This window comes from Paenibacillus sp. ATY16 (assembly GCF_003399985.2).
Lineage (GTDB): Bacteria > Bacillota > Bacilli > Paenibacillales > Paenibacillaceae > Pristimantibacillus > Pristimantibacillus glycanilyticus.
The window spans coordinates 1-57671 of the sequence record NZ_NMOK02000004.1 but is presented as its reverse complement, the minus strand read 5'-3'; the positions used below and the strand labels follow the sequence as shown (position 1 = coordinate 57671).

The following is a 57671-nucleotide window of genomic DNA, read 5'->3' as shown; positions in this document are numbered from 1 at the left end:
ACTCGTTTGATCTCTCCAAGCTCATGATGGTCATCACGATTCTTTCCAATGATATCAACCTCATCAAAAAGAACGACCCACATACCATTTTTTATAAACTCGAAGACTTTACGTAAATTCGTGGCGGTCTCTCCTAAGTATGAGGAAATTATTGCGTCAAAGTTAATGTAAACCAGTGGGGTTTGTAGAACTGAACTTAATATCTTTGCGCAGAACGTTTTCCCAGTTCCAGGCATCCCACAGAATAAAGTTTTTCGAGCTGGGGCAAGATTATATGTTGCTAAAATATCAGTTGATTGAATCTCATTACAGATCTGTTCTAAAATCAGTTTCTTATTGTTTGATATTACTAGGTCATCCCACGAGAGATTGTATTCCCTAACCTCTAATAGTGGAAAACCACTATCATTATCCCGCGGAATTGGAATGTTAGCTCGATAACGATTGCTGTGGATTACAGCCTTGTTACTTTTAGCTGATGCATACAACGCATCTTTAAGTTGCTTGGCTGCGATATTGTGCTTCTTTCTTTTCTCTGAGTCAATAAACTCCTCAGCAATTCTTATAAAGTCTTCGTTATCCTGCTTAGAAAAAGCAAGAAACAGTTGTTTAATAATTTCATTAGTAGTCACACTGTATTCCTCCTCACCCAACAGGGTGATAAGCATTAAATCTTAATTTCGACATTTACCAGTATTCCCCTGCTACTTAAGAATTAATATTTCTATAGAGAACTGACTCCAGTATGATTTCAAAAAATGCAAGCATACTTATTAAAATTTTTCGCCGTCACTTATGGTACGGTTCCCTGCGGTTAATCTTCACCGCGCGGTAGATCTGCTCGATCAGCACCAGCCGCATCAGCTGGTGCGGAAGCGTCATGCGCCCGAAGCTGAGCTTCTGCTGGGCGCGCTGCAGCACCGCGGGAGCAAGCCCCGTGCTCCCGCCAATGACAAACGCCACGTGGCTTCGCCCATACGTGGCCAGCTTATCGAGCTGGTCCGCGAGATCCTCGCTGGACCAGAGCTCGCCCCCAATCGCGAGCGCGACAACATGGGCGTCCGGCTTCAGCTGCGCCAGAAGCCGTTCCCCTTCCCGCTCGCGTACTTGCGCTTCCTCCGCCGGACTCATCGTCTCCGGCGCCTTCTCGTCGGGCACTTCCGTGAGCGTTAGCTTCACGTACGGCCCGAGCCGCTTGGCATACTCCGCGATGCCTTGAACCAAATATTTTTCCTTAAGCTTGCCAACCGAAGCAATCTGTATATGCATGAATGTTCATCCTTTATGTATAATAACGACCCCAATGGTCTCCATTTAAGCTGCTCTTACGTTCCACGTGGAACTCTTTGCGCTACTTCGCTCCGGCATTAACCAGCAGCCGTTCGATTTCTTTAAACCCTCTCTTGCGGGCATGCTGCATCGGCGTAACGCCATCGTTGTCGGCCAGATTGACATCCGCCCCATGCTCGATCAGCAGCTTTACCGTCTCTACCTGCCGCTCATTACCGTTATTGAGAATAATGGCTTCGAGCAATGCCGTCCAACCGAGATGATTGACATGATTCACATTCGTATCCGTTCGCTCAAGCAGCTCCCGAACAACCTCAACATAACCATGCTCCGAGGCCGGGATAATGGCAATGCCTCCGTAACGGTTCGTTACCTTCGTATCCGCTCCGGCATCAATCGTAAGCCTCAGAATGTCCAAATACCCTTCTGCCCCGGCATACAAGAATGGCGAGTTCAGCATCTCATCCCGTAAATTCACATCCGCCCCCGCTTCAGTCAGCACCTCTGCCACCGCGAAATCCTTATTGTAGGTCGCAATCATAAGCGGAGTGCGTCCCTTCGCATCCTGAACATCCAGGTTTGCGCCATCTTGAATCAGTTGGCGGACTTTATCGGCTTGTCCATCCTCCGAGGCTTGAAGCAGCTGTTCATCAATCGTTCCCATTACGCGTACACTCTCCTCTTCTTGAATATGACGGTCGCCTCCGGCACCGTTATCGCATCCTTGAAGCAACAGGAGGCATGCAAGCATCCATTTCTTCATAGGGTATCCCCCCTTGCAAGGCCATCCCTGCCTTATGAAAAAAGCGCCCCCGCACCTATGCGGCAAGCGCCTTAAACGAATTTCTCTTCCTACACCACCAAAAACTCGGCGGCTGCCTCACTGCAAAGATCGCAGCTGCGAGGCGGATCCCAATCCGCAAATTCCGTTTCCTTCAAATCGACAATATCCGGCGCATCCTCGTATTCGTCAACAAATTTATCAATCGCCAGCTCTACATGCTGCTTGCATACACAATACATTCGAATTTCGCTTCCTCTTCAAAGTTGTTTATTATACAGCTAGCATAGCAAACAAGCCTGCCGATGTGAAGTAATCCGGCCAATTCTCCCTTTCATTTCCTTCCCCCGGCCATCACGCTATAATGATTACAAGTCTATGCGAAGAAGGAGAATATCCCGTGTTTATTGCTATTGCCCTGTTCGTAATTGCCGGCCTGGCCGAGATTGGCGGCGGTTATCTGGTCTGGTTATGGCTGCGCGAAGCAAAGCCGCTCTGGTACGGCATCGTAGGCGGCATGATCCTGATTGCGTACGGCGTTATTCCCACCCTACAGAATTTCCCCTCTTTTGGCCGCGTCTATGCTGCTTATGGAGGAGTCTTTATCATTCTGGCCGTTCTTTGGGGATGGCTCATCGATAAAAAAGCTCCCGATCTCTACGACTGGATCGGTGCCGCCGTCTGCATCATCGGCGTTGCCATCATGCTCTACTCTCCGCGCGGCAGCTAGCCATAAAAAACAAAGCCGCATGGGCATCCACTTTGCCCGTGCGGCTTCTTATGTTACGGTTGGCTAATTCGAATACTGCCGCTGTCCGTGCGAACCTTGATAACTTCTCCCGATGTTCCTTGTAGATCCGGTTTATGAATGGAACCCGAATCGGAATCCAGATCATACATTCCGCCGTACGAAGAAGGGATCTCGATTCTTACGCTGCCGGAGTCGCTTTTCACGTCTACGCCGGTTGTATCGTCCTTCACCATACGGATGCTGCCGGAATCGGAACGGACAACAGCCTTTCCGTTCAGATGATCGATCGTAATGCTGCCGGAGTCGGACGAAGCCTTCAGCTCTGCTCCAACAGTCCCCGCATGAATGCTTCCCGAATCGGACTTGATCGACAAGCTGCTGCCTTTAAAGCTCTCTAGCTTAATGCTTCCCGAATCGGCCTTAAGCGACAACGTGCCGCCCTCGAAGCTGCCAAGCCGGATGCTTCCCGAATCGGTCTCCACCTGGCTGTCAGCCGCTTTTGCGCCATCTACTCTCACGGAACCCGAATCGCTTTTTACCTTCAACGATTCAAGAGACGACATGGCTTCTTCGGTCAGCGACACGGTTACGACCTGCTTATCGTTCCAGCCGGAGAAATCGAACAATCCGAAATGCCACTTCTCCTTCAACCGAAGATCAAGCTTTCCGTTCTCGACTCTAGCGTTCTTGATCTGATCGATAACCTCCGGCTTTGCTTTGCCTTCGATATGAATCGAGTTGCTTCCGTCCGTGCTTGGAACAAAATCCACTTCCAGTCCAAGGCTGTCGGATGTAAGGCTAAGCTCCTGCATTTTATCCTCGAGCTGCAAAGTATGGGCATATTCCTTGCTCTTCACTCCGCCGAATTGATATTGCAACAACGCCATTATTCCGATCGCCACAAGGACCACTCCTATCGTATTTCTAACCCATCGTCTATTCATGGTTGATTTCTCTCCCTCTGTGCTCTTGCTTCTTGATTATAGTTTACGCCAGCGGAGATTTGCCAGAAACCTTCCAGAGGATGGCTCGAGGGTTAGACTTTAGTCGGGGAATGGCGCAACGCACAAAAAAAGCCGTGCCAACCGTTTCCCGTCAGCACAGCTTCCTTACGCTTTATTCATCCTTCGTTTTCTCCGCCAGCTTGAACGATGCCGTCTTCAGCTTGCCGTCACGGTAGAAGGTCACTTTGATCTCATCGCCGATATGCTTCGTCTGGTACAAGTATTGGCGCAGCTCCAAGGTGCTGCTAATGCTTTTCTCGTCCAGCTTCACGATCACATCGTTCAGCTTCATGCCCGCGTCCTTCGCCGGTCCTACGGCTTCAAGCACGATAACCCCATTGAACACTTCATCTGGGAGATTCAGCTCGGGCAGATCGGATTCCTCGCTTCCCGAAGCTGCGCCGGCCCCCTGGTCAGTCTTTCCGTCGCTGCCAGCCGCCTGCTCTTCCTGCTGCTTTTGCGCGAAATACTGCTCCAGGTCTACCGTATAGACGCCAAGATAAGGGCGAGATACATAACCCTTCTCCATTAAGCTGTCGATAATAGGCATCGCGTTATCGATCGGAATCGCAAAGCCTAATCCCTCAACGCCTACCTCGGCAATCTTCATGCTGTTAATGCCAACAACCTTGCCGTCCATATCAATCAGGGGACCGCCGCTGTTGCCTTCGTTAATTGAGACGTTTACCTGAATGACTTCCTGCTGCCAGTCGTACACCCCATCCTCGTTCAAGGATACCGGCACGACCCGGTGCGTCTTGCTCACAATCCCCATCGACAGCGAATCGCCAAGTCCAAGCGGATTGCCAATCGCAAGAACGAATTCGGCTGGCTGCAGCTTCGACGATTTGCCGATCTCCGCTGCCGTCTTTATGTCCTTGCCGTCCATCTCGAGCACCGCCAGATCCGTAATCTGGTCGCTGCCAACGATCTTCGCTTCGCGCTTCTCGCCGCTCACGAGCATAACCTTCACCGACTCGGCGCCTGCAATAACATGATGATTCGTAATAATGTAGGCCTTGCCGTCCTTCAGCTTGAAGATAACGCCGGAGCCAACGCCTACCTCCTGCTTCGAACCCTGAATCTGTCCTTCCTCTCCGCTGCCTGCTTGTTCCTGGGTGCCGTCACCGGGAGCAAGCCCATAAGGAACCGTCTGTTCATTAATAACGCTGACTACCGCCGGCCGGACCTTAGCCGAAGCTTGAATCGTTCGTTGCTCCAGCGAGGCGCTTCCGGATGCCGATACGCTTGCCGCATGCGAGCCCGGACCGATGCCCCCGCCGCCAAAGACAAGCACAAACAACAATACCGCTGCCACCGCACTGGTGAAAGAAGCAACAAATGCGATTCGGACATTCGACCAGTTGCGCATTCCCTTTTTATTGGCGAAGGCAAATTCATCCTTCGAAGAAGTGGAACGAGCACGTCTTGATACTTTGGTCGAGTAGAAATCGTCATCAAATATTCCCATCGTTACCGCTCCTTTCGATGCTTATGCTTGCCTTTGAAAATGTACAAAAACTATTTTTACAATCTAAGAATGTTTTCGGAAGATTAGACTACAATAATAATAGATTCACTTGCGCACTCCTCCATCATAACGAAAAAGGAGCGAACCGTATCTATGAAAACAAAACCATTCTCCCCCTGGGAGCAAGTAGAGATTGCAGCTAAATTGGCCGATCTGAAGGATGATCATTACCGCACCGTCCTTACCCTAAGCGCTATGCTTGAGCTGCTTGTGGACAAGGGTCTGATCACCCGCGAAGAGTTGACCGCTAAAGCGGACAGCCTGGACAACCAGCTGGAGTCCTTTATTTCCGCCTCACTTCATCCCATGCCGTAGGCCGGTCATGATACGTCGGGCGCAGCGGATTCTCGTTCTGCTTGAAGAAGATTCCGTTATCCTCCATAACGTTCCGAACCGTCAGCATAGCCAGATCCATCAGATTATGGTCCAGACTGAGATGGGCCAGATACACCCGCTTCGTCCGGTCCGTCAGCAGTTCGCATAATGCCTCTCCGGCGGCAACATTCGATAAGTGCCCGACATCGCTTAGAATGCGGCGCTTAATGTTCCACGGGTAACGGCCCATGCGAAGCATCTCCGTATCGTGATTGGATTCAAGCACAAGCACGTCCGAATCGATAATCGCCTGCTTCACCTTGTCGCTCATATAACCAAGGTCGGTCGCAAGACTCAGCTTTTCCCCGTTATCGACAAACGTATAGCCGACCGGCTCCGCCGCGTCATGCGAGATCGGGTAGGAACAGACCTCCATCGTGCCGAACCTGAGCGACTCGCCCGTCTCCATAATGACCCGCTTCTCCGGCTCAATGGTGCCGACATGACGCTCCATTCCGCCCCAGGTTCCTTCATTCGCAAAGATCGGCAGCTCGTATTTGCGGGCGAATGCGCCCAGTCCTTTAATATGGTCGGAATGCTCATGCGTAACGAACAACGCGGACAGCTGATGGCCGGACACGCCTTGCTCGCGCATAAGCTCCTCTATTTTTTTCATGCTGAGGCCGGCATCCACCAGCACCATTTTATCCCCGTTGCTTACTATCGTCGCATTGCCCGTAGATCCGCTTCCCAGTACTGTAAACGTAAGTCCCATCGCTTTACTTCTATCCTTTCCCCTGCTCCCATGAACACTAAAACCATTCTATCCATCCGCCGCAACGCATCGCCCATCAAGCTACCGGACGCGGTCCAGCGGTACTTCTTCCTTCACCTGCGCAACTTCCCCGTTAATCGCATGAATGTAATACTCGTTCCCGTCCTCCAGCAGCACCCGGTAATAAGGCGCCGCCACCTGCGTCTCCGTATCAAACATCTGACCATGGTAGCCAAGCTGGATGTCGGTAATAACCGCGCCGTCCGGCAGGTTCCGCTCTATAAAAGGCGCCATGGCCTTCGAAGCCGGCAATACCGTCTGTTCCTTGGCTTCGCCCGGGCCCGTCAGATCTACCCGCACTTGGCGAAAGCCGGTTATTTTCTGATTGCTGTAGTAGAGCTCCAGCTTTACGTCAAACATGGGACGGTTATCCGCCATCCGGTACAGCACGTAGACGCCGTCCCTTGTCATTGCCGGATCGAACTTATACTTGTCCAGGTCGACAATCTGGCTGCCCAGCGTCTTGACGAGATCCTTCTCGGAAAAAATAATCCGGCTGTCGACCGGCGTCGCAAGCTTTGTCTCCGGCAGACCCTCTAGGTTGCCGCTGCGCAGCATATACGTTAAATCCCGCAGCTTCGGGGTTTCGACCGGCAGATTGGCGGTCAGCTCAATCCCCTTCTGTTTCATGAAGGCGTAGGTCTCGCTCGGAAGCTCTGCTGTATTCTTGTTGGCGTTCAGCTGCTCGCCGACGTTCGACCATACCTGATAGCCGAGCAAAATATTGAGCAGCAGAAACGAAATAATAAGCACGCTTTTGGCCCTGCCCCAATCCACCTGATCTTCCGCCTCCGTTCGTTACGGCTTATTGCTTGCTTTCTTTACCCGGCTCGATTGAATTTTGCAGCGGATCGGAGCCTCCGAACAGGCTGTTGCCGTCCCTCTCTGCGGTCTCATGTCCCGAAGCTTCCTTTCCGCCTTTATCCTTGCCGGTTCCTTCATCCGAATCATGGGTGGAGCTCGGGCTGTCCTTTATTTCCTGAGGAACAAAGCCTGCCGGATACGCCTCGGTGAGTGCCTCCTGCGCACCGTCTTCGAGCTGGACCGCCCATATCGGAATAAACTTTAATTCATTGTTTTCAAGCGGTTCGGCTTTAAGAGCCGGGAACAGCCGGACAACCTCCGAACGGCGGTCATAATGGTCCAGCGCGCTGCGCAGCTGGGCGCCGCCCGGCAGCCATCTGGCTTCCCGCGTCTTCGAACGGCTGGCAAGCGTAATGAGAGAACGGCTGTACTCCGTTACGACTCCCTGCTGCAGCGTAAGCCGCATGCTGCCGTACTCGAAGTCTTTGGTCTCGATCACCGGGTAGTTATCGACATACTGCTGGAACTCCGCGTATTTACCCGTCTTGCCTTCAAGATTCAATCCCGGGTTAACGAAACGGTTTAAGCCGTCCCATCCTCCATGCTGGTTAATGAATTCAATGGAAGCAAAAACATTCTCGCTAAGCGGATTTTCCTCGCTCTGAGAGGCGGCAGGGTTGGTATAAATCATCCACACGCCCTTCTGCTCGATCTGCAGACCACGCTTGCCGTCCGTATAAATCTGCGAGCCGCTGCGGTCATAAAGCGCCTTTGTTGTTGCCGGATCAAGAAGATTTTGCTGCATGAGCTCGGAAGAGTAGGCCTCATAAGAAAAGACCATCTCTACCGATTGAATCGGCTGCTTCGGCAAATAGATGCCATCCGACGTCATCTGGTACTTCGGCTGATACTCGCCGAAGCCGACATAGTCCTGCACGTCGCGGACGGTAAGGTCAGCCTGGGTAGACTCGTATACCTTTTGCCCGTCGGCGCTGAAGAAGAATGTCCGGACTTCCTCGGAATCGGTCGCCTTGAAGATCCAGATTCGGTCGATCGTCTCGCCAAGGAACAGCAAATCTCCCTGCACCTTAAGCAGCTTCTTCAAGAGCTCTACCGGAATGCCGTTCTGGAAGCGCAGCTCAACGCCGATATCGTTCTTCCTTACTTCATCCCAATTAAGCACGTTGGCCGGATTGCGCTGGAAGCCCTTGAACTCGCGGCCCTGAATCCGGTCTTTCAGAATCATATTGTAGAACGTAGACCCCGGGTACAGCACGGTATGCTCATTACCGCCGAAGTGGAGGACAATCTCCTCCGGAAAAATGACGTTTTCCGCGTTTGATTTTTTGCCAAGCGGATCGGCATTGATGTAATCCTGTCCCGTCTTCACCGTTGCGCCAAGACCCGGCATGCTGTACGCGAGGAAGTACGATTGAATCAAGCTGAGGGCGACAAGCATAACGAGCAGGAGCGTCTTCGCTTTCTCCATCATGCCGTCTCACCTTCCTCTTGCAGCGCCGGCAGCGTAAAAGTAACCGTCGTGCCGTCGTTCAGCTCGGACTTCAGTGAAATCGTGCCGCCATGCGCTTTAACGATTTCCCGGGCAATGGATAAACCAAGCCCGGTGCCGCCCATGTTGCGCGAGCGGGCCTTGTCCACCCGGTAAAAACGGTCGAAAATACGGGATAAATCCTTCTTCGGAATACCGATGCCCGTATCCTTTACGCTAATCGCAATCGTAGCGGCGTCCTGCTTATGGGCGCTGAGTTCAATTGCTCCGCCCTCAAGCGTATATTTGATGGCGTTCGATATTAAATTATCGAGAACCTGGTCAATCTGGTCGCGGTCAAGCCATGCCGATTTGAGATCGCGGTCTACGATAATCGTTGCCAGAATCGACTTCTGGCGAAGCTGGAAGGAAAAACGGTCCGTCACTTCGTCCAGCATCTCGTGAATGTTGGTCTTCCGCCGCCGCAGCGGCGCCTGATTGGAATCAAGGCGCGACAAATGGAGAAGGTCCGTAACCAGGCGGATCATCCGCTCCGTCTCGTTGCGGATAACGCCAACGAACCGCTCGGACAGCTCGCGCTCATCCAGCGCCCCGTCATTCAGCGCCTCCGCGTAGCTCTTGATCGTGGTGAGCGGCGTGCGCAGCTCATGCGAGACGTTCGCGACGAATTGGCGCCGCGACTGCTCGAGCTTTTCCTGCTCCGTCACATCCTGCAGGACGGCAATCGTACCCGTAATCCCTTTGTCGCGGCGGTGAATCGGCGTAAAGGTGACGCGGAGAACCCCCTCTTCGTCATCCATCTCGGCTTCTTCTTCGCCGCGCGGCAATATGACCGTCTGCTCCCGGCCGTTCTGCAGCTCTTGGTATTTCTGCTCCGGCATGCCAAGCAGCTGTGGCAGACTGCAGCCTTCGCAGGTGCGCACGTCAAGCATCTCCTGCGAGCGGCGGTTCCAGACGATCACTTTGCCGTTCTCGTCGGCCGCGATTACGCCGTCACTCATATTCGACAGAATGGAGGCGAGCTTCTCGTTCTCCTCTTCGTTGACCGAGAGCGCCTCCTTCAGCCGAATGGTCATATCGTTAAAGGCCAAGCTTAGCCGCCCGATTTCATCGTCCCCAAGCACCGGCACCTGCAGATCAAACTTTCCGTCCGCCACGGCTGCCGCCTGACGCGTCAGTCCCTGAATCGGACTCGTGATCGTATGGGCGAGCAGGATGCCCAGAATCCCGGTAAGACCAAGCGCGATAAGCGTGCCGGAGAAAAAGATCTGGTTCACCCGGTTCACCGTATCGTACAGGCTGTCCATGGACGCCAGCATATAGACCGCGCCAACAACCTTGTCGTTATCGTTGTACGTGACTGGTAGGGCAATAATTTTTTTGCGAATGCCGTTTTCGTCGATAATCTCTTCTTCGTTATCGGAGATGCCCGTTAACGCGCGGCTTACCGCCAGAGACGTATTTTTCTTCCCAATGTACGATTCCGGCACCTGCAGGGAGGTCGCAACAACCCGCCCGCTGCCGTCGAGCACTTGCACCTCCGTTCCGCTTATGCTGAACAGATTGCGGACCACAAGGCTTAAATCCTCCGTGCTGCTCGTATCGGTCTCGCTATCGCTATTCGGCTTTTCGGACAATTCCTTTGCCGCCAGCTTCGAGAGAATATCGGCCTGCTCCTTCAGATTCGTCGTGAAGTTGTCGGTCAATGACGCCTTGACCGTACTGATAAAGTACACGCCAATGAGCTGCATCGCGACAAGGATGAGCAGGAGATAAATAATGACCAGCTTAACTTGAATGGTGCGAAAAAACCTCCGCCCGCTCATGCGTAGCCGAGCCCTCCCGACTTCGGATTGCGCATCATGTAACCAAGGCCGCGGCGGGTCATAATATATTCCGGACGGCTTGGATCATCTTCAATCTTCTCGCGAAGACGGCGGATCGTGACATCCACGGTACGCACATCGCCGAAATACTCAAAGCCCCAGACCGCCTGCAGCAAATGCTCGCGCGTCATTACTTTGCCGCTGTTGCGCGCCATGTAATAGACTAGCTCATATTCGCGGTGGGTCAGATCAAGCGGCTCGCCGTCCTTATAGACGACATACATATCGGTATCAATAAACAGGTTGAACAGCTTAAGACCCTGCTTCTCGTCCGCTGCACCTTGACCGTTATCGCCGGCGTTTGCGTTGTCGGTCGAAGAAGCCGCGGCTTCCGAGGTTTTCTGCTGCCTGCGCAAATGGGCTTTGACACGGGCCAGCAGCTCCCGCGTGCTGAACGGCTTCGTTACGTAATCATCGGCGCCAAGCTCAAGGCCCAGCACCTTATCTATTTCCGTATCCTTTGCTGTCAGCATGATGATTGGCATATGCAGACGCGTGCGCACCTCGCGGCATACGTCCATGCCATCCTTCACCGGCAGCATCAAATCAAGTAGAATCAGGTCCGGCTGCTCTTCGAACGCGAGGCGTACCGCCTCTCCGCCGTCAAACGCGCAAATGACCTGATGCCCTTCTTTCTCCAAGTTGAATTTCAATATATCTGCAATGGGCTGTTCGTCGTCGACCACTAAAATTTTCCCGTGCATCGTTACACCCGCCTGTCGCTCGTCCTATTTTTACTCTTTTATTTTAACATAGTGCGTCGTCAAGTTCCCAATTAAAGTTCGTTCAGCCCTTTTCCAATAAAACTCATAATTAGTGCTCAGAGACGTGTTTCGTTCCGACAGCTTCAGGGTAAAAAAAGGTAAAAAGAAGACTGCCCTCATAAGGACAGCCTTCTTGGAAAGAAAATAGATTATAAGTACTTTAACGGATTTTGCAGTACGCCGTTTTTCGTAATTTCGAAATGCAGATGCACGCCGGTCGATTCGCCGGTACTGCCCATAATGCCGAGACTGTCGCCTTTTTCGACAATCTGGCCTTTCTTCACGCCGATAGACTTCAGATGTCCGTATAGCGTTTTGTAGCCATTCTTATGGTTGACGATAATGCAATTGCCGTAGCCCGTCTTCTGGCCAACAAACTCGATAACACCGTTATCGGCCGCCATAATGGTTTTACCGCCTGTCATGTCGATGCCTTTGTGCATCCGTCCCCAACGCATGCCGAACTTGCTCGACAGCGACCAGCCGGATACCGGCGATGCGAAATGGCCTGTCCCTTCGCCAAGAATAACCTTTGTTCCCCGGATGATGACCTCGGCTACCGGCTTCACGACAACCTGACTATCCACGAGCTCTTCCGTAACTACCTTACCGTTCTGCTTCACAACCCGGTATGTAAGAGTTTTCTTGCCGCTCTTGCCTTCTGTCAGCACCTTCGATTCCCCAAGCTTCATGGAATCGCTCTTGCGGATCTCGACAGGAGCATCGTAAGTAATCGTTTCGGACTGGCGTTCTTCCGTCTTCACCGTCAGCTCCGGCTGAAGCACGGTCAAATCCAGAACGTCGCCCTCTTTGATCATATCCTGCTCAATCCAGCCGTTGTTATCGTAAATGACCTGTTCGGAAATCTTGAACTTATCGGCAATGCATCCGATGCAATCGCCCTTCTGTACCGTATACTTCGTTGGTTTGACGCTGCCCTTCACAAGCTTCAGGTACAGCTCGTTAGCGTCCATGATCTTGTTAGGATCAACTTCCACTTCGTCTGTCTTAACCTCTTCAACGAATTTTACGCCCGTAAGCTTGTTGCCGCTGGACGAAGCCGTCTTTTTCTTCTCAGCCTCCGTCTTGGAATAAGACAAAGTCTTCACTTCGTTCTGCTTCTTCGCTGCCGCAAGCTGCGGGGCGTATTTGCTTTGTACCCGGTTCAAAATGGCATCGGCCGTTTCCTGATCCTTCACCACGCCGGCTACCTTGCCGTCGATAACCAGTTCCACGCCTTCCGCATGCGAGGTCAGCAGACCTTTCAGCTTGCTTAACGTTTCTTCGGTCTCAGGGTCCGCTTTAAAGCCGCTTTCCCCGCTGTACGTAATCTCCCCGGTGTCGAGCACCATGCTGAGCTCCGGATTCGCTTTCTTTACTTCTTCGGTCTGCTGCTGAATTAACTGTTCAACCTCTGCGGGATCGCTGATGGAGCCCACGATATTGCCGTCTTTATATACGTTGTAATAATCGACTGTGTTCGCTTGTACGTATCCGGTACCACCGATACCGGCTGCTGCTAGGACTACCAGCACTCCTGCTGTAAGCATGACAGGTTTTCTCTTCCACATTGGAGTATGTGGTCTCTCTCCTGCCGAAGGAGGCTGCTTCTTGCCTTTCGAGTCTTGCAGATCACTAGGCCGAAAGTACTGGTTTACAAGATTCCAAGTCTTCCGGAAACGATCCTTGGGGCTGAAAACGGTCATGATGGTCTCCTTTTCGCACTTTTCCTGCAATAAAATACGGAATCCGACATAAAAAAAGACGAATGTCCTGTCGGATCACTCGCCTAATACTTTAACATATGGTTAATAAACGCGGCAACCATTCTTGTCAAGAGTCGAAATTAATATTTTTTCAGAATTGCCATCATTTGTTCATACTGGTCTCGGTCCAGATACTGTGCCATCAGCTGCTGAATCTGCGTAAGCTCCTCATCCGTAAGCCCGTTTTCCATGTAGCCGGAGATCGTCTGCATCGCTTCCTGCGGCAGCTTGCTCATGAGCAAACCGAATAATTGATCCTTATCGGCTTCGCTCATCTGGCCCTTCATATTGTTCATGTCCTCGGTTGTAATCGCCGTTTCCGTTCCGTCGATCGACGGTGCTTCATCATCGTCCGTCTGGCTGCTGTCCTCCGTCTGACCCGTGCTTGTACCCGCTTCCTCCGATTGACCGGCTGTACCGCTCTCCGCCTTCGAGCCTCCGCCAATGCCGATATCCGTAAGCGGCGCTGTGGATGGCTGGTCGGCAAACGCATCTACCGCAACCTTATCCCCGTGTGCGCCATCCGTGCCTGTCTTCTCGGTATCCTCCGTCTGGACTGGCTCCTCGGCGCCCCACAGCTTGCCCCATACCCCGGACAAAGCCATCGGCTGTACCTCCAACGGCAGATTATACTGCTTCAGCAGCGTCTGCACATAACTATTAACGATATAGCCGGTTGTCCATATGGAGAGAAAGCTGACAATGAGACCTGCCGCTACGATTTTCGCGATCCATACGGCTGCTTTTACCCACATTACGCTCATCCCTTTCCTTCTGCTATCTATCATTATGGTCAAAGAATAGGGGGAGCAAACTATGAAAACGACAAAAAAGGATAGTCCCGGCCATTCCGCCTTGGACTATCCTTTCTTATATACGTTCTATTCGTAGATTGGACGAACGATGTTCGTTTGTTCGCGGTTGCGTCCAACCGAGAAGATCGCAATCGGGATACCTGTCAGCTCGGATACGCGGTTCAGGTAGTTAAGCGTGTTAACCGGAAGATCTTCCAGTGTTTTCGCACCCGTAATATCTTCGCTCCAGCCCGGCATCTCTTCGTATACCGCTTCGCATTCCGCCAGCATCTTGAGGCTAGCCGGATAGTGCTCGATAACTTCACCGCGGTATTTATAAGCCGTACAGATCTTCACGGTTTCAAGGCCGCTCAGTACGTCCAGCGAGTTAAGGGACAAACCTGTAATACCACTGACGCGGCGTGCATGGCGGACAACAACGCTGTCGAACCAGCCAACGCGGCGCGGACGGCCGGTAACCGTGCCGTACTCATGGCCTTTGTCGCGGATCAGATCGCCGATTTCGTTAATTTGTTCCGTCGGGAACGGGCCATCGCCAACGCGCGTTGTGTAAGCTTTCGCTACGCCGATAACCTGTTGGATCTTCGAAGGACCTACGCCGGAGCCGATGCATACGCCGCCGGCCGACGGGTTGGAAGAAGTAACGAATGGATAAGTACCTTGGTCGATATCAAGCATAACGCCTTGAGCGCCTTCGAACAGTACTTTACGGTTTGCGTCGATCGCGTCGTTCAGAACAACCGAAGTATCCGTTACGTATGGACGAAGCGTCTCCGCATAGCCTAAGTATTCCGCGATAATGGCTTCGGCATCAAGCGGCTCTCCGCCGTATACTTGCTGAATGACTTGGTTTTTCTCCGCTACGAGGCGGCGTGTTTTTTCCGTGAACTCTTCTGCATCCAAAAGGTCCGCGATACGGATCCCGTTACGCGCTGCTTTGTCCATGTAGCATGGGCCGATGCCTTTGCGCGTCGTACCGATTTTGTTATCGCCCTTGCGGTCCTCTTCGAGGCCGTCCAGCACGAGATGGTAAGGCATAATGACATGGGCGCGGTCGCTGATTTTCAGATTGTCGCTCGAGAAGCCATTGTCATGAATATAGTTAATTTCGTCGATCAGCGCTTGCGGGTTGATAACCATCCCGTTGCCAATGACGCAAATTTTATTTTGATTGAAAATACCCGATGGAATCATCGTCAATTTATACTTTTTGTTGTCAATGAGAATAGTGTGTCCGGCATTGTTACCACCTTGATAGCGAGCGACGACGTCGGCTCCGTCCGCCAAGTAATCGGTAATTTTGCCTTTCCCTTCGTCTCCCCACTGCGTACCGACAACAACAACCGTAGACATAAACATACCCCCGTCCGGTGATTTTGCACACCGAAAATTACCGTCTTAGCATTAACCGGATCGGTGCTTCTTACTCAAAAATGGTCCGACCGCGTAAAAGACAGCAATAACAGTGTAGCAGTCCCGTATAGAGAAGTCAAACAAAAAACGAACAATTGTACAGTCGCCCATACAATTGTTCGGATATTATACATAACCTTATGATGCCTGCGACGGGTCCTCGTGAGTCCTGTCTAAGCTTACGAATTTATTGAATTGCTTAAGGAAGACCAGCTCGACCGTACCTACCGGGCCGTTACGCTGTTTGGCAAGAATGATCTCGATGATGTTCTTCTTCTCGGATTCCTTGTCGTAGTAATCGTCGCGGTACAAGAACCCTACGATGTCGGCGTCCTGCTCGATCGAACCCGATTCCCGAAGGTCGGACATCATCGGACGCTTGTCCTGACGCTGCTCGACGCCGCGGCTAAGCTGCGACAAGGCGATAACCGGCACTTCCAGCTCACGGGCGATCTGTTTCAGAGTACGCGAAATCTCGGATACTTCCTGCTGACGGTTCTCGCCCGCTTTACCGCGGCCTTGAATAAGCTGCAAGTAATCGATAAGAATCATGCCAAGACCTTTTTCCTTCTTCAGGCGACGGCATTTCGCGCGGATATCGGCAACCGTAATGCCTGGCGTATCATCTATAAATACATTCGCTTCCGACAAGGCGCCAATCGCCATCGTCAGCTTCTCCCAATCGTCGCCCTCTAGCTGACCGGTACGCATCCGCGTCGCGTCTACGTTCGACTCGGCGCAGACCATACGCTGAACGAGCTGCGCCGCGGACATCTCGAGCGAGAAGATCGCGACGGTCTCGCGGGCGCGGACGCCAACGTTCTGGGCAATGTTCAGCGCGAACGCCGTTTTGCCTACGGAAGGACGGGCCGCGATAATGATCAAGTCACTGCGCTGGAAGCCGGCCGTCATTTTATCCAAGTCGACGAATCCGGAAGGGATACCGGTTGTTCCGGCACCCTTCTGATTGTAGAGCGTCTCGACCTTCTCGAATACTTCCATCAGAACGTCGCGGATGGAGATAAAGCCGCTGCTTGAACGGCGGTTCGAGATCTCCAGAATCTTACGCTCCGCATCGCTTAGAAGAATACCGACTTCATCCGTGCTTGCGTAACCGTCCGACACGATATTGGTGGCTGTCCGAATTAACCGGCGAAGCATCGATTTCTCTTCCACGATCTGCGCGTAGTAATCGACGTTGGCCGCCGTTGGCACGGCGCTTGCCAGCTTGGCCAAATACGAGACGCCGCCAATCTCTTCGATCAGCTGCCTGTCCTGCAGATAAGCGGTCAGCGTGATCAGATCGACCGGCTGTCCGCTCTCCCCAAGCTCAACCATCGCTTCGTATATATGTTGATGGGGAACGCTATAAAAGTCTTCGCTGCGCAGCCGCTCCATCGCGGTAATCAGCGCCTCCGACTGAAGCAGGATCGCGCCGATTACGGCTTGCTCCGCCTCCAGGTTTTGCGGCGGCACCCGATCAAACATCAGCTCCGTACTACTCATGCTCATGCTTTAGGCTCCCTTCCAATGAATGCTGAATGGCTTCCGATTCCGTTCATGCTACAACGAACAGTGTAGCAGTTGCAGGCCGCCGAAAGCTATGGAAAGTTCCAGCATCGGCCTGTCCGATTGGACAACAATGGCGATGCTCTCACATCGCCATTGCCGTCTTGCTTCTATTACGCTTAATAAGGGCTCTTATTCTTCGGTAACTTGAACGTTAAGCTTCGATTTAACGTCCACATGCAGCTTCACCGGTACTTGGGTAACGCCGAGGGTGCGGATCGCGTCTTCCAGCTCGATTTTGCGTTTGTCGATTTTAACGCCCGCCTGAGCAGCCAGTGCCTCGGCAATTTGCTTACTTGTGATGGCACCGAACAACCGGCCGCCTTCGCCCGCTTTGGCCTTGATAACAACCTTCAGCTCTTCCAGCTTCTTGCCGAGCTCAACCGCATCCGCTTTTTCCTTCGCTTTGCGTTTCTCTTCCGAAGCATTCTGCACTTCCAGCGTCTTCAGGTTGCCGTCGGACGCCAGTTTCGCCAGTCCTTGCGGCAGCAGGAAGTTGCGTACGTAGCCTTCGGACAGCTCTTTCACATCGCCTTTTTTACCTTGACCTTTAACGTCTTTCAAGAAAATTACTTTCATTCGAATAACCCCTCTTCCGCTTCAATTTGTGCGAGTACGGTCTTGAGCTTGGCCGCCACTTCCTGCACGGTGCCCTCTAGTTGAGCCGCCGCGTTCGTCAGGTGGCCGCCGCCGCCCATCCGTTCCATCACGACTTGTACATTCATATGCCCGAGCGAGCGGGCACTTATGCCGATAAGTCCATCCGGCCTTTCCCCAATAACAAACGAGGCATAGATATCCGTCATGTTAAGCAGCGTATCCGCCGATTGCGCAATGAGCAGCTGAGCCACCTTTCGGCCCGGCTCCGTTACCGCAATCGCCACATGATCGTAGTACACTTCGGCATGCTTGATAATCTCGGCCTTGCGTACATACTCCTCAAGATCCTCCTTCAGCATCCGCTGAATCATCGTTGAGTCCGCACCGTTGCGGCGCAGGAACGATGCAGCGTCAAACGTGCGGGCGCCCGTCCGGAGCGAGAAGTTCTTCGTATCGACCGTAATGCCTGCCAGAAGCGCCGTTGCCTCGCGTACATCCAGCAGTACCCGGTCGTGAATATACTGCAGCAGCTCGGTGACTAGCTCGCAGGTTGAGGAGGCGTAAGGCTCCATATAGACCAGAATCGCGTTCGAGATAAATTCCTCGCCGCGGCGGTGGTGGTCAACCACTACGATTTTATTCGTCTGCGCCAGGATGCGCGGCTCTTTCACCATCGACGCTTTATGCGTGTCAACCACAACGGCCAGCGTTCGGCTGTCCGTTATGCCTAACGCCTGCTCCGGCGTAATGAACCACTTCGTGAACTTCTCGTCCTCGCGCAGCATTTCCATCATCTTCTGAATGGCCGGGTTGATACCCTCAAGCACGATATAGGCTTCCTTGCCAAACATCAGAGCCGCTTTCAAAATACCGATAGCCGCGCCTATCGCATCCATATCCGGCATTTTATGACCCATGATGACGACGTTGCCGCTCTCCTTGATCAAATCGCGAAGCGCGTGCGCAACGACGCGGGCGCGGACCCGCGTACGCTTCTCCACCGCATTGGTCTTGCCGCCGTAGAACGACTGGCGCCCGCCAACCTTCACCGACGCCTGGTCGCCGCCGCGTCCAAGCGCAATGTCCAGACTGGACTGCGCCCATTGGCCAAGCTCGACAATGCTTTCCGCTCCGGCCGCGAAGCCGATACTGAGCGTAATCGGGATTTTCTGATCGGCGGTCATCTCCCGCACTTCATCCAGAATGACAAACCGCGACTGCTCCAGCTGTCTCAGCGTCTTCTGATCGGTAATCAGAAGGAACTTGTCGGAGGTTACCCGCTTCAAGTACAGCTGATACCGCTGCGCCCATTCGGTAATTTCGGTCGTCACCTTCGACTGGAGCGAGCTGCGCTGATGGTCGTCCATCCCTTGCGTTACTTCCTCCAGGCTGTCGATCATAACGACGCCCATTGCGAGCTTCTCTTCATCGTATCGCTTGCTGAGCTGCCAGAGAAGCGTAATGTCCTGTACGTACAAAATCCGCTCCTTTTGCTTGAAGAGCAGCTGGTAGACATGCCCGTCAACCGTCGCTTCAACGGTACCTTCCTTGTCCTTAACCTGCTGCAGAGCCGGGAACAACTCCGTGAGCGGCATCCCGATCACCGATTCCTCGCCCGCAATTTGCGCAATGTATGGATTATGCCATTCTACCGTACGGTCTTCGTTATACAAAATAACGCCAAACGGAAGCTCGCCGATGACGTCATTGCCGACCTTTTTCACCCGGTAGGATAACGTCCCGAGATAAGACTTCAAATCCTTGCGGAAAGCCCGCTCCGCAAGAACCGTATAAACAGCCGCGGCTATAGTGAGAAGAAGCGCGATAAGCCCAAGCACCCACCAAAACCAGGTGAGCACGACGGTCATAAGAACCATTAATGCGATAGACCAGACCTGATGCATGCCATGCCATCGCGTGACAAGAAACTTCGGCATTTCCTATTCGCTCCTATTGCTTATGATGATTTCGAAAACGACTTACGGATCGGAAAAGCGGCATCAAGTACGCCAATCAAGCTTAGCGGCGGGAAGATAAGAAGCGGAATTGCGATAATAACCGGGACCGCCTTATTCCATCTCCGCTGATGCGCGATGTAGAAGAAGAATCCGATCGCTTGAATCGTGAACGCATACCGCATAAGCGGCACCACATTCATAAGCGCTACGGAATAGAAGGAACTGCTGGTGCTGTCCGCAAACATCTGCAGGATATAGACGACCAGGTAGTAAAAGACCATAATGCGCGGAAGCATCCAGTCTTTTGCCTTAGGCATGGTAGGAATATCCTCGATGGATGATGCCAGCGCCTTGCGTGCGAAATATTGCGTTATGACCGCATACACGAAGGAAATCAGAATGATCGCCTGCGGAATCGATTGAATCATAATCTTGATGATGGATTCCGTATAGTCGCTGTTCCACTCCTTCGGAAGCACATGCTCCGAGTCGAGGTCGGCCACCAAGCTGCGGACAAACTCACCGATCTGATCAATAAACGATTGTTTCAGAACCCCTTCGAAAATAAGCAGCTCCGCCAGCAGACAGAATAGAATCGTCAGCGTCGTCCGCCTTAATATAAACGGTGCTGACGCCTTCTTCCGGTACATCTGCCCCATCACCATAGCGGGGATCAAGAAGAATAACGCGATAATAAGAACCGACGGCCCAAGAATAACGGCCGCGATGATCCATACCGGTACAAGATGCAGTAAAAAGGACCTGGTCGACAGCGTCGTATACAAAATGACGTAAGGCACCATTAGCAGCATAATGGTCAGCATATTAAACACGGGTACTGCCAATGACAAAATTAGAAGCAGAGACGCACCGCTCCATAGAACTGCTTTCATACCGGGCTTACCTTTCAAGCCGTTCACCTCTTGCGCACATAATCAGTAAACAAACATTCAAACTCCATTATATCATAAAAGCAAAATAGATCACGCACATCCTTTAGCGCTTGCCGCCCGTCTATTGCGATCAGGCGCCGGCGGGCTCAGCTTGCCTTCCATGACGCAGCGCCCGCCGCGGTTACTTCAAGCCCCAGCTTGTCCAGCAAGGATAATGGCATAAACGTCCGGGTTCCGATCGAGATCAAATTCGCCTTTACGTCTCCTGCCTCCAACCGGTATCCCCGCTCCAGCATGAGCATTCCTTCCGAGGGAGCAAGCTCGGCGCCGCTAATCACGGGAGACGTCTGACTATTGCTACGCTTGGCTATAACTTTATGGGCCGCTTTATCCCATACCAGCCTGTAGCCCTGCTGCTCAAGCGAACGGACATCCACGTACGGCATGCCTTTATAATCGACCACGGCATATTGAAGTGCTCCCCAGCTCAACAGACCTGCTCTGCTTTTCACCCTGACGAACTCGCTGCGTACCGGCTGACCGGCCTGGATATCCTTATTCAGCTTGCCGTTATCGAGAACCAGACGGCCCCCAACAAGCACATAACGGATTCCATCGGATAGCTGCTCCGGATGCTCAACCGTCGAGCGGTCTTTAATCGTCTTGTAATCGAAGATGACGATATCCGCATCCATTCCTTTGGCGAGCCTGCCTTTCTTGCGCAGCGCAGGGGCTTGCTTTTCCAGCCTGTGAGCCGGCATAAGACTCATCTTCGCGAGAGCATCCATTAAAGAAAGGGTATGCTTCTCCCGGACATACCTTCCGATCGTTCTGGCGAATGTTCCGGAAGCACGCGGATGATTATTGTGGCCGGGCTCCAGGATCGCGTCGCTCCCAATCATCACGTAAGGCGCCTTGAGCGCCTTTACGACATCCTGTTCGGGGATAGCGTACGCTACCGCCAGCTTGCCTTCCGCGCGGTACCGGCCGAACGTCTCCTCGGTCAAGCGGTGATTGGTTCCCGCAATCTGCAAGTCACGGAACGTAATCCGGAATCTCGATTGCCAGCCCTCATCGAACCTTGTCGAGTTCAGGAAGGTCCCCCAATAATCGTAGGGATAGACGCAGGCGGTAATATCGAGCCCTTGTTTGCGGACAGCCTCCAGAAGGGAGAGCGACCTTTTCATCGAGAAAGTGCCCCCCGTGCTGTTGATATGATCAATATGGACGGCTGCCCCCGTTCTCCAGGCATAACCGATCAGCTCGTTAAGGGCATCCATATTGGTGCCCGGCTCCTCCATATCGGAATAACGGGCATGGAAGTAGACAGGCACGTTGTAATCATAGGCAAGCTGCATCATCGGCACAATCTCGGCTGCCGTTATACCCGGCACGTATTCAAGGCTGAAGGAAATGCCGAGCGCTCCGTTATTGAGTGCCTGCTCCGCCTGCTTGACCATCTCCGCGATCTGTTCCGGCCGGGCGCTGTCATAACGGCTGAGCCCATAACGGTTGCGGGCTTCCGTGTAGAAGAACGAGGCTCCGAAATGAACCGGCGTCGTGCTTTTTGCATAATAGTTATACCACTCTTTAGGCGTGGAGGTTCCACCGTGCATGGCAATATTGGTCGTGACCCCGTCGGCGATCTTGTTCCAGACCCCCAGCGGGTTCGGATTGTAGGACAGGTTGTCGATAAATCCCGGCGCCACGATAAGACCGGCTGCATTTATGACATGCTTACCCTTTAAAGGCTTAGATGTAACAATCGCAATACGGCTGCCGTTTACGCCGATATTCCAGCCCTTCTTATCCAGCCCGGTTTCAGGATTCATAACTCTGCCGCCGGCAATAACCGTATCGTAGACCGTCTCCGATACTGCCGCTCCGGATGCCCTGCCGCTGCTCAACATTCCCGTTACCCCGATAACCAACGCAAATAATAAAACAAAAAGACGGTACCGTTTGCGGCCTCCGTCTTTTTGGTGCTCATTCCTATTCATGAAGCCCCTCCTGAAGTCATGCTCGCTTGGCCTATTTTCTCCTACCCTATCTGAAAATATAGCTGCGCAAGCCATGCTTTTTGGAGATGCTGAATGCTCTTCGTTCATAATGGCCAATTGAAACCGGTCAGGCCTCCATCGCAACCGACGGCGAACCCGGAATAAAGGATTGGCAGTAATCGATGATTTCGCTTCTGCGGACGATGCCAATGAAATGGCCGCGGTCGTCCACTACGGGTACAAAGTTCTGAACCTTCGCAAGGGCAATCAAATCCTTCATATCCGCATCAATCCGAACCGAGCGGTTCATCATGCGGAGCGGCACATCCTGCAGCTTCACCTTATTGGCGTTCTCAAAGCTTATGCCCGGCGTGTTCTTCATGTACCAGAGAAGATCGCCTTCCGTTACCGTCCCCGCATATCCGCCCTCCTCATTAATAATCGGGACCGCAGAATAGCGGTGATGCTCCATCTTCTCGAGGGTTTGCCTGAGCGTTGCATCTTGCGTTACCGTAATAACCTCCTGCTTGGGCAGCAGGAAAAACGCAATATTCATCCGTCATTCAACTCCAATCTTTCCTAGTGGCTTCACTATAACATACGTAATGACATATAACTTTTCGGACATGAATACAATCTTCTCGAGAGAGTCGATTATAGAAAGGATGAGATCCGTTCATGTCCAGCGCTTCCTTCGAGCCTGATCGTTCCTCAACAGGTATAGACCCCAAAGTGGCAGGACTGCTTGCTTATTTCCTGGGCTTTATCACCGGTATTATATTCCTGGTCGTGGAGAAACAGAGCCGGTTCGTAAAATTTCATGCCCTTCAGTCTATCGCGATTTCCGTTGTATTCATTGTACTCAATATCGTGCTTGGTTTCATTCCCGTTATCGGCTGGCTTCTTGGTCTGGTTCTGACACCTCTTGGCTTTATTCTATGGATAGCCCTGATGCTGCTTGCCCTGCAGGGCAAGCGCTTCAAGCTGCCGTACATCGGCGACTGGGCGGAACAGCAATCACATAAATTCTGATTAGCTGAGGCAGTACGGGAGCGCAAGGCTTTCGTTGCTGCCTTTTTAAATCACCTGCCTATGTGTATGAACCGTTTAAGAATTCAGGAACAAGGTGGCATGACAGTACCGTTTGGCGAGCGAATGAAAATAAGAAGTACGGATCGAGATGACGGCGATGAACAAAATATGGCGCAATGCCTCCGTCTGCTCCTCGCTTAGCCGCGGCAATATTTGCAGGAACGGCTCCGAAGAGCTGTGAAGCATCTGCTCCATAATGGCCTCTCTATCCTTCGCATCCGTATATGGACGAGCCATATCGAACAGCCGGTAGCCGCTCGCGGCAAGCTCTTCATACATGGAAGTATACGCCGCATACAGCTCAAGCGGACCAATCAAGTCGTCTGTTTCGTCTTCCGGTTTATTGAACAGCCGGTCGAACAGCTTCCGTATGGAACCAAAATCGAGACTGGATTTCAGGTCTTCGATAATAAACAAGAGCGCTGTCTGATTCAGAGAATATTTCTTGCCGATTTTCGGACAGTCGAAATAAGCCTTGAAATCTCTCTTTACCCAGTTTTGCATCGATGTAATCGACATTTGCGAAAAATTTATCAATCCGCCTAACGCGGATATCTCCTGCAAAGAGAATCCTTTTACCTCGCGTCCTTTAATCAGCTTCACCAGGACAGGCGGAAGCGCCGTCGACAGGAAAGCCGGCAGCGACGATCCGGATTCATAAGCATCACGGTGCGATTGTTTCCAAGCCTGCTGCAGAACCTGTAGGGGACCACAGCAATTTTGGCCTTGCATCGCAAGCAGCAAATCCGCCATCTCTTTGCGGGTAAGCGTAAAAGCTTCCATATCGCTTACCTCCTTATGACATAAAGGGATTGGCTTGATGATTACAAGCTCATCTGAACTTATCATACGCCCCTGTACAGAGCCTTGTAAAGACGAGGTATTTGCCAAAATTGTAATGTTAGCTCCGAATTTTTCGTCATAATGGATGGTATTGCGCCCGTAAAGTAAAATAGCATGTTTGCATCTGCTAGCTGAAGTTCGTTATAGTAGATCATAGGAACTTATATTATTTAATAAAGGATTGTGAAGAACCCAAATGGACAGTAGTATAGGATTTAATTTGTTTATGATTGCTGTATTAATTGTATTGACCGCCTTCTTCGTTGCTACGGAGTTCGCAATTATCCGCCTTCGCGCAAGCCGAGTGGATCAGCTGGTGCTCGAAGGCAAGAAAAACGCGCTTGCCGTACAACGCGTGACAAGCAACCTTGATGCTTATCTTTCGGCTTGTCAGCTCGGTATTACGATTACCGCCCTCGGACTTGGTTGGTTAGGCGAACCGACCGTTGAACGAATTATCCATCCGTTATTCGAGAAATTGGGCGTAAACAGCGATTTGAATCATATTATTTCCTTTGTTATAGCATTCGTTGCCGTTACATTCCTGCATGTGGTCATGGGTGAACTTGCACCGAAGACATGGGCCATCCAAAAAGCCGAATTTATCAGCTTTGCCGTAGCCAAACCGATTATCTACTTCCACAAGATCATGTATCCGTTCATCTGGGTGCTGAATGGTTCCGCAACAGGCCTGATCCGCATGTTCGGACTGAAGGCTGTAAAAGAGCATGAAGAAGCGCATAGCGAAGAAGAAATTCAGATCATTCTGAACGACAGCTTCCAAAGCGGTAAAATCAATAACACCGAATACGGTTACGTGAGCCGGATCTTCGCCTTTGACGAAATGCTCGCCAAAGAAATCATGGTTCCGCGTACCGATATGATTTGCTTATATACGAATAACTCGATGATGGAGAATATGGACATCATCCGCAAAGAACAGTACACACGCTTCCCGGTTGCAACGGGCAGCAAAGACAACATCGTTGGCATGATCAACACGAAGCAGCTGTTCCTTGAATTCCAGGAAAACAAAGAATTCAATTTTCAGAAGCTGGTTCATCCGGTCCTGGCCGTTTCCGAGGTTTTGCCGGTTAAGACGCTCCTTAAGCGCATGCAGCAGGAACGCGTTCATATCGCGATTCTGATGGACGAATACGGCGGTACTTCCGGTATGATTACCATTGAAGATATTCTGGAGGAAATCGTCGGCGAGATTCGGGATGAATTCGATACGGATGAACGGAAAGAAATCGAGAAGCTTGCGGATAACTGCTACCTGCTTGACGGTAAAGTCTCGCTTGACCATGTATCCGAAATAACCGGCGTTGCCATCGATCAGGAAGATGTCGACACGGTCGGCGGCTGGCTGTTCACGGAGTTTACCGATCCGAAGCCAGGCAAGGAAATGCACTACGAGAACCTTCGTTTTATCATCCGTGAGGTTGGCAAGCACCGTATTAAGAAAGTCGAGCTTATTATCGAAGAAGAAGCTGACGAGAGCACTCATGAAGCCGAAGTGGAAACGGCGTAAATTATACGATGAACAAAGGGCAGCCCGCGAAGGCTGCCCTTTTCTTTTTATCCGTTATGCCGTCTGCTTTTCTTTAAATACCTGCTTGAGGAGCGGCGGCGTAATAAGCGTCGTCAGAATAACGACCAGAATAACCGAGGTAAAATATTCCTCCGGCAATAATCCGGACTCCAATCCCGATGCCGCTATAATTAACGCCACCTCGCCCCGCGATACCATTCCCGCTCCAATCGTAATGGAAGACCGGTTATTAAATCCCGTAAGCCGAGCGCCTAGACCGCCTCCGAGCAGCTTTGTAATCGCCGCAACAATCGTTACAAGCACGATGAAGAGCAGCTGCTCCCCTACGCCGTCAAAGGTTATATGCAGCCCGATGCTTACGAAAAAGACCGGCACGAATAACGTATAGGCAATCGGCTCTACCTTAGACTCCACCTGATGCTTGAATGGCGTTTGCGATACGGCAATACCGGCGGCAAATGCCCCGATAATGCCTGCAATCCCCATCTCTTCCGCGAAGTAGGAAAAGGCAAAGCAGATGATCAATGCGGCGCTCATGGCCGTTTCCGTTACCTTCAGCGGCGCAAACCATTTCAGGAATCGCGGCACAAGCAGCCAGCCCACTAGCCCGATAACGACAAAGAATAGTACCTTCTTGCCAATCAAGAGCCCCAGAGATACATCATTAGCCGGTATTAGGAAGCTCATCATGACCGCCAGCAGAATGACAACAAGCACATCATCCACCACTGCAGCGCCCAGAATGGTCGTCCCTTCCCTCGACTGCAGCTTATCCATCTCCTTCAACGTCTGCACCGATATGCTTACCGAGGTCGCGCATAAGAGCAGCCCCAGAAACAGCGCCTCGTTGCTTGATAGTCCAAAAGCTGCCGCAATCCCGTATCCTCCAACAAAGGGCAATAGGATGCCTCCAACCGCTACGGCAAAGGAAGGCTTCCAATTCCTTCTCAGCTGATCAAGATCCGTTTCGAGACCCGCAATGAACATAAGCAGCAGCACGCCGATTTCCGAGAAATGTCCGATAAAATCATCCGGTTTCACCCATCCCAGCACAGCCGGTCCGATGAGAATGCCTGCAATTAGCTTTCCTAACACGGCCGGCTGTCCCAGCCTGACTGATAACGCGCCAGCCAGCTTGGTTGATACGATAATAATAGCCAAATATAGAATGAACTCCATTTCCGCTCCTTCCTCCTTCTTTTCAGCATAACAAAAGGAGCCTGCTCCTATGCAGACTCCCGGAAATAGGCAGAAGGAGCCTGCAGTGGCAGGCTCCTCCAAGGTCATGCTTATTTTATTATTACTACGCGCGAACCACGAAACGGTTTCGCTTTTCAGCAAAATTATTTCAAGAACGAGAACAGACCGTTTACGTGAGTCAGGTAACGAACGTTACTTGCTTCTTTCATCAGTGTAGCCGCTGTACCTCTCAGCTTCAACTGGCTTGCACCGATTGTACCGATTGCATCTTTGCGGCCAAGGCTCGCAAGTACGCCGGAGTTAACGAATTGGAACGATTTCATCGGGATACCTTTCGCTTGCGCGAACAGGTTGTAACCGATGCACTCGCCCATTTGCCATGCGATTTGCGCGCTTGGCGGGTACGGACGGCCTTCTGGACCCATAACGAACGCGTTGTCGCCGGCCAGGAAGATATCCGAGTGGGATGTCGATTGCAGGAATTCCGTTACCGAAGCGCGGCCACGGTTTACTTCGATGCCACAGTTAGCTACTACAGGGTTGCCTGTGACGCCGCCTGTCCATACGAAAGTATTCGTTTCGATGGAGCTGCCGTCTTTCAGCATAACTTTGTTGCCTTGAACCTCGGTTACCGCTACGCCCATGATCAGGTTAACGCCACGGTTAGTCAGGCTGGATTTCGCGCGCTCAAGAAGGTCAGCCGGGAAGCCCATCAGAATAGTTGGACCAGCTTCGATGTTGTACAGGGAGATTTCGCTCTTGTCAACGCCGTACTGTTCACACCATTTTGGAAGCATATCAACGATCTCGCCGATCAGCTCGATGCCTGTCAGGCCGCCGCCGCCAACAACGATTGTTGCGTCTGCTTTGTTTTTCGATTGCGCGTAAGCTGCGATGCGGTTTTGGATATGCGCGCTAACGGCTTTCGCTTCTTCAACCGATTTCAGCGTCAGGCTGTTTTCTTCCAGGCCAGGAATGCCGAAGAATGCTGTTTCGCCGCCGAGAGCGACAACCAGCTGGTCGTATCTAACTGTGCCGTTGCCAGCCAGCTTCACTTGTTTTTTCTCCGGATCAATGTTATCTACAGTGTCGATAACCAGGTTGATCGATTTGCCTTTCAGCAGTTTATCCAAAGGAAGAGCTACGTTTCCTTCGTTTACGCCGCTAACAGCCAGACGGTGAAGCTCGGTAATGATTTGGTGGTAAGGAGTTTTGTTGATCAATGTAATTTCAGCTTCTTCAGCCGAAATATATTTGCGAGCTGTCAGTGCGCTAAGAAGACCGCCGTAACCGCCGCCAAGAATTAAAATTTGCTTAGCCATGTTTACCCTCCGCTCTTGTATGATTAACCGTTTTTACGCTCAGCCAATACGTTCAGGAACGATTGGGCGAAACGAAGCGTTGCTTGTACTTGCGGATCCTTCAGCATTTTCAGAATGCCAAAGAGACCAATTGTAGAGTTGTCGGCTTGCGCGCGGTCGCCAGCTTCAACAGCTGCGTTAGCGATGCCTTTAGTCGTGTCTACGATTGGTTTAACGAATTCGCCAAAGCCATGAACCATATCGTTCACAAGAACTTTGTCGTTAGCTACGGTAGTAGCCACATCATAAGCTTTAGTAAGCAGGGTTACCAGTTCTGCCAGTTTAGGCAGGTTTTCCACCAATTGAGTCAGCGATTGCTGAATTTCTGGCTTCAACAGTTGCTCAAGCACGTCCAGTTCACGTACGGAACCGGATTCTTCAGGTAATTTCGTTACGGTTTCAGACATACGAATGCATCCCTCTTTCCATCTGTAATCGATCAATTGATTTACTTGCATAAGCCGTTATTCCACATCTGTCATTTAAAGTGAAATTATTCACAATGAAGACCCAACATCATCGCCGACTTGTATGCACGAACTATATCTTATTGTATTCCTCTTCCGCCAAATGATCAATTCCTATTTTATAAAATAAAAGAAAAAAAGCCCATTGGTTTCCCAATAGGCTTTCTTCCAAAAGAACTACTCAGTTGTGTACGGCAGCAAAGCCACAGTACGAGCACGCTTGATAGCAACCGTCAGCAGACGTTGGTATTTCGCGCTAGTTCCAGTTACACGACGTGGCAAGATTTTGCCGCGCTCGCTGATGAACTTTTTGAGCAGATCAGTATCTTTATAGTCAATGTGAGTGATTTTGTTCACAGTGAAGAAACATACTTTACGGCGTTTGTTGCGTCCGCCTTTACGGCCGCCGAATTTGCGTTCTGGACGCTCTCCGTCTCCGCCTTCTCTTTGCTTGAAGCTCATTCGAACCCATCCTTTCGATTAAAATGGCAAGTCATCTTCTGATATATCGATCGGTCGACCGTCATCCGAGAACGGATCACGGCTGTTGTTGTTGCGTGGAGTACTAGGCTTTCCGCCGCCGCCGTTACCGCCACCATAAGGAGCGTTACCGCCGCCGCCGCCAAAAGATCCTCCGCCGCTGTTGTTATTGCCTCCGGCATAACCGCCACTCTCTTGCGGAGCTCCGCCTTCACGGTTAGATTCCAAGAAGCGAACGTTATCGGCAATAACTTCCGTCACATAGACGCGTTTACCTTCGTTGTTCTCGTAGTTACGCACCTGAATGCGTCCTTCTACCGCGGTTAAGCGACCTTTACGCAAGTAATTAGCGCATGTCTCAGCCAACTGCCGCCAAGTTACGACCGGAATGAAATCCGCTTCGCGCTCGCCCTGACCGCTCGTAAACGGCCGGTCTACTGCTATCGTAAATTGCGTAACTGCTACACCCGCAGGCGTATAACGCAATTCGGGGTCTCTTGTTAATCTGCCAATCAGTATTACACGATTCAACATCGCCTCTGGACCTCCCAATCGAACATCTAGCGTGGATTAAGCAACGTCTCTGACGATCAAGAAACGGATAACTTCATCCGTAATTTTCATGATGCGGTCAAGCTCATTAACAACTTCGTTGTTCGCGTTGAAATGAACCAGAACGTAGTAACCATCACGAATCTTATTGATCTCATACGCAAGACGGCGTTTACCGATCACATCTTGCTTCGTGACTTCCCCGCCATTGTTAATGATGCCACTGAATTTGTCGACGATGGCTTGAACGTTTTCTTGCTCAACGTCCGGACGAATGATGTACATCACTTCATATTTGCGCATTGTGTTTCACCTCCTTTTGGACTAAGCGGCCCCCGAAAGGGCAAGGAGCGAGATTATTACTCGCATCTACACAGTATAGCAAATCGCCTACTCATTGACAAGTCATCCGCCGTTCCCGATTTCTGCCTTTCATGTCCGCACCTTCTCCGGTGAATAATAAAAATCCGATAAGGAGGTGAACGAGTATGGGCGAATGGACAATATTTTCCCCCGGCGACCGTGCGCCAAACGACGGCGTCTATATTGAAACAGGCGATAATTCTTACCATATGGGTATCAACAATCCGCAGAAGGTGAGTCTTAAACGCGGAGAGAAATTTCCGGAGACCTCGAATCATGAGCGCAGATGGAAACGGATGGGCCACAATTAATTTTTGAACAGCCCTGAATAAGATCTTTAGCTCCCGGACATCATAATTATCGACGGTGAAGAGAGGTGTGGTTCCATTGGACCTGAATAGGGGCAAGGACTACTAGAGAATTTGACTACTCATCACTTGAGAAGCGAGGCGTTGTGCTAAATACACATTGCTGTAACACACGAGCAATCGCGATCGGAAAAGCGATACCTAATGGAATTGTGTACCGATCTGTGAAGATTGCACCTGGTTTTCCGTTGTATGAAGGCGATAATTCATCGAAACTTACAACACCGTCGAAAAAGGGACTCGCTAGAGTCCCTTTTTTCCGTTTCGGCAATGACAAGCATGAATGAATTCTCTCAAGCGTTCCGACCTGCCAGCAGCCGGCCCACATAAACGCCGCTTGCCGCTGCCTGGGATAAGGAATGCGTTGTCCCTGAACAGTCTCCGATAACATAAAAGCCTTTAATATTCGTCTCGAACTTATCGTTTGTCTTTATTGCCGGTGAATACAGCTTCCCGTCAATGGCGTACAAAATGGTATCTTCATCAATGGGTGCCCCCAAGAGCTTCTCCAACGCGTCCAGAAACGCCAGAGTAGCCTCTATATACCGTTCCGGCAATTCTTCCCTCAGCTCCGCAAACTCAGCCTCCAGCGTCGGCATAACGCTTCTGACGGCAGCTTGGCCTTCGAAGGACTGGTACTGCTGCCCTCTACGGAGCGAACCAAGCCTTTGAGCTGCAATCCGATTCCGCCCCCGGTTAATCCCGCCGACGATATTTTTCAAATAAGCATCTGCTTCGTCAAGCGTAGCAAATCGGTTCGGCACAAACAGGGTAAAGTTCAGGTTGGAGCTACCCTCCTCCTTCTCGCGGAAGTTTTGTCCGTCCGGCATTGCCAGTCCTTCCTGAAGCTTGAGCACAACCCTCCCCTGCGGATTCATGCAATAAGTCGTAGCTGTGCAGCCCTCTCTTTCGAAGCTAAGCTTGGTCTCGAAGGAACGCTGAAGAATCGAAGCCAGCTGGTCGCCCTTCATCTCGATGCGAAGCCCCAGATCAACTCTTGCTTCTCCCCTGCCAATTCCAAGACTCTCGCATTGATTGGTAAACCATTCGTTCCCGCTCCTGCCGGTTGCCACAATTACTTGCCCGGAATCAATAACCGTTCCATCAGCCAGTTCTATGGCAAATCGCCCTTCCTCCTTCGGATAAATTCGAACGGGCTCTGCCTCAAATCTCATCGCGATTCGTGAATCCAAGTATTCGTACATGCGCTCTAGAACGGACCTAGACAGTTTTGTTCCCAGATGCCGGGTTTTTGTCGTCAGTACGCCAAAACCAGCTTTCCGTGCCCGCTCAGACAGTTCCGGATCATAGGTGCTGTACAGCTCCGACGCGCCTGCTCCGTACTTGCAGAGGATCGTATCCACGTCATCCATCAACCGCAGCGCAGCTTCGTACCCGGTCTTCCGCTCCAGCTCTCCGCCGAAATCATTCGTATAGTTATATTTCCCCTCCGACAAGCCAAGGCCGCCAAAACCGATATAACTATCGCTTCGTTCGCCAAGCTTCTTGCCTTTATCCAGCATTAATACCTGCAGCCCGCTTGCGGCTAATTCATGGGCGGCGAATATGCCGCTGACACCTGCTCCGATAATCGTAATATCATACCGACTCATTTCACTCTCACCTGTTTCTTCTGAAGATACAAAAAAGCTCCTACGTGATCTCGTAGGAGCCTTCTTCTTTATGTAACCGCCTAAGCGTTATGGACGAAATATGGCGGAGAGGGTGGGATTCGAACCCACGCACGCTTTGACACGCCTAGCTGATTTCGAGTCAGCCCCCTTGGGCCTCTTGGGTACCTCTCCGTTTGTGTCAAGCAAAAACTATATTATCACAGGCCTTGTCCCAATGCAACTGTTTTTTCAAAAAATATTAAGCCTGTTCGTTTTGCCCGGAATCCGCTGCGGAACGCAGTACTTTCTTCATATTTTTCTCGAACTTTGCTCTGGGAATCAGAACGCTATGCTTGCAGCCGACGCATTTAATACGGATATCCATCCCCATGCGGATAATTTCCATTTCATTGGATCCGCAGGGATGCTGCTTCTTCATTTGAACGATATCGCCCAGTTCGAATTGTTTACGCTCCATTCGGATCGCCGCCCCTTTCATTGCGATGATACGTTACCATTCGCGGATACGGAATGTCAATTCCGTGGCCGTCCAGCACTTTCTTGATATAAGCGTTTAATGCCCTTGCTACAATAGCTTGCGTATTAGGAAGACATTCTGCCGTTACGCGTACCTTCACCTCGGTTGAAAGCATGGTCTGAATACCCAGCACCTCCGGAGGCTTAACGAGATTGTCATTTTCAAACCGCTCGAGTTCTCTACGGATAATCACTATCGCTTTCTCCGCGTCCTCCTCATAACCGATCGATACATCAATAAACGCAATTGAATTATGCATCGAGAAATTCGTAACCTCATTGATCATGCCATTCGGAATTATATGCACTTCTCCCGTCCAGCTTAGGATCCGTGTTGCCCGTAGTCCAATGACCTCGACCGTTCCTTTGAAATTGCCCGTCTGAATGACATCGCCAACCGCGAACTGATCTTCAAATATAATAAAGAACCCCGTAATAATATCTTTCACTAGACTTTGGGCACCAAATCCGATAGCAAGTCCAATGACACCGGCCCCCGCGAGCAGCGGCGCCAACTGTACGCCAAACTCGTCAAGCACAAGCATGCCGATAATGAAATATCCCGCATAAGAGATCATGTTTTTGACCAGCTTGCCTACTGTCGTCATTCTTCTGGTTTGAAGGACCATCCGGCTCTCCGAGCGATTTAATACGACCCGGTCAATCGTTTTGTTCGCGGTCCAGATAATAACCTGTCCAATGATGATTATAAGCGCAATGCGCAAGACCGATTGTCCAAAACCTTCCCATGTTGTCTCGCTTGTCATCCATGCCGCAACATCTTTATAGTAGGCTTGAATATCCATTTTACCGCACCACCATCCTTGCACATCCTACAGGTCAACTTGTTCATACCCGTCCTGAATTGGTTTGAAAACTCCTCTTATTTCTACATTCTCCGTTTCGATAACATGCTTGACCGTTTCCAGTTCTTCTCCCGGAAAATGAATCGATAACGCGCAGCCAGCCGTAATTTCTTTCGGAGTTGGGCATATATCGATTTCGACCTCCGCGTATTCCAGCAGCATCTCCGCGCGCAGCGCTTGCTGTGTCGAATCAAAGGCGATTAACATCGCGATTCTCCTCTCCCTCACCTCATAGAACGAAACTATTGGCTTCGCGACGTATAAAATGGTTGTCCTATCCATATACTAGTATCATATTGGCATTTATGGAGGGGATTCTATGAAACTATCTTTTATGAAGGATATACCGTTAAAGGTTCCTTACACGGAAGCGAATGCTGTTGGTCAAATCGTCAACCGGCTATCTCTTATGATCGACGAGATGTCCGCCGGGCGGCCTATCGTAATCGTGTGCGTTGGAACAGACCGTTCTACCGGCGATTCTCTTGGCCCACTGATCGGCACGACCCTTTCCAAGTATCAGAGCCCCTACTTCTCCCTATACGGCACCTTAGAAGAGCCCGTACATGCCATGAACCTCGAAGAGACACTCCATCAGATCAATCGCACTTATCAAAAACCGTTTGTTATCGGCATTGACGCCTGCCTTGGGCAAGTATCCAGCATCGGTTCGATACAAGTAGGCACAGGCCCCGTAAGACCTGGCGCCGGCGTAAACAAGGAGCTCCCTCCTGTTGGCGACATCCATATTACAGGCATCGTTAACGTGGGCGGATTTATGGAGTATTTTGTCCTGCAGAACACGCGTTTACATCTGGTCATGAAAATGGCCGACATCATCGCTTCCAGCGTATTCTCCTCCATCATGAACAGCATCCATGTCTCTGCACGCTCCAGAGAACAGGCAGCCGCCTTGGAACATCCGGGCACTAATTAATTACTTCGCTTCAGCTATTGCCTTGCGCTCTTCCGGAGTAAGGGTATAATTCGATTCGCCTTTGCTTACCGGCTTGGCATACACGTAAGTATTCTCCCGGCTGTGCAGCCCTGAGATCACTACCCCATCCTGCGCCGCATTTACCACAGCAATCGAGAAGCTAAGATCACTACCCTGATCGGCGAATGCATTGTAGCGCAGTACACCAACGCGGCCTTTTTCCTGCTGCTGCACTTCTTTCATCTGTTCCATTTGCTTCAGGAGCTTCTCGCTTTGCAGCTCTTGCGCCGTAATGGACTGCTTCAGATCGATAATGACTTCTTCCAGATTCGTAATGCCCGTGTTGCCCATCACTTCCACATACTGCTTTCTAAGCTTTTTCAGCCTTCTGCCAACAATTGAAATTCTAATCAATAACACGATGACCAACAATGCTAGTACAACCGTAACCCCATTCATCGGGTTATTCGTCCACTCATCCATTTCGAACTTCCGCCCCCAGAAAATTATGCTAAGAATATTGCTTCCGTATTTCTTTCACTGCTGCAACAAGGGCATCCGCTTCTTGCTCTGTTGTAAAACAACCTACGCTTGCTCGTACTGCGCCTGTTCCTGTTGTACCTGCACAGGCATGGGCCAGCGGTGTGCAATGAAAGCCCGCTCTAACCGCAATTTGATAATGCTGATCAAGTATAAAGGACATTTCAGACGGATCGATTCCGTCGGCTACGAATGCGACTATCCCCGTTCTTTGCTCGCCAAGCTTTGGCCCAAGAACCTTAATCCCATCCACTTCTAATAGTCCGTCCATTATCCGCTGGGTTAATGCCCATTCCTTAGTATGGATGTTATGAACCGTCTCATGCAGAACATATTCGACACCCGCCTTGAGACCTGCGAGGCCGGGTGTATTTTGCGTTCCTGCCTCATACCGGTCAGGACGCACGCTAGGCTGCTCAGGAGCCTCAGATTGACTCCCTGTTCCGCCATGCAGCTGAGGAACGAGATCAACGTTAGGATGGATGTACAGACCTCCTGTGCCTTGTGGGCCAAGCAATCCTTTATGACCAGGGAAGGCCATCATATCGATTCCCATCGCCTCTACATCAATCTCAAGAATGCCAGCGCTTTGAGCCGCATCAACAAGGAGCTTTATGCCCTTTTTTCGGGCCAGTTCGCCAATTTGAGCGATTGGTGCAATGGTGCCGAGCAGATTAGAGCTATGGTTAACTATAATTAATGAAGTTTGCGCAGTTATGGCCGAAGCAATCCGTTCCACCTGAATTCTGCCTGCCTCATCTGACTCTACATACGTAACATGAATACCTAGAGCGTGCTTTAAATACTCCAGTGGCCTTCTTACCGAATTATGCTCAACCGAAGTAGCAACCACATGGTCCCCGCTTTTCACCCAGCCCTTGATTGCCATATTTAATGCGGCTGTCGTATTTGCGGCAAATGCTATATCATTCGGATTTTTAATCCGAAACAGCTTCGCTAATTGCTTCCTCGTATCAAACAAGACACGGCTAGCTTTTACAGCCATCCGATGACTGCCTCGTCCCGGATTTGCCGCTTCATGCAGCATGGCATGCTGCATCGCCTCCAGTACAGCCGGCGGCTTTGGCCACGAAGTTGCAGCATGGTCCAAATAGATAATCCTTTCCACCTTGTTCCATCCTCCTCTCTCTCTCTTTCCTCTCAAATTTCCTTCCCAAATACCATAACAGAACATAAGAATAGCATACCTTAGTTTAATCTTTCAGTACAAAGATTACAACTTTGGTATGCTAGAAATTCACCTAAATCATGCCATATTCTGGAGCAGTTCGAGCAGCCGCTCGAGATCCTGCTTATTGTAGTATTGCAGCTCGATTTTTCCTTTATCCTTTTGCTGTTTAATCTTAACCGTTGTTTTAAAACGGTCTCTAAGCGACTCTTCCAAGCTCTCGATATACGGATCCCGTTTCTTCGACTTTGCTTTCGCTTTTGCCGCTTCTACCGTTTCCTTCACTTCAAGTTTTTGAATCGCTTCCTCTAGATCGCGCACGCTCCAGCCAAGATTGACAGTCCGGTCAGCCATGTCCTTCTGGACGGCTGCATCCTTGATTCCCGCTAACGCTCTAGCATGACCCATCGAGATTGTTCCACGTGAAACATTGTCTTTTATCTCAGCAGGCAGTGCAAGAAGGCGAAGGAAGTTCGCGATATGGGAACGGGACTTCCCCACCTTCATCGACAGCTCTTCCTGGGTAAGCTTGAACTTATCCATTAAGCCTTGATAAGCCATTGCTGTTTCAATCGCATTCAAATCTTCACGTTGCAGGTTTTCAATCAAAGCAATTTCCATTACCTGTTGATCGGAAAATGCTCGCACCACTGCAGGGATCGTTGCATTGCCGCAAAGCTGCGACGCACGGAACCGTCTTTCCCCTGCGATGATCTCATAACCCTTCAATACCGTCCGCACAATGATCGGCTGAATGACACCGTGCTGTTTGATCGACTCTGCCAATTCCTTAATGGATTCATCATCAAACGTTTTGCGTGGTTGGTATGGGTTCGGACGTAATTGCGTCAATTGAATTTCAATGACTTTATCGTCTTCGCTTACCGAAAGCGATGGAATAAGCGCATCAAGTCCTCTACCTAGCCGCTTGCTCATACATAATCACTTCCTTAGCAAGTTCAAGATATACTTCAGCACCTTTGGATCTTGGGTCATACGTAATAATAGCTTCGCCGTGAGAAGGCGCTTCACTTAAGCGAACATTACGCGGAATGATGGTTTGATACACTTTCTGCTGGAAATACTTTTTCACTTCTTCGATAACCTGAATACCCAAGTTAGTCCGAGCGTCCAGCATGGTCAGCAATACGCCCTCAATTTGAAGCGCCGTATTCAGATGCTTCTGAACAAGTCTTACTGTATTTAAGAGCTGGCTTAGTCCTTCCAGCGCGTAATATTCGCATTGAATTGGAATGATAACCGAATCAGCTGCCGTTAAAGAATTAATCGTCAGCAGGCCAAGAGACGGCGGGCAATCAATTAGAATATAGTCGAATTGATCCTTAACTAGGGACAAAGCCTTTTTCAGACGAAGCTCACGCGATATCGTTGGTACCATTTCAATCTCGGCACCTGCGAGCTGAATCGTCGCGGGAATGATCTTCAGACCATCAATCTTTGTTTCAAACATGGCATCCTTCGGATGCACGTCATTAATCAACACATCATAAATACAATTATTTACATCTGCTTTATTAATGCCAATTCCGCTTGTCGTGTTCCCTTGAGGGTCAATGTCAACAAGCAGCACCCGTCTACCGAGTGTTGCCAGGCAAGCCCCTAAGTTAACAGACGTTGTCGTTTTACCAACACCGCCCTTTTGATTGGCTATTGCAATGATTTTAGACAAACTTGTTCACCTCTGTGTCCAAACTTTTAATCCCCTGATGATCTAACGGTGAAACGTATCGGTATAAACGGTTTCGCCGTCCTCGAAGAGGACGGCCCGGATTAGTACTATTACGTTCATCATGAATGACTTACGCAAAGCTAATTTTTCGGTATATGAATAGTAATTTCATAAAAATCGCCAAGGTCTTTTTCGTCTGCTTTGATTTCCATCCCCGTGCTGGACACCATCTGAACAGCTTGACGGATCGTATTAAAAGCAAGACGCGTGTTCTTCGGCATCGCAAACCGCTTCGTTTGCTTCGACTTCGGTTCTTCCTTCAGAGATGCAATACGATTCTCCGTCTGTTTGACGTTTAATTCCTTCGTAATGATCTCTTCCAGCACCTGATTCTGAAGCTCTTCCGTATCCAGAGAAAGCAACGCTCTCGCATGTCTCTCTGATATTTTACGACTAGCGAGGGCTTCTTTGACAGTGTCATTTAATCCCAGCAACCGCAGCTTGTTTGCAATTGTAGACTGACTCTTGCCTAAACGCTGCGCAAGGCTCTCCTGTGTCAGCTCATGAAGCTCGATCAGCTTTTGGTAGGCAACCGCTTCCTCAATCGCCGTCAAATTCTCGCGTTGCAAATTTTCGATCAATGCGATAGAGGCCGTCTGTGAATCGTTAAATTCACGGATAATAGCCGGAATTGTATCATATCCAAGCTTTGTTACCGCCCGCCAACGACGTTCGCCTGCAATAATCTCATATCTGCCATTTCGAGCGCGAACAACAATGGGCTGAATAACGCCATGCGTTTTGATCGTTTGGCACAACTCATCGATACGTTCATCATCGAAGATTGTCCGAGGCTGGAATGGACTCGTATCAATATCTTGAATAGGAATCTGCCGAACCTCTTCTTGACCGCTTCGCTGATCACTTAGACCGAACAAACGGGAAAATGATTCTTTCATATTATCTACTCTACCACCCGACCAAGAAACCATTACCGTTATAGTGGTTGGTTTCCAAGATGTGCTGCTATGCATTAACGGTAAAATTCCCGTTACTACCATTTTATCTATATTACTTCTCTCAGACAACCTCGTTTAATAGACTCGCTGTTGCGTTAGAAACCCTATGTAAAAACTTGTAAGAACGGGATTCTTTCTCTACCCTTTTATTTCGACTTCAATTTGGTTTTTTCCTGCTTGATCTTCGCAATATTTCGAATAGACACAAATAAAAACCTCCGTATGTTTCACGTGGAACATACGGAGGTTTCCTTTGTCATTACACAAGAGGCTGTTTAAGCGGAGTGCCTGCTTTGCGCGGATATTTTTTTGGCGTAGCGTCCGTCTTATTGATAAGCACAATGTAGCGTTCCGACTGTTCGAAAGGCAATTTGAAGGCATGCTCTGCATGGACCTTCGCTTTAAGCTCACGTAAACTTACAGCAGCCTCCTTCACCTCTTCCACGCTTTGCGAGCCTTTCATTGCGGCAAAGGTTCCGTTCTTGCGGGTGAATGGCAGGCAAAATTCATTCAAAACATTCAAACGTGCAACTGCTCTTGCCGTTACGAGATCAAAGGAGTCTCTATAAGCTGGCATTCTCGCAATATCCTCAGCCCGCCCATGTACGCAATTCACATTATCGAGCCCAAGCTCTTGAACCAAATGATTCAGGAACTGAATTCGCTTATTAAGCGAATCCACAATGACAACCTTCAAATGCGGGAAGCAAATTTTAAGCGGGATGCTTGGAAAGCCTGCTCCGGATCCGATATCGGCAATACTGCTTATCTTTTTCATATCAACGAAGAACGATAACGAAATCGAGTCGTAAAAATGTTTCTCGAATACGGCATCCCGTTCGGTAATGCCGGTTAAATTCATTTTCTCATTCCACTCCACCAGCAAGCGGTGATAGGAATCAAATTGTTCGAGCTGCTTCGGGGATAACGCGATACCGTTCTCCCCCAGCAGCTTTTCAAACCATACATGCGTTTCTGTCATCATTGCCCTCTCGCTGCCGTCACCCGGTTATAGTGTTCCAAATAAACAAGCAAAATGGAAATGTCTGCCGGAGTAACGCCTGCAATCCTCGACGCCTGACCGATCGACAACGGGCGGATGTCCGCCAGTTTTTGTTTTGCTTCCGATGCCAAACCATGCACTTCACTGTACACGATATCATCGGGAATTTTCTTTTTCTCCATCTTGCTCAAGCGCTCAACCTGATGCAGCTGTTTCTCGATATAGCCGGCATACTTGATCTGAATTTCAACCTGCTCCTTCATTTCTTCCGTCAACGGAAGCTCCGAAGGCGACAGCTGATCAACCAACGCATAAGACAATTCTGGACGGCGAAGCAGCGACAAGGCATCCATTGTAAAAGCAATAGGAGCCGAATTCGCGGCATCGAGTACCGGCTGAGCAACCTCAGGCTTAATTTTCACCGTGCCAAGCCGTTCGATTTCTTGAGCCACAAGCTCTTTCTTGCGAAGGAACTCCTGGTAACGTTCTTCCGAAATAAGTCCAATCTCATAGCCGGTTGGAGTCAAGCGAAGATCCGCATTATCATGACGAAGCAGCAAGCGGTATTCAGCACGGGAAGTAAGAAGGCGATAAGGATCGTTTGTCCCTTTCGTCACCAGATCATCAATCATAACGCCGATGTATCCTTGCGAGCGGTCGATAATAACCGGCTCTTTCCCTTGCACTTTGCGCGCTGCGTTTATACCCGCGATAATGCCTTGACCCGCAGCTTCTTCATAACCGGAAGTGCCGTTGATTTGTCCGGCTGTGAATAACCCGTCAACCAGCTTTGTCTCCAGCGATGGCCACAGCTGCGTCGGAACAACCGCATCGTATTCAATCGCATAGCCGTTACGCATCATCTCAACATTTTCCAAACCTGGAATTGATCTCAAAATGCCGAGCTGCACATCCTCAGGCATGCTTGTTGAAAGTCCTTGCACATAATACTCCGACGTGTGCTTGCCTTCTGGCTCCAGGAAGATTTGATGCTTGGGTTTATCCGCGAAGCGGACAATTTTATCCTCAATAGAAGGACAATAACGCGGACCCGTACCTTCAATCGCTCCAGAGAACATAGGGGCACGGTGCAAATTGTCATTGATAATCTTATGCGTTGCTTCCGATGTATACGTCAGCCAACAAGGCAGCTGTTCATTGTCGGAGGATTTCGTTTCATACGAGAAAAACTTCGGATTATCATCGCCCGGTTGAATTTCCGTTTTCGAGAAATCAATCGTATCCTTATGCACGCGCGGCGGCGTACCTGTCTTGAAGCGAGCGAGCTTAAAGCCAAGCTCCTTCAGGCTTGCAGACAGCTTCACCGAAGGCTGCTGGTTATTCGGGCCGCTCTCGTACATCAGCTCGCCCATAATGATTTTGCCGCGCAAGTAAGTACCCGTCGTAATAACAACCGCTTTGGCCCGGTAGATCGCGCCTGTTTTGGTGACGATACCGGTAATTTTACCGTCTTCGACAATCAGATCCTCCGCCATGCCTTGGCGAAGCGTCAGATGATCCGTCTCTTCGATCGTTTTCTTCATCGTATGCTGGTAAGAGAATTTATCCGCCTGCGCGCGCAACGCGTGAACAGCCGGTCCTTTCCCTGTGTTCAGCATCCGCATTTGGATAAACGTTTTATCGATATTTCGGCCCATTTCTCCGCCTAATGCATCAATCTCGCGGACGACATGTCCTTTTGCAGGTCCCCCGATTGACGGGTTGCATGGCATAAAAGCCACCATGTCCAGGTTGATTGTAAGCAAAAGCGTCTCACAGCCCATTCGAGCGGCAGCAAGCGCTGCTTCCGCTCCGGCATGACCCGCCCCAATTACGATTACTTCATATTGCCCAGCTTCATAGGTCATTTTTCTTTATCCCTCCAATTCATCACGCCGCGCACGGGATACGGACCCTGCCGGTCGTCATCTTTTTTCTTTATTTGCCTAAGCAGAACTGCGAGAAGATCTGGTCGATCAACGAATCGCCAACCTCATCGCCTAATATTTCGCCAAGCGATTCCCATGCGGAACGCACATCGATCTGGATTAAGTCAATCGGAATGCCGGTGTTCGACGCATCGATCGCATCAATAAGCGACTGCTGCGCCCGCTTCAGCAAAGAAATATGCCGAACATTGCTGACATATGTCAAATCTCCCGAATCAAGCTGACCTTCAAAGAACAGCTTGCTGATCGCTTTCTCCAGCCGATCCAGTCCTTCCTCTTCGCGCACTGACATGCGGACAATCCGCTCTTCGTCAACCAATGCCTCAATCTCGGCCATCTCGAGCTTTGATTCCAAGTCCGATTTATTAATAATAAGAATAAGCTGGCGGTCCTTCACCTTCTCCAGGAGCGCACGGTCATCCTCATGCATAGGCTCGTTATTGTTAAGCACAAACAAGATCAAATCGGCTTCTTCCAGCGCATTGTGGGAGCGTTCTACGCCAATCCGTTCCACGACATCGCTTGTTTCGCGAATACCTGCCGTGTCGAGCAGTCGAAGCGGAATATGATTAAGCGTCACATACTCCTCGATAACATCCCGCGTTGTACCGGGAATATCCGTTACAATCGCTTTATTCTCCTGTGCCAGCATATTAAGCAGAGAAGACTTGCCTACATTCGGGCGTCCCACAATAGCGGTCATAATGCCCTCTCGCAATATTTTACCTTCGTTCGCCGTTTTTAACAGCTTGCCGATTTCCTCCAGTGCGGATCCGCTTTGTTCGCGGATATAATTGTTGGTCAGATCCTCGACATCATGCTCGGGATAATCGATATTCACTTCAATATGAGCTAGCAGCTCAATTACTGTCTGCCGAAGAGCTTTGATCCGCTTGGACAAGGTTCCCTCTGCCTGCTTGCGCGCAACCGAGAATGCCCGGTCCGACTTCGAACGGATCAGGTCAATAACAGCCTCCGCCTGCATTAGATCAATCCGGCCGTTCAGAAAAGCTCTCTTCGTAAACTCGCCCGGTTCCGCAAGCCGCATACCATCCTGCAGAAGAACCTGGTCGAGCACCTTCTTTACCGCCACAACGCCGCCATGGGCGTTAATTTCGACGACATCCTCTGCCGTGAACGAACGGGGACCGCGCATGACGGTTACAATAACCTCTTCAACTTCTTCCCCGTTCTTCGGATCTATAATATGACCGTAATGCAGGGTATGCGTTGCCGCATCCCTCAAATCGGTTCTTGATCGAAAAATCCTCGCGGTTCCCTCAATCGCATCAGGACCGCTGACGCGAATAATGGCGATGCCGCCCTCTCCGACTGCTGTCGAAATTGCCGCAATAGTATCATGTACCATCAGCTTTTATGCACCTCTCAAATGGAAAAACAGCAATGACCACGAGAGCCATTGCTGCGAATTGAATAACGTATGGATCTAACTTTACATCTGCTTTTCCTTTAAAGCAATAACAACTCGCCGATTTGGCTCATCGCCTTTGCTGTAAGTTTTTACCCTAGGGTGATTCTGAAGCTGGGAATGAATCACTTTGCGTTCATGCGACGACATCGGCTCCAGCACGACCTCTTTCTTCGTGCGGACTACTCTGCCGGCAAGGCGTTCCGATAATTCCTCCAGCGTCTTGCGGCGACGCTCGCGAAAATCCTCCGCATCAAGCACGATCCGAAGATGGCTGTCCGAGTATCGATTTGCCACAATGTTAACCAAGTACTGCAGCGCGTCAAGCGTTTGACCGCGCCGGCCAATCAGCATGCCAATATCCCCTCCGCCCGAAACGGACAGATAAGTCGCTTCTTTCGTTTGTTTCCGATCAATAGCGATCGTAAGTCCCATCGCCTCTGACACATCACGAAGAAATTGCTCTGCTTCAATCGTTGGATCGGGTATAAGCTCCAGTTCAACCTTCGCTTCCTTTACGCCAATGAGTCCGAACAGACCTTTTGAAGGCTGCTCCATAACGAGCACTTTGACGCGATCCTTGGCTACATTTAATTGTGTTAAACCGCTCCGTACAGCATCATCAATCGTTTTTCCTGATGCTACGATTTTCTTCATTTCGCGAGGGCCTCCTTACCCTTGTTTGATGAACGAACGTACAGGAAGTAGTTTTGAATAATGGTGTAGAGGTTACTGAAAATCCAGTACAGCGGAAGCGCCGACGGGAAGTTAAGGGCCATCACGAAGATCAGGACCGGGAAGATCATAAGCATCGCTCCCATGCCCGGCATCGTTTGCGTTTGCTGCTTCTGCATCATCTTCGACTGAACGAATGTCGTAGCTGCCGCGATGATCGGGAGGAAATACCAAGGTCCCGGTTCGCCAAGCTGCAAGCCCAGGAACTCATGCGTACGAACCTCGGGATTCCAGTAGATTGAGTTATAAAGCGCCATAAACACAGGCATCTGAACGAGTAGCGGCAAACAGCCGGCCATAGGATTGACCTTGTTCGCCTGGAACAGCTTCATCGTCTCTTCCTGCTGTTTCTGCGGATTATCTTTATGTTTCTTCTTAATCTCGGCCATTTGCGGCTGAATCGCCTGCATCGCTTTCGAGCTCCGGTACTGCTTTAGCGTTAATGGCAAGATCGCCGTTCTTACAATAATCGTAATGAGCAGGATAGCTAGTCCATACGAACCGTTGAACCAGTCTGCGAACTTATCAAGCGTAAGGGCAAAGTAATAAACAACATTCTTCTCCCAGAAGTTGCCGTGCTGTAAATCCGATGTACTCGTCGTTGCATTATGCGGTGCGCAACCCGACAGCAGCACAACCATCAGCACCATGCCCAGTACGAGCAGCCACTTGCGGTTTCCTTTTAAAACCAACACCAAATCTCCTCTCTGAACATTCCATACTAAGCATTATTTTATTGACTAAACTATACCATAAATAATAGGACAAAGAAACAACTTGGAAATGCTGGCCACTATTGCTAATAACGCGCGTCCTTCTTCAGCAAACCGGCCTTCTTCAGCACGTGAAAAATGCTCTTCTCCAGCTGCTTCGTCTCCATCTCCACCGCAGGTTTTCTTACTATTAATATAAAATCGGTATTCGGCACGATTTTGTCTCCGTTCAAACGGACGATTTCCTTAATAACTCTCCTCATCCGGTTGCGCACAACCGCGTTGCCGATTTTCTTGCTGGCGGAGACGCCTAACCGGAATGGCTCCGCTACCGGCTGCCTCGACCAATACACGACAAACTGTCCATTGGCAAACGACTTGCCGTAACGATAGATCCGATTGAAGTCGGCGCGGTTACGCAGACGCAATTTTCTTTGCACGACCAGGCTCACCGTTCTTTCTTCATATTAATAACCCTTTATGTATGCTTGCCCTGCGGATCCTACCTATCAGTATCGCCCGCAGGGCAAAAAAAAAGACCACCCGACGTGGTCTTTTGCTTATGCGCTAAGAACTTTTCTGCCTTTTTGACGACGCGCTGCCAAAACTTTACGTCCGTTTTTCGAGCTCATCCGTTTGCGGAAGCCATGTACTTTGCTGCGTTTGCTTACATTCGGTTTAAATGTAGGTCTCATCTGAACTGCACCTCCCGTATATCAAGTACTCAAAACAGTACGGCTTAACACCGATCTGCTTGTTCTCTGTAAACAGCTAATTTTTGAAACACGCTTTTTTTATTAAACCACGCCGGGCTGCAAAAGTCAATTAAAAACGCTGCCATCCAAATATTGTGGATAAATGTATGGAATGAGTACCTTTGTCGGAAAACTAATAACATGTGCATAAATTTTCGGGACTTTAGACGAACTTTGTCGAAATGGTAACAAGATATTAACAATATGTAGTGGTGTAGATAACTTTTATGCACAAGCTATTGAATTTGTGGATAAAATCTCACAATTCGTTGAAATACAAGGGATCTTTTGCTATGATTAATATGTTTTCGGTGTGAATACCTCATCGATTTAGCATCTTTTATCAACAGCCTGTGGATAACAATGTGAACAAACTCATCCCCTATTCATAACTCATGTTCCTATTATTCTTCATATTGTGGGTATTTCGTAATAATCACCATTCATTCGACATGATTTGGCTTAATTGCGCCTATTCGGCGATTTTTGATAAGGAGTGACGTCTGTGGACAGCCATACCTATGATTTATGGCAGCAAGTGTTGTCAATCATTCAGACGAAACTAAGCAAACCCAGTTTCGATACCTGGTTTAAAGCGACCAAAGCTTCCTTCGTGAACGATTCGCTTCTGGAAGTGACGGCGCCGACAACATTTGCGGCTGAATGGCTGGAAGGCCGGTATACCAAATTAATTCGCAACACCTTGTTTGAGTTTCTCGGCAGACAGGTAGACGTACGCTTTTCGATCGAAGAGGCGAAGCCGGCGGAACCCGCGCCTCCCGCTGTGATTAAGGCTGCGGAAGCGCCGATCATTCAAGAAGAGACCTTCAATCATATGCTTAACCCGAAATATACGTTTGATACGTTTGTCATCGGGGCCAACAACCGCTTTGCGCATGCGGCATCGCTTGCCGTGGCGGAAGCGCCGGCGAAAGCTTATAATCCGCTGTTTTTATACGGCGGCGTAGGACTCGGCAAGACCCACTTGATGCATGCCATCGGCCACTACATCATGGATCACAATCCAAGCACGAAGATCATGTACATCTCGTCCGAGAAATTCACGAACGAGTTCATTAATGCGATCCGGGATAACAGGGGCGAGAGCTTCCGCAACAAATATCGCAATATTGACGTGCTGCTGATTGACGATATTCAGTTCCTGGCCGGTAAAGACGGTACGCAGGAGGAGTTCTTCCATACCTTTAATGCCTTGCATGAAGAGCGGAAGCAAATCGTCATCTCCAGTGACCGTACGCCAAAGGAAATTCCGACTTTGGAGGAAAGGCTGCGTTCGCGGTTCGAGTGGGGATTAATAACGGATATTCAGGCACCGGATTTGGAGACAAGGATCGCGATTTTGCGCAAAAAGGCGAAAGCGGAAAACCTTGATATTCCGAATGAAGCGATGGTCTACATTGCGAACCAGATCGACACGAATATTCGCGAGCTGGAAGGCGCCCTCATCCGCGTAGTCGCATACTCCTCGCTTATTAATCAGGATATCTCATCCCATCTGGCTGCCGAAGCGTTAAAGGACATTATTCCGTCCAGCCGTCCGAAGATGATCACGATAAACGATATTCAACAAAAGGTTGGCGAATTCTACGGGCTGCGTCTCGAGGAGTTCAAAGCGCGGAAACGGACCAAAGCCGTCGCCTACCCGAGGCAAATCGCCATGTATCTCTCGCGTGAGCTGACCGATTACTCGCTTCCGAAGATCGGTGAGGCATTCGGCGGGCGTGATCATACGACAGTCATTCATGCGCATGAGAAAATTTCGCAGCAGCTGAAGCAAGACCAGGACTTGTACAAGATTTTGCAAAACTTGACCGAGAAGATCAAAAATCACACGTAAAAGTTATTCACTTCTATATGAACAACCAAGCAAGCCTATGCACAAGCTATACACATGTGGATAGGCTTGCTTTATCCGTGTTTTAGACGGTTATCCACATATTAACGCCGCCTACTACTACGACTACTATTTTTTTTTAAAAAAACATCATCAAAATAGGGCGAAAACGCCCATTACGGCTTCGCCGATTTTAAAAGCCCAAGAAACCATCGATCCGAAACGGACTTAGGAGTGAAACCATGAAACTTTCAATTTCCAAACATGAACTGAACGAAGCCATCCAGCAGGTTGCAAAAGCGGCTTCTTCCCGTCCGACAATTCCTATTCTCGGCGGCATCAAGATTGAAGTTACCCACCAAGGGGTTACCTTAACGGCAAGTGATACCGATATATCTATTCAAAGCTTTATTCCTGTAGAACGGGATGATCTCGTTATTGCGAATGTGGATAAACCGGGCAATGTGGTGCTGCCCGCTAAATTTTTTGTCGAAATCGTTAAGAAGCTTCCGTCTGACAATGTTGAAATTGAAGTAGGCGCCCATTTCCAAACCCTGATTCGTTCCGGTTCGACGGATATTCAGATGGTTGGCCTGGATCCGGAGGAGTTCCCCGTACTTCCTTCCATCGAGCAAAACGAGCTGTTCCAAATGCCCGGTGATCTTCTGAAGGCGATGATTCGCCAGACTGTTCTGGCCGCCTCCGTTAATGAGCAGACGCCTATTCTGACCGGCGTGCTCTGGAGCCTGCAGGATAAGCAGTTGAAATTCGTGGCGACTGACCGCCACCGTCTGGCCAGCCGTATCGCGCAAGCGGAGACCGCCGCCGACTACCGGTTTAACAATGTCGTAATCGCGGCAAAAACGTTGGTCGAGCTGTCTAAGCTGGTTCCGGATCAGCACGGTCTCGTTGATATTGTCGTAGCCGACAACCAGGTGCTGTTCAAAATCGGCAACGTATTGTTCTACACCCGCGTGCTGGACGGAACTTACCCGGATACTTCTAAAATTATTCCGAGCGCGTTCAAAACAGAACTCGTTCTTGATACAAAAAAATTGACGGATGCCATCGACCGCGCGTATCTGATGTCGAGAGAAGAGAAGACCAACATCGTTCGCCTGACAACGATGGATGACGGATCGATCGAAATTTCCTCGAGCTCGACGGAGCTTGGCCGCGTTACCGAGCAGCTGGAACCGAAGCAGTTCGATGGCGAGCCGCTTAAGATTGCGTTCAACTCCAAATATATGCTGGACGTGCTTAAAGTCATCGACAGCGAGCAGATCTTTATCGGGTTTACGGGGGCAATGAGCCCAATCGTTATTCGCCCAACCGATCATTCCTACAACACGTATGTTATCTTGCCTTATCGGACGACAAACTAAGGTTATGCAAGCTTAGGCAATAACGGTGAAAGGCAGGTGAGCAAGGGATGAAAGAGATCTCGATTCGCGACGAATACATTACGCTTGGACAGTTTTTAAAACTGGCTGATTGTATATCCACAGGTGGACACGCGAAATTTTTCTTGCAGGAAAACGAAGTTCACATAAACGGGGTTGTGGATAACCGCCGCGGCAGAAAGCTGTACGTCGGTGACCGCGTTGAAGTGGAAGGCTGCGGCGTCTTTACGGTGACCGGGGCATAAGTGCTTAAGAAGCAGCCAGGCCGGGAGGACAAACGAACGTGTTTTTAAAAAGCATTCAATTGCAAAACTATCGGAACTACAAAGAGCTTGAGCTCGTGACGGATAATAAGGTCAATTTGTTTGTCGGGCCTAACGCGCAGGGGAAAACGAACTTGCTTGAGGCGATCTTTGCGCTCGCCCTCACCAAATCGCACCGCACGTCGAAGGATAAGGAGCTGATTGGCTGGGAAGCCGATTCAGCCCGGATCCACGGCGAAGTGGAGAAGCGCTACGGCACGTTAAAGCTTGATTTGATGTATTCGACGCAGGGCAAGAAAGCGAAGATCAACGGACTTGAGCAGCGGAAGCTCAGCGATTTCATCGGATCGCTGAACGTTGTTATGTTTGCGCCTGAAGATCTGGAGATTGTAAAAGGAACGCCGGGCATACGAAGACGGTTTCTCGATATGGAAATCGGCCAAGTACAGCCCGGTTATTTGCATACGCTGACGCAGTACACCAAGGTGCTTGCACAGCGGAACAATTTTCTGAAGACGGCATCTCCGGGGAGCTCCCAGCTCGCCATGCTGGACATCTGGAATATGCAGCTTGCCGAGCACGGTGTTAAAATCATGAAAAAAAGGAAACACTTTATTCATAAATTACAACGGTGGGCGGAGCACATTCACTCCGGCATCACGGCGGGCGGTGAGCGCCTCACCATTGAGTACCGCCCGTCCTTTGACGGCGGCGCCTCCGAAGATGAAACTGTTTTATTTGAGCAATTTATGTTAAAGTTATCACAGGTGAAAGATCAGGAGATTCGCAGAGGAATGTCGCTCGTAGGGCCTCATCGCGACGACATGGCTTTCTTTATCAACGGCAAGGAAGCGGCTGTATACGGGTCGCAGGGACAGCAGCGTACGACTGCCCTGTCTCTCAAGCTCGCCGAAATAGAGCTGATCTGCGAAGAAATTGGGGAATACCCGCTGCTATTGCTTGATGATGTCTTGTCTGAGCTGGATCAGAACCGGCAGACGCAGCTCATCGAGACATTTCAGAGCAAGGTTCAGACGTTTATTACAACGACCGGACTCGAGAGCGTAAATGTGAGCAAGCTCCGCGATGCCGGGATCTACGATGTGCGGGATGGCCGAGTAACGCGCTGATAACGGACATTTACACGGGAGGCGGAGGACATGTATATCCATTTGGGCGGCGAGAAAATTATCCGGGCTGCCGAGCTGGTAGCCATTTTTGATATATCGATAGAGCAATCCTCCAAGCTTTCCAAGCAATTTGTAGCAGGAGCCCGTAAACGCAAAGACGTCGAGACCATTGGTGAGGAAGAGCCCAAATCCATTGTCGTGACGAAGCAGAAAATCTATTATTCGCCGATTTCATCCTCTACTTTGAAGAAACGGGCCCATCATTTTGCGGCGAATGGCTAGAAGCAGCCTAGGCGAACAGGTATGAGAGGAGTAGTGAGCAGTTGAGTCAGCAGAATACGTATGATGAAAGTCAGATACAGGTCCTCGAAGGCTTAGAAGCGGTACGGAAGCGTCCGGGGATGTACATCGGCTCTACCAGCGGCAAGGGCCTCCACCATCTCGTATGGGAGGTTGTCGATAACAGTATCGACGAAGCACTGGCCGGGTATTGTACGAAGATCCAGGTTCGCGTCCACGAGGACAACAGCATTACGGTTATCGATAATGGCCGCGGTATTCCGGTAGGTGAGAACGCAAAGCTGAAGAAGTCGACTCTCGAAGTCGTAATGACTGTTCTTCACGCAGGCGGCAAGTTTGGCGGCGAAGGCTATAAAGTATCGGGCGGGTTGCACGGTGTTGGTGTATCCGTCGTTAATGCGTTGTCGGAACATGTAACGGTTACGGTTAAGCTGCACGGACATATCTATCAACAAGAATACCGCCGCGGCGTGCCGCAATATGACGTCAAGATTGTCGGGGAGTCCAATGAAACCGGTACGACGGTTAAGTTCAAGCCGGATCCGGAGATATTTACCGACACCACCGTTTACGAGTATGAGACGCTCCAATCGCGGATTCGCGAGCTGGCGTTCCTCAATAAAGGCCTCGAGATTGAACTGGTTGATGAGCGTACGGGCACATCGAATTCGTTCAAGTATGAAGGCGGCATTATCGAGTTCGTCAAACATTTGAACCGCAACAAGGAAGTTATGCACGATGAGCCAATCTATGTAGAGGGCTCGAAGGACCATATCCAAGTTGAGGTATCGCTGCAGTACAATGACGGTTACAGCGAGAATATCCATTCGTTCGCCAATAACATCAATACGCATGAGGGCGGTACGCACGAATCCGGCTTCAAGAGCGCTTTAACGCGTATTATTAACGACTATGCCCGTAAGACGGGATTAATCAAAGACAATGATTCCAACTTCTCCGGCGATGACGTCCGCGAGGGCTTGACGGCGATTATTTCGGTGAAAATTCCCGAGCCGCAGTTCGAAGGACAAACAAAGACGAAGCTTGGCAACAGCGAAGTGCGCGGTATTGTCGAATCGTTCTTTGCCGAGAAGCTGCAGGAGTTCCTGGATGAGAATCCTTCGGTTTCCCGCAAAATCGTTGAAAAAGGCCTGCAAGCGGCAAGAGCCCGCGAAGCGGCACGCAAGGCACGCGAGTTAACACGCCGCAAGAGCGCGCTTGAAGTGAGCTCCCTGCCAGGTAAACTGGCTGACTGCTCCTCCAAGGACGCCTCGATCAGCGAGCTGTATATCGTCGAAGGCGACTCCGCCGGCGGTTCGGCGAAGCAAGGCCGCGACCGTCATTTCCAGGCGATTTTGCCCCTGCGCGGTAAAATCCTGAACGTTGAGCGTGCCAGACTGGACCGCATTCTCGGAAATGCCGAGATCCGCGCGATTATTACGGCGCTTGGAACGGGCATTGGCGATGATTTCGATCTGGCGAAAGCACGTTACCATAAGGTCATCATTATGACCGATGCCGACGTCGACGGCGCGCATATCCGTACTTTGATGCTGACCTTCTTCTTCCGTTACATGCGGAAGATTATCGAAGCAGGCTATATTTATATCGCACAGCCGCCGCTGTTCAAGATCGAGCGTAACAAGGTTATCCGTTATGCGCAGTCGGAGAAGGAACGCGATGAGATTATCGCAGAATTCGGTGAAGGCGCCAAAGTAAACGTGCAGCGTTATAAAGGTCTCGGCGAGATGAACGCCACTCAGCTGTGGGAAACAACGATGGATCCGGAGAGCCGGACTATGCTTCAGGTATCGATCGAAGACGCGATTGAAGCAGACGTTATCTTCGACACGCTTATGGGCGACAACGTTGAACCGCGCCGCGATTTCATCCAGCAATTTGCGAAAGACGTTAAGAACCTGGATATTTAACAAAAAGAAATAGCCGTCCTTGCGGGCGGCTATTTCTTTTTGTAGCGGCCGTAAGAAACGGCATACTTATAGATTTTGCGGAACATCGTTTTATCTTCGAGCTTCCGGAAGATAAAGGCATCAGGCTTCGTGTTTACCTCAAGAATCCAAGGTCTCTGCTGCTGGTCAACGGCGATGTCGATCCCAAGCTCCTTGATGCCCGGATAATGCTTTTCCAGCTCTTTTGCGATATCCAGGCTAATTTGCTTGAGGCGCATCGCGTATATCATCTTCTGGGTCGGGGATTGATGGTTAGACATCAATCGTTCGAAGGACATCGGAGTGCCGCCGTTGTGGTAATTGGTAACCACTTTCCCGGGATGGGCAAGACGTCCGATAATGCCGGTAGCCTCCCAGTGGTTGTTTTCATTGCGCTGCACCATTACCCGGATATCGAAGCGCCGGTTATTATGGCGGAGCAGATGGATGCCACGTTGAACCAGATAGCGCCTGCTTTTAATTTTTTTCACGAGGCTCTGATGCAGCAGTTCGAGGGTAGGAAAAGTCCGGATTGTGGTGTTCAGTTGATACTTATAGCCTTTAGCAGCCGGCTTGAGCTGTTCTACGCGCATAACGCCTTTGCCAAAGGTGCCGTTTACGGGTTTGACGTAGACCATCCCGTATTCTTCAAGCATCAACTGCAGGTTTTCTTTGCTGAAAAGCTTTGTTAGAGGTATATATTCACGGAGAGCTGGCGAGTGTAGAAGTACGTTGGTTTTCTCCCATTTGCTGTATACCAATTGAATAGACAATTCTGTTGCTCCTTTCCCTTGGGAACAGGTATTAAGCGATGAAGATTGCGTATCAAGAAGAAGACAGACTTTGGAATGAGTGGTATAATGTAATTTGGGTCTGTTTATTTTATGGCGGATCGGGCACGAAAAGATACGAGTTATTTGCCTATTTTTCATTATTTTTTAGGCAATTTGCCGGTTTCATAGATGAAACGGATGCAGGGCGTTTAGCCGTGCCTTTTTTGTGAAAGTAATATAATGGTTATCATGTTTGACAAGGTTTGCAGATTGATGACGTCAGGGAGGTAAAACATGGCGGAAGAACAACAGCATTCGCAAATTAAAGACCGTGACATCGGTACGGAAATGCGCGATTCATTCATGGACTATGCGATGAGTATTATCGTAAGCCGCGCATTGCCGGATGTAAGGGACGGTCTTAAGCCGGTGCATCGTCGTATTTTGTACGCAATGTCGGAGCTGGGCATGTCTTCGGACAAGCCATACAAGAAGTCTGCGAGGATCGTAGGGGAAGTAATCGGTAAGTACCATCCGCACGGCGATTCGTCGGTTTATGAAGCAATGGTACGGATGGCGCAGGATTTCTCCATGCGGTACATGCTTGTGGACGGACATGGCAACTTCGGCTCGATTGACGGAGATATGGCGGCGGCGATGCGGTATACCGAGGCGCGTCTGTCGAAAATCGCCATGGAGATGCTCCGCGATTTAAATAAAGAAACGGTTGATTTCGTTCCGAACTATGACGGCGAGGAGAAAGAGCCGGCCGTTCTGCCGTCGCGCTTCCCGAACCTGCTCGTAAACGGGGTTACAGGTATCGCGGTAGGTATGGCTACGAATATTCCGCCGCATAACCTGACCGAAGTTATTGACGGTATTCAGGCGCTGATCCGCAATCCGGAGATTACGCCTGTTGAGCTGATTGATTATGTAAAAGGCCCCGATTTCCCTACCGCGGGTATCGTTATGGGACTTAGCGGCATCCGTCAGGCTTATCTGACGGGACGCGGCACGGTAACGATGCGAGCACGTGCGACGATTGAAGAGAACGGCAATAAAGCCCGGATTATCGTCTACGAGCTGCCATACCAGGTTAACAAAGCACGACTGGTAGAAAAAATCGCAGAGCTCGTCCGCGAGAAAAAAATAGAGGGAATTACCGACCTCCGCGATGAGTCCGACCGTAACGGCATGCGAGTCGTTATTGAGCTTCGCCGCGATGTAACGCCAAGCGTGGTGCTGAACAATCTGTATAAGCAGACGCAAATGCAATCCAACTTCGGTATTAACATGCTCGCGCTAGTTAACGGTGAACCTAAGACGCTGAATATTCGCGAAATGCTGTATTACTATTTGCAGCATCAGATCGAAGTTATTCGCCGTCGTACCGAATACGATCTGAAAAAAGCGGAAGCGAGAGCCCATATTCTCGAAGGCTTGCGTATTGCTCTTGATCATTTGGACGAAGTTATCGCTTTGATCCGTGCTTCGCAAACGGCGGATATTGCCCGCGAAGGCTTGATCGAGCGTTTTGCGCTTAGCTATGAGCAGGCGCAAGCGATTCTCGATATGCGTCTCCAAAGGCTGACCGGCCTGGAACGCGACAAGATCGAAGCTGAGTATGCGGAACTGATGAAGAAGATTGCCGAGTACAAGGCGATCTTAGCCGATGAGCAGCTTGTGCTCAACATCATCAGCGAAGAACTTAACGAGATCAAGGAGCGCTTCGGCGACGAACGCCGTACCGAAATTACCGTCAGCGATGAAGAAATTCTGGACGAGGATCTGATCCCTCGCGAGGATGTTATCATCTCCATCACGCATACCGGTTATATCAAGCGTCTGCCGGTAACCACTTACCGCAGCCAGAAGCGGGGCGGCAAAGGCGTCGTTGGCATGGATACGAAAGAGCATGATTTCGTTGAGCATCTGTTCGTATCCAACACGCACCATTACTTGCTGTTCTTTACGAACAAAGGCAAAGTATACCGTCTCAAGGCGTATGAGATTCCGGATCTCAGCCGGACAGCCCGGGGAACGCCGATCATCAACCTGATCCAAATTGAACAGGGCGAGACGATCAATGCGGTTATTCCGGTAGAAAGCTTCGATTCGGACAGCTATCTGTTCTTTGCGACCCGTCAAGGTATTGTTAAAAAGACACCGCTTGACGATTATATGAATATCCGCAAGGTTGGTCTGATTGCGATTTCGATCCGCGAGGATGACGAACTGATTGGCGTGAAGCTGACAGACGGCAACCAGGAGATCGTAATGGGTACGGCGCAAGGCATGTCGATCCGCTTCTCCGAGCAGGATGTTCGTTCAATGGGACGTTCCGCCACAGGCGTAAAAGGCATTCAACTGGATGATGACGATACCGTCATTGACATGGATGTTGTTAATCCGGAGAATGATGTGCTTATCGTAACGGCCAAAGGCTACGGTAAACGTACGCCAATGAGCGAGTACCGGATCCAGAACCGTGGCGGTAAAGGGATCAAGACTCTTAACGTTACGGACAAGAATGGACCGATTGTCAGCCTGAAGGTCGTTCTGAATGACGAGGACCTGATGATTATGACTGCGCTTGGTACGCTCATTCGTACGAGCATGGAAGGCATCTCGACGATGGGACGTAATACGCAGGGCGTGAAGTTGATCAATACGCGTGAGGATGATACGGTATCTACCGTAACCCGTGTCGCGCGCAGCGAAGATGCTGACGAATCGCTCGAAGAGGGCGAAGAATTCGAAAATACAGCTCCGGATGCAGGCACCGAGCCGGCAGAAGAGTAAAAACAGACAATAGAGGATTGGCATACATCGGGAGGGGACCGTTGTGGCAACAGTGGCTTTATCACAGGTGAAGTTAGGCGACAAAATCAGCGAAGATGTCCTCACCCCGCTTGGCGGAGTGCTATTTCAGAAGGGGCGCATCGTCACGCCAAGAGAATTAGATATCATGCAAGCCTTTCTGGTTCCCAAAGTTCAGATTGAACAGCCGGCTAATCAGACGGATAAAACGCAGGACAACGCAAAGCAGGAGCCGCAGAGTGCAGCTCCTGCTGTCTCTGCTACTCCGCTGCATGATGAATACGACCAGATGATCGTTGTACTGAAGCGGGTTATCAATGAAATCCGGTCCGGTCAGCCGATACCGGTAATGGATATTCGGAATCAGTTGGAGAAAATGATGCAGTATGAGGACAGCTACCAGGTGCTAACGTTTATGCCGAGACATTTTTCGGAGCGCGACTATTTGCTGCACAACAGCATACTGGTTAGCTTAACCTCCTATCGTATTGCCCAATGGTGCGGACTGCCTCGTAAGGATTGGATGCCGGTCGCTCTTGCCGGTCTACTGCACGATATCGGGAACGTTAAGATTGACCCGGCCATATTAGCCAAGCCGACAGCCTTAACGGCCGAAGAAAACGAAGAGATGAAGCGTCACACGGTATTTGGATATCAGCTGCTTAAGAATATTGCCTCTTTAAACGAGGGAGTGAAGCTGGCCGCGCTACAGCATCATGAACGTATTGACGGCAGCGGCTATCCGCTTGCCATTGATTCGTCCAAGATCCATCCGTACGCCAAAATCGTTGCCATTGCGGATATTTATCATGCGATGACTTTAAATCGATTCTACCGCAAGGCAGCTTCCCCGTATTTCGTTCTGGAACAGATCCAGAGCGATTCCTTCGGAAAGCTGGAGCCTGCTTACGTCAGGATATTCGTAGAGAAGGTAACGCAATTCCATAACGGCAATATCGTGAAGCTTAGCGATGATCGCGTTGGAGAGATTGTGTTTAGCGATTCCGTGCATCCGACAAGACCATGGGTCTCTGTTGGCGGTACGATAATCAACCTGACAATCGAAAGACATCTGCATATAAAAGAAGTCATGGGTTAACAATAGAGATCTTGCCTTGGAATCAGGCGAGATCTTTATTTGTTTATTAGATAAGAAATCTATGTATAGAACAGTTGATTAATAAGGATTTTCAGCTTAAATATGAGATGTAAAAGAGAATAATCATGTTTTAGTAAAAAACTTTCAAAAAGTGCTTGCAATCCATTAGGCGTTCATGGTATATTATCTCTTGTCGCCGCTGAGAAACACGGCAACGACACGAAAAAGAAATTGTTCTTTGAAAACTGAACAACGAGCGAAACTGCCCCGTTAGAAATAACGGAAAAGCGATTTTTTAAATGAATGAGCAAGTCAAACACTTTAATGGAGAGTTTGAT

The 57671-nt window shown here is 50.1% G+C and carries 58 protein-coding genes and 1 tRNA gene (1 of these 59 running past the window's edge); 14 read left to right on the top strand and 45 right to left on the bottom strand.

Features of this window, described 5'->3' with window-relative positions; all coding sequences use genetic code 11:
• The 4 genes from CFI03_RS03255 to CFI03_RS03240 form a co-directional block, all read right to left on the bottom strand.
• On the bottom strand, positions 1–632 hold the 5' portion of the coding sequence (locus tag CFI03_RS03255) for an AAA family ATPase (RefSeq protein WP_248756440.1). It extends 391 nt beyond the left edge of the window; 632 of the gene's 1023 nt are visible here — the first part of the coding sequence; it begins with the start codon at positions 630–632; its stop codon lies beyond the left edge, outside the window.
• A 157-nt stretch (positions 633–789) separates the two neighbouring features.
• On the bottom strand, positions 790–1269 hold the full coding sequence (rlmH, locus tag CFI03_RS03250) for a 23S rRNA (pseudouridine(1915)-N(3))-methyltransferase RlmH (protein ID WP_116394531.1): 480 nt from the start codon (positions 1267–1269) through the stop codon (positions 790–792).
• 82 nt (positions 1270–1351) lie between these two features.
• Complete coding sequence (locus CFI03_RS03245; protein WP_205411942.1) at positions 1352–2053, bottom strand: ankyrin repeat domain-containing protein; 702 nt, start codon at positions 2051–2053, stop codon at positions 1352–1354.
• 89 nt (positions 2054–2142) lie between these two features.
• The gene (locus tag CFI03_RS03240; protein ID WP_116394530.1) at positions 2143–2313 is read right to left on the bottom strand and encodes a CxxH/CxxC protein; all 171 of its coding nucleotides are present in this window, start codon (positions 2311–2313) and stop codon (positions 2143–2145) included.
• A 158-nt stretch (positions 2314–2471) separates the two neighbouring features.
• Between CFI03_RS03240 and CFI03_RS03235 the strand changes: the two genes are divergently transcribed.
• Positions 2472–2801, top strand: coding sequence for a YnfA family protein (locus tag CFI03_RS03235; protein ID WP_116394529.1), 330 nt, complete (start codon positions 2472–2474; stop codon positions 2799–2801).
• Between the two features lie 53 nt (positions 2802–2854).
• Here the strand turns inward: CFI03_RS03235 and CFI03_RS03230 are convergent, their stop codons facing one another.
• Together CFI03_RS03230 and CFI03_RS03225 are read right to left on the bottom strand one after the other, a co-directional pair.
• Positions 2855–3766: a DUF4097 family beta strand repeat-containing protein gene (locus CFI03_RS03230; protein ID WP_248756439.1), complete on the bottom strand. Its 912-nt coding sequence runs from the start codon at positions 3764–3766 to the stop codon at positions 2855–2857.
• A gap of 172 nt (positions 3767–3938) precedes the next feature.
• Positions 3939–5297, bottom strand: a complete 1359-nt coding sequence (locus tag CFI03_RS03225) for a S1C family serine protease (protein WP_116394527.1) — start codon at positions 5295–5297, stop codon at positions 3939–3941.
• A 153-nt stretch (positions 5298–5450) separates the two neighbouring features.
• On the opposite strand from CFI03_RS03225, the gene CFI03_RS03220 reads away from it, so the two are divergent.
• Positions 5451–5672 (top strand): hypothetical protein, encoded by a 222-nt coding sequence (locus tag CFI03_RS03220; RefSeq protein ID WP_116394526.1) that lies wholly within the window; start codon positions 5451–5453, stop codon positions 5670–5672.
• On the opposite strand, the gene CFI03_RS03215 is transcribed toward CFI03_RS03220, so the two are convergent.
• The 14 genes from CFI03_RS03215 to CFI03_RS03150 all read right to left on the bottom strand — a co-directional run bounded on the left by CFI03_RS03215 (position 5641) and on the right by CFI03_RS03150 (position 23041).
• Complete coding sequence (locus CFI03_RS03215; RefSeq protein WP_116394525.1) at positions 5641–6447, bottom strand: MBL fold metallo-hydrolase; 807 nt, start codon at positions 6445–6447, stop codon at positions 5641–5643. The genes CFI03_RS03220 and CFI03_RS03215 overlap by 32 nt on opposite strands.
• A gap of 81 nt (positions 6448–6528) precedes the next feature.
• Complete coding sequence (yycI, locus tag CFI03_RS03210; RefSeq protein ID WP_116394524.1) at positions 6529–7284, bottom strand: two-component system regulatory protein YycI; 756 nt, start codon at positions 7282–7284, stop codon at positions 6529–6531.
• A 28-nt stretch (positions 7285–7312) separates the two neighbouring features.
• Positions 7313–8803: a YycH family regulatory protein gene (locus CFI03_RS03205; protein ID WP_116394523.1), complete on the bottom strand. Its 1491-nt coding sequence runs from the start codon at positions 8801–8803 to the stop codon at positions 7313–7315.
• The gene (gene walK, locus CFI03_RS03200) at positions 8800–10647 is read right to left on the bottom strand and encodes a cell wall metabolism sensor histidine kinase WalK (protein WP_116394522.1); all 1848 of its coding nucleotides are present in this window, start codon (positions 10645–10647) and stop codon (positions 8800–8802) included. Before walK ends, CFI03_RS03205 begins: the two co-directional genes overlap by 4 nt.
• On the bottom strand, positions 10644–11411 hold the full coding sequence (yycF, locus tag CFI03_RS03195) for a response regulator YycF (protein ID WP_116394521.1): 768 nt from the start codon (positions 11409–11411) through the stop codon (positions 10644–10646). Before yycF ends, walK begins: the two co-directional genes overlap by 4 nt.
• Positions 11412–11620: 209 nt before the next feature.
• On the bottom strand, positions 11621–13021 hold the full coding sequence (locus CFI03_RS03190; RefSeq protein WP_248756438.1) for a LysM peptidoglycan-binding domain-containing M23 family metallopeptidase: 1401 nt from the start codon (positions 13019–13021) through the stop codon (positions 11621–11623).
• A 296-nt stretch (positions 13022–13317) separates the two neighbouring features.
• Entirely contained in the window at positions 13318–14001 is a 684-nt protein-coding gene (locus tag CFI03_RS03185) for a hypothetical protein (RefSeq protein WP_116394519.1), read from the bottom strand.
• A 117-nt stretch (positions 14002–14118) separates the two neighbouring features.
• Positions 14119–15405, bottom strand: coding sequence for an adenylosuccinate synthase (locus tag CFI03_RS03180; protein ID WP_116394518.1), 1287 nt, complete (start codon positions 15403–15405; stop codon positions 14119–14121).
• Between the two features lie 198 nt (positions 15406–15603).
• Positions 15604–16977, bottom strand: coding sequence for a replicative DNA helicase (gene dnaB, locus CFI03_RS03175; protein WP_116394517.1), 1374 nt, complete (start codon positions 16975–16977; stop codon positions 15604–15606).
• Between the two features lie 189 nt (positions 16978–17166).
• Positions 17167–17613 carry a 50S ribosomal protein L9 gene (rplI, locus tag CFI03_RS03170; protein WP_116394516.1) on the bottom strand — a complete coding sequence of 149 codons (447 nt, stop codon included), beginning with the start codon at positions 17611–17613 and terminating at the stop codon, positions 17167–17169.
• A complete protein-coding gene (locus CFI03_RS03165) occupies positions 17610–19571 on the bottom strand; it encodes a DHH family phosphoesterase (RefSeq protein WP_116394515.1) in 1962 nt (653 codons plus the stop codon). The genes rplI and CFI03_RS03165 overlap by 4 nt, the downstream gene beginning before the upstream one ends.
• A gap of 20 nt (positions 19572–19591) precedes the next feature.
• The gene (locus CFI03_RS03160) at positions 19592–20485 is read right to left on the bottom strand and encodes a DUF2232 domain-containing protein (protein ID WP_236013259.1); all 894 of its coding nucleotides are present in this window, start codon (positions 20483–20485) and stop codon (positions 19592–19594) included.
• 146 nt (positions 20486–20631) lie between these two features.
• Positions 20632–22485, bottom strand: a complete 1854-nt coding sequence (locus CFI03_RS03155; protein ID WP_116394513.1) for an amidohydrolase family protein — start codon at positions 22483–22485, stop codon at positions 20632–20634.
• A 127-nt stretch (positions 22486–22612) separates the two neighbouring features.
• Positions 22613–23041: a CBS domain-containing protein gene (locus tag CFI03_RS03150; protein ID WP_116394512.1), complete on the bottom strand. Its 429-nt coding sequence runs from the start codon at positions 23039–23041 to the stop codon at positions 22613–22615.
• 122 nt (positions 23042–23163) lie between these two features.
• On the opposite strand from CFI03_RS03150, the gene CFI03_RS03145 reads away from it, so the two are divergent.
• Positions 23164–23517, top strand: a complete 354-nt coding sequence (locus tag CFI03_RS03145) for a DUF4870 domain-containing protein (RefSeq protein WP_116394511.1) — start codon at positions 23164–23166, stop codon at positions 23515–23517.
• A 75-nt stretch (positions 23518–23592) separates the two neighbouring features.
• On the opposite strand, the gene CFI03_RS03140 is transcribed toward CFI03_RS03145, so the two are convergent.
• The gene (locus CFI03_RS03140) at positions 23593–24360 is read right to left on the bottom strand and encodes a DUF1836 domain-containing protein (protein WP_116394510.1); all 768 of its coding nucleotides are present in this window, start codon (positions 24358–24360) and stop codon (positions 23593–23595) included.
• A 286-nt stretch (positions 24361–24646) separates the two neighbouring features.
• Here CFI03_RS03140 and CFI03_RS03135 point away from each other — a divergent pair, with 286 nt between their 5' ends.
• The gene (locus CFI03_RS03135) at positions 24647–25954 is read left to right on the top strand and encodes a hemolysin family protein (RefSeq protein WP_236013260.1); all 1308 of its coding nucleotides are present in this window, start codon (positions 24647–24649) and stop codon (positions 25952–25954) included.
• A 54-nt stretch (positions 25955–26008) separates the two neighbouring features.
• On the opposite strand, the gene CFI03_RS03130 is transcribed toward CFI03_RS03135, so the two are convergent.
• The 6 genes from CFI03_RS03130 to rpsF form a co-directional block, all read right to left on the bottom strand.
• Positions 26009–27154 carry a cation:proton antiporter gene (locus CFI03_RS03130; protein ID WP_116394508.1) on the bottom strand — a complete coding sequence of 382 codons (1146 nt, stop codon included), beginning with the start codon at positions 27152–27154 and terminating at the stop codon, positions 26009–26011.
• Positions 27155–27318: 164 nt separating this feature from the next.
• Positions 27319–28497 (bottom strand): NAD(P)/FAD-dependent oxidoreductase, encoded by a 1179-nt coding sequence (locus CFI03_RS03125; protein WP_116394507.1) that lies wholly within the window; start codon positions 28495–28497, stop codon positions 27319–27321.
• A gap of 23 nt (positions 28498–28520) precedes the next feature.
• Positions 28521–28943, bottom strand: coding sequence for a DUF1641 domain-containing protein (locus CFI03_RS03120; protein ID WP_116394506.1), 423 nt, complete (start codon positions 28941–28943; stop codon positions 28521–28523).
• A gap of 237 nt (positions 28944–29180) precedes the next feature.
• Complete coding sequence (rpsR, locus tag CFI03_RS03115) at positions 29181–29465, bottom strand: 30S ribosomal protein S18 (RefSeq protein WP_015847810.1); 285 nt, start codon at positions 29463–29465, stop codon at positions 29181–29183.
• Positions 29466–29483: 18 nt separating this feature from the next.
• Positions 29484–30017, bottom strand: coding sequence for a single-stranded DNA-binding protein (gene ssb / locus CFI03_RS03110; protein WP_116394505.1), 534 nt, complete (start codon positions 30015–30017; stop codon positions 29484–29486).
• 36 nt (positions 30018–30053) lie between these two features.
• Positions 30054–30338, bottom strand: a complete 285-nt coding sequence (gene rpsF / locus CFI03_RS03105) for a 30S ribosomal protein S6 (RefSeq protein WP_091189332.1) — start codon at positions 30336–30338, stop codon at positions 30054–30056.
• 185 nt (positions 30339–30523) lie between these two features.
• On the opposite strand from rpsF, the gene CFI03_RS03100 reads away from it, so the two are divergent.
• Positions 30524–30709, top strand: coding sequence for a YjzC family protein (locus tag CFI03_RS03100; RefSeq protein WP_116394504.1), 186 nt, complete (start codon positions 30524–30526; stop codon positions 30707–30709).
• 350 nt (positions 30710–31059) lie between these two features.
• On the opposite strand, the gene CFI03_RS03095 is transcribed toward CFI03_RS03100, so the two are convergent.
• The 5 genes from CFI03_RS03095 to CFI03_RS03075 form a co-directional block, all read right to left on the bottom strand.
• Positions 31060–32379, bottom strand: coding sequence for an NAD(P)/FAD-dependent oxidoreductase (locus CFI03_RS03095; RefSeq protein WP_116394503.1), 1320 nt, complete (start codon positions 32377–32379; stop codon positions 31060–31062).
• Positions 32380–32480: 101 nt separating this feature from the next.
• Positions 32481–32571: transfer RNA gene (locus tag CFI03_RS03090), tRNA-Ser, on the bottom strand.
• 67 nt (positions 32572–32638) lie between these two features.
• Positions 32639–32857: a DUF951 domain-containing protein gene (locus CFI03_RS03085; RefSeq protein ID WP_116394502.1), complete on the bottom strand. Its 219-nt coding sequence runs from the start codon at positions 32855–32857 to the stop codon at positions 32639–32641.
• Positions 32847–33722, bottom strand: a complete 876-nt coding sequence (locus CFI03_RS03080) for a mechanosensitive ion channel family protein (protein ID WP_248756437.1) — start codon at positions 33720–33722, stop codon at positions 32847–32849. Before CFI03_RS03080 ends, CFI03_RS03085 begins: the two co-directional genes overlap by 11 nt.
• A 27-nt stretch (positions 33723–33749) precedes the next feature.
• Positions 33750–33989 carry a putative Se/S carrier protein gene (locus tag CFI03_RS03075; RefSeq protein WP_116394501.1) on the bottom strand — a complete coding sequence of 80 codons (240 nt, stop codon included), beginning with the start codon at positions 33987–33989 and terminating at the stop codon, positions 33750–33752.
• 112 nt (positions 33990–34101) lie between these two features.
• On the opposite strand from CFI03_RS03075, the gene yyaC reads away from it, so the two are divergent.
• The gene (gene yyaC / locus CFI03_RS03070; RefSeq protein WP_116394500.1) at positions 34102–34719 is read left to right on the top strand and encodes a spore protease YyaC; all 618 of its coding nucleotides are present in this window, start codon (positions 34102–34104) and stop codon (positions 34717–34719) included.
• On the opposite strand, the gene CFI03_RS03065 is transcribed toward yyaC, so the two are convergent.
• From CFI03_RS03065 to rpmH, 12 genes are all read right to left on the bottom strand, one after another.
• Complete coding sequence (locus tag CFI03_RS03065) at positions 34720–35202, bottom strand: DUF4446 family protein (RefSeq protein WP_116394499.1); 483 nt, start codon at positions 35200–35202, stop codon at positions 34720–34722.
• 28 nt (positions 35203–35230) lie between these two features.
• Entirely contained in the window at positions 35231–36388 is a 1158-nt protein-coding gene (locus CFI03_RS03060; protein ID WP_116394498.1) for an aminotransferase class V-fold PLP-dependent enzyme, read from the bottom strand.
• Positions 36389–36526: 138 nt separating this feature from the next.
• Positions 36527–37384 carry a ParB/RepB/Spo0J family partition protein gene (locus CFI03_RS03055; RefSeq protein ID WP_116394497.1) on the bottom strand — a complete coding sequence of 286 codons (858 nt, stop codon included), beginning with the start codon at positions 37382–37384 and terminating at the stop codon, positions 36527–36529.
• Entirely contained in the window at positions 37365–38138 is a 774-nt protein-coding gene (locus CFI03_RS03050) for a ParA family protein (protein WP_015847822.1), read from the bottom strand. Before CFI03_RS03050 ends, CFI03_RS03055 begins: the two co-directional genes overlap by 20 nt.
• A 140-nt stretch (positions 38139–38278) precedes the next feature.
• Entirely contained in the window at positions 38279–39097 is an 819-nt protein-coding gene (gene noc, locus CFI03_RS03045; protein ID WP_116394496.1) for a nucleoid occlusion protein, read from the bottom strand.
• A gap of 319 nt (positions 39098–39416) precedes the next feature.
• Positions 39417–40139: a 16S rRNA (guanine(527)-N(7))-methyltransferase RsmG gene (gene rsmG / locus CFI03_RS03040; RefSeq protein WP_116394495.1), complete on the bottom strand. Its 723-nt coding sequence runs from the start codon at positions 40137–40139 to the stop codon at positions 39417–39419.
• Positions 40139–42028, bottom strand: coding sequence for a tRNA uridine-5-carboxymethylaminomethyl(34) synthesis enzyme MnmG (mnmG, locus tag CFI03_RS03035; RefSeq protein WP_116394494.1), 1890 nt, complete (start codon positions 42026–42028; stop codon positions 40139–40141). The genes rsmG and mnmG overlap by 1 nt, the downstream gene beginning before the upstream one ends.
• A gap of 70 nt (positions 42029–42098) precedes the next feature.
• Positions 42099–43478, bottom strand: coding sequence for a tRNA uridine-5-carboxymethylaminomethyl(34) synthesis GTPase MnmE (mnmE, locus tag CFI03_RS03030; protein ID WP_116394493.1), 1380 nt, complete (start codon positions 43476–43478; stop codon positions 42099–42101).
• A gap of 84 nt (positions 43479–43562) precedes the next feature.
• Positions 43563–44195 carry an RNA-binding cell elongation regulator Jag/EloR gene (jag, locus tag CFI03_RS03025; protein ID WP_116394492.1) on the bottom strand — a complete coding sequence of 211 codons (633 nt, stop codon included), beginning with the start codon at positions 44193–44195 and terminating at the stop codon, positions 43563–43565.
• Positions 44192–44968, bottom strand: coding sequence for a YidC/Oxa1 family membrane protein insertase (locus CFI03_RS03020; protein WP_015847828.1), 777 nt, complete (start codon positions 44966–44968; stop codon positions 44192–44194). Before CFI03_RS03020 ends, jag begins: the two co-directional genes overlap by 4 nt.
• Positions 44969–45072: 104 nt before the next feature.
• Complete coding sequence (rnpA, locus tag CFI03_RS03015; protein ID WP_116394598.1) at positions 45073–45426, bottom strand: ribonuclease P protein component; 354 nt, start codon at positions 45424–45426, stop codon at positions 45073–45075.
• 120 nt (positions 45427–45546) lie between these two features.
• Positions 45547–45681, bottom strand: coding sequence for a 50S ribosomal protein L34 (gene rpmH, locus CFI03_RS03010; protein ID WP_015847830.1), 135 nt, complete (start codon positions 45679–45681; stop codon positions 45547–45549).
• Between the two features lie 565 nt (positions 45682–46246).
• On the opposite strand from rpmH, the gene dnaA reads away from it, so the two are divergent.
• From dnaA to gyrB, 6 genes are all read left to right on the top strand, one after another.
• Positions 46247–47599, top strand: a complete 1353-nt coding sequence (gene dnaA / locus CFI03_RS03005) for a chromosomal replication initiator protein DnaA (RefSeq protein WP_116394491.1) — start codon at positions 46247–46249, stop codon at positions 47597–47599.
• Positions 47600–47838: 239 nt separating this feature from the next.
• Positions 47839–48981, top strand: coding sequence for a DNA polymerase III subunit beta (gene dnaN / locus CFI03_RS03000; protein WP_116394490.1), 1143 nt, complete (start codon positions 47839–47841; stop codon positions 48979–48981).
• Between the two features lie 47 nt (positions 48982–49028).
• Complete coding sequence (gene yaaA / locus CFI03_RS02995) at positions 49029–49244, top strand: S4 domain-containing protein YaaA (protein WP_116394489.1); 216 nt, start codon at positions 49029–49031, stop codon at positions 49242–49244.
• A 38-nt stretch (positions 49245–49282) separates the two neighbouring features.
• Entirely contained in the window at positions 49283–50392 is a 1110-nt protein-coding gene (gene recF / locus CFI03_RS02990) for a DNA replication/repair protein RecF (RefSeq protein WP_116394488.1), read from the top strand.
• A gap of 30 nt (positions 50393–50422) precedes the next feature.
• Entirely contained in the window at positions 50423–50674 is a 252-nt protein-coding gene (remB, locus tag CFI03_RS02985) for an extracellular matrix regulator RemB (RefSeq protein WP_012772007.1), read from the top strand.
• Positions 50675–50715: 41 nt separating this feature from the next.
• Positions 50716–52623, top strand: a complete 1908-nt coding sequence (gyrB, locus tag CFI03_RS02980; RefSeq protein ID WP_116394487.1) for a DNA topoisomerase (ATP-hydrolyzing) subunit B — start codon at positions 50716–50718, stop codon at positions 52621–52623.
• 29 nt (positions 52624–52652) lie between these two features.
• Here gyrB and CFI03_RS02975 read toward each other — a convergent pair whose 3' ends face one another.
• Positions 52653–53414 carry a YheC/YheD family protein gene (locus CFI03_RS02975; protein ID WP_116394486.1) on the bottom strand — a complete coding sequence of 254 codons (762 nt, stop codon included), beginning with the start codon at positions 53412–53414 and terminating at the stop codon, positions 52653–52655.
• Positions 53415–53708: 294 nt separating this feature from the next.
• Here CFI03_RS02975 and gyrA point away from each other — a divergent pair, with 294 nt between their 5' ends.
• On the top strand, positions 53709–56216 hold the full coding sequence (gene gyrA / locus CFI03_RS02970) for a DNA gyrase subunit A (protein ID WP_116394484.1): 2508 nt from the start codon (positions 53709–53711) through the stop codon (positions 56214–56216).
• Positions 56217–56259: 43 nt separating this feature from the next.
• Positions 56260–57333 (top strand): HD domain-containing phosphohydrolase, encoded by a 1074-nt coding sequence (locus CFI03_RS02965; RefSeq protein ID WP_116394483.1) that lies wholly within the window; start codon positions 56260–56262, stop codon positions 57331–57333.
• The last annotated feature ends 338 nt before the right edge of the window (positions 57334–57671 follow it).

Bases quoted from the DNA above. Each gene is read 5' to 3' on its own strand.
- rpmH (WP_015847830.1), bottom strand. From the start codon at position 45,681: ATGAGACCTACATTTAAACCGAATGTAAGCAAACGCAGCAAAGTACAT.
- CFI03_RS03080 (WP_248756437.1), bottom strand. From the start codon at position 33,722: ATGGATATTCAAGCCTACTATAAAGATGTTGCGGCATGGATGACAAGC.
- CFI03_RS03055 (WP_116394497.1), bottom strand. From the start codon at position 37,384: ATGAGCAAGCGGCTAGGTAGAGGACTTGATGCGCTTATTCCATCGCTT.
- CFI03_RS03230 (WP_248756439.1), bottom strand. From the start codon at position 3,766: ATGAATAGACGATGGGTTAGAAATACGATAGGAGTGGTCCTTGTGGCG.
- mnmE (WP_116394493.1), bottom strand. From the start codon at position 43,478: ATGGTACATGATACTATTGCGGCAATTTCGACAGCAGTCGGAGAGGGC.
- CFI03_RS03120 (WP_116394506.1), bottom strand. From the start codon at position 28,943: ATGTCTGAAACCGTAACGAAATTACCTGAAGAATCCGGTTCCGTACGT.
- rplI (WP_116394516.1), bottom strand. From the start codon at position 17,613: ATGAAAGTAATTTTCTTGAAAGACGTTAAAGGTCAAGGTAAAAAAGGC.
- CFI03_RS03085 (WP_116394502.1), bottom strand. From the start codon at position 32,857: ATGGAGCGTAAACAATTCGAACTGGGCGATATCGTTCAAATGAAGAAG.
- CFI03_RS03180 (WP_116394518.1), bottom strand. From the start codon at position 15,405: ATGTCTACGGTTGTTGTTGTCGGTACGCAGTGGGGAGACGAAGGGAAA.
- noc (WP_116394496.1), bottom strand. From the start codon at position 39,097: ATGAAAGAATCATTTTCCCGTTTGTTCGGTCTAAGTGATCAGCGAAGC.
- jag (WP_116394492.1), bottom strand. From the start codon at position 44,195: ATGAAGAAAATCGTAGCATCAGGAAAAACGATTGATGATGCTGTACGG.
- CFI03_RS03215 (WP_116394525.1), bottom strand. From the start codon at position 6,447: ATGGGACTTACGTTTACAGTACTGGGAAGCGGATCTACGGGCAATGCG.
- dnaB (WP_116394517.1), bottom strand. From the start codon at position 16,977: ATGAGCATGAGTAGTACGGAGCTGATGTTTGATCGGGTGCCGCCGCAA.
- CFI03_RS03130 (WP_116394508.1), bottom strand. From the start codon at position 27,154: ATGGAGTTCATTCTATATTTGGCTATTATTATCGTATCAACCAAGCTG.
- CFI03_RS03125 (WP_116394507.1), bottom strand. From the start codon at position 28,497: ATGGCTAAGCAAATTTTAATTCTTGGCGGCGGTTACGGCGGTCTTCTT.
- CFI03_RS03240 (WP_116394530.1), bottom strand. From the start codon at position 2,313: ATGTATTGTGTATGCAAGCAGCATGTAGAGCTGGCGATTGATAAATTT.
- rlmH (WP_116394531.1), bottom strand. From the start codon at position 1,269: ATGCATATACAGATTGCTTCGGTTGGCAAGCTTAAGGAAAAATATTTG.
- CFI03_RS03205 (WP_116394523.1), bottom strand. From the start codon at position 8,803: ATGATGGAGAAAGCGAAGACGCTCCTGCTCGTTATGCTTGTCGCCCTC.
- ssb (WP_116394505.1), bottom strand. From the start codon at position 30,017: ATGTTGAATCGTGTAATACTGATTGGCAGATTAACAAGAGACCCCGAA.
- CFI03_RS03225 (WP_116394527.1), bottom strand. From the start codon at position 5,297: ATGGGAATATTTGATGACGATTTCTACTCGACCAAAGTATCAAGACGT.
- rpsF (WP_091189332.1), bottom strand. From the start codon at position 30,338: ATGCGCAAATATGAAGTGATGTACATCATTCGTCCGGACGTTGAGCAA.
- dnaN (WP_116394490.1), top strand. From the start codon at position 47,839: ATGAAACTTTCAATTTCCAAACATGAACTGAACGAAGCCATCCAGCAG.
- CFI03_RS03100 (WP_116394504.1), top strand. From the start codon at position 30,524: ATGGGCGAATGGACAATATTTTCCCCCGGCGACCGTGCGCCAAACGAC.
- CFI03_RS03220 (WP_116394526.1), top strand. From the start codon at position 5,451: ATGAAAACAAAACCATTCTCCCCCTGGGAGCAAGTAGAGATTGCAGCT.
- CFI03_RS03065 (WP_116394499.1), bottom strand. From the start codon at position 35,202: ATGGATGAGTGGACGAATAACCCGATGAATGGGGTTACGGTTGTACTA.
- CFI03_RS03160 (WP_236013259.1), bottom strand. From the start codon at position 20,485: ATGAAAGCAGTTCTATGGAGCGGTGCGTCTCTGCTTCTAATTTTGTCA.
- walK (WP_116394522.1), bottom strand. From the start codon at position 10,647: ATGAGCGGGCGGAGGTTTTTTCGCACCATTCAAGTTAAGCTGGTCATT.
- CFI03_RS03155 (WP_116394513.1), bottom strand. From the start codon at position 22,485: ATGAATAGGAATGAGCACCAAAAAGACGGAGGCCGCAAACGGTACCGT.
- CFI03_RS03145 (WP_116394511.1), top strand. From the start codon at position 23,164: ATGTCCAGCGCTTCCTTCGAGCCTGATCGTTCCTCAACAGGTATAGAC.
- rsmG (WP_116394495.1), bottom strand. From the start codon at position 40,139: ATGACAGAAACGCATGTATGGTTTGAAAAGCTGCTGGGGGAGAACGGT.
- CFI03_RS03075 (WP_116394501.1), bottom strand. From the start codon at position 33,989: ATGTTAATCGCCTTTGATTCGACACAGCAAGCGCTGCGCGCGGAGATG.
- CFI03_RS03185 (WP_116394519.1), bottom strand. From the start codon at position 14,001: ATGAGCGTAATGTGGGTAAAAGCAGCCGTATGGATCGCGAAAATCGTA.
- mnmG (WP_116394494.1), bottom strand. From the start codon at position 42,028: ATGACCTATGAAGCTGGGCAATATGAAGTAATCGTAATTGGGGCGGGT.
- CFI03_RS03135 (WP_236013260.1), top strand. From the start codon at position 24,647: ATGATTGCTGTATTAATTGTATTGACCGCCTTCTTCGTTGCTACGGAG.
- CFI03_RS03140 (WP_116394510.1), bottom strand. From the start codon at position 24,360: ATGGAAGCTTTTACGCTTACCCGCAAAGAGATGGCGGATTTGCTGCTT.
- remB (WP_012772007.1), top strand. From the start codon at position 50,423: ATGTATATCCATTTGGGCGGCGAGAAAATTATCCGGGCTGCCGAGCTG.
- yyaC (WP_116394500.1), top strand. From the start codon at position 34,102: ATGAAACTATCTTTTATGAAGGATATACCGTTAAAGGTTCCTTACACG.
- CFI03_RS03190 (WP_248756438.1), bottom strand. From the start codon at position 13,021: ATGCTTACAGCAGGAGTGCTGGTAGTCCTAGCAGCAGCCGGTATCGGT.
- rpsR (WP_015847810.1), bottom strand. From the start codon at position 29,465: ATGAGCTTCAAGCAAAGAGAAGGCGGAGACGGAGAGCGTCCAGAACGC.
- yaaA (WP_116394489.1), top strand. From the start codon at position 49,029: ATGAAAGAGATCTCGATTCGCGACGAATACATTACGCTTGGACAGTTT.
- CFI03_RS03165 (WP_116394515.1), bottom strand. From the start codon at position 19,571: ATGCCGAAGTTTCTTGTCACGCGATGGCATGGCATGCATCAGGTCTGG.
- yycF (WP_116394521.1), bottom strand. From the start codon at position 11,411: ATGCACGGGAAAATTTTAGTGGTCGACGACGAACAGCCCATTGCAGAT.
- CFI03_RS03245 (WP_205411942.1), bottom strand. From the start codon at position 2,053: ATGAAGAAATGGATGCTTGCATGCCTCCTGTTGCTTCAAGGATGCGAT.
- CFI03_RS03095 (WP_116394503.1), bottom strand. From the start codon at position 32,379: ATGAGTCGGTATGATATTACGATTATCGGAGCAGGTGTCAGCGGCATA.
- CFI03_RS03150 (WP_116394512.1), bottom strand. From the start codon at position 23,041: ATGAATATTGCGTTTTTCCTGCTGCCCAAGCAGGAGGTTATTACGGTA.
- gyrA (WP_116394484.1), top strand. From the start codon at position 53,709: ATGGCGGAAGAACAACAGCATTCGCAAATTAAAGACCGTGACATCGGT.